We start from the raw sequence: 55,741 nt of genomic DNA on the forward strand, positions 1-55,741 counted from the left end.
CCATGTAGCAGAAAATGCCGATCAGGAAGTGGAAGACCACCAGCTGGTAGGGACCGCCGTTGTACAGCCACTCGTCGAGGCTGGCGGCTTCCCAGATCGGGTAGAAGTGCAGGCCGATGGCGTTGCTGGAGGGAACAACGGCGCCGGAGATGATGTTGTTGCCGTAAAGCAGCGAGCCGGCAACGGGCTCACGGATGCCGTCGATGTCGACGGGAGGTGCAGCGATGAAGGCCACGATGAAGCAGATCGTGGCAGCCAGCAGGGTGGGGATCATCAGCACACCGAACCAGCCCACGTAGAGGCGGTTGTTGGTGGAGGTGACCCACTCGCAGAACTGGCTCCAGGCAGACGCGCCTTGGCGCTGCTGAAGGGTGGTGGTCATGAGAGCGTGAGTGTGTGCCCCGGAAGGAGCGGGTAGGTAGAACGACAAAACGGATCAGGAATTCCTGTCCGGTAGGCCCGAAAGCCTGTCGCCTGCTGCAATGTAACAGACCATTGCGGGATGTGTGAGGCGCTTAAGGTTTGCTTCCGGCTTCGGTGGGCTGGCTGATCTTCCAGGCCGGCCCACTTCCCTGCATGCACGCTTGTTAGCGTCCGGCCTTGCCTGAGGAAGCCGATGTCGCGGCCGGAGCAGCAGTTGGAAAAGAATCTGCCTGTCTCCGGTGCCGATGCTGAGCGGATACTGCTGATTCGCCTGCCCTGCAATCCGATCTTCCCGATAGGTCCGGTCTATCTGGCCGATCACCTGCACAAACGCTTCCCGGAGCTGCCGCAGCGAATCCTCGATCTGGCGGCTCTGCCTTTGCTGGATGTGGAGCGGGTGCTGCTAGCCACGATCGAGGCCTTTCGCCCTACCCTGCTGGTGTACTCCTGGCGCGACATTCAGATCTATGCGCCGGTCGATGGTCGCGGCGGCAATCCACTGCAGAACTCATTTGAGGTGTTCTATGCCTCCAATCCCATCAGGCGCCTGCGGGGTGCCTTCGGTGGCCTGCGCCTGATGGGGGCGTTCTACGGCGAGCTCTGGCGCAACCTGCGTCTGGTGCGCCGTGGCCTGCACTGTGCCCGCCGCTTCCAGCCGGGTGCGCGGGTGGTGATCGGTGGCGGCGCGGTGAGCGTGTTCTATGAGCAACTCGGCAAGAGCCTGCCGGCGGGCACCGTGGTTTCGGTGGGAGAAGGGGAGCCCCTGCTGGAGAAGCTGATCAGCGGCCGCTCCCTGGCCTCCGAGCGCTGCTACGTGGTAGGTGAGCAGCCTCGGGAGGGCCTGATCCATGAGCAGCCCGAGGGGGTGATCAAAACCGCCTGCGACTACCCCTACATCGCCTCGATCTGGCCCCAGCTCGACTGGTATCTCGAGGGAGGTGATTTCTACGTTGGCGTGCAGACCAAGCGCGGCTGCCCCCACAACTGCTGCTACTGCGTCTACACCGTGGTGGAAGGCAAGGCGGTGCGGGTGAATCCGGTGGAGGAGGTGGTGGCTGAGATGCGCCAGCTCTACGACCGTGGCGTACGCGGCTTCTGGTTCACGGACGCCCAGTTCATTCCGGCCCGTCGCTACATCGAAGACGCCAAACAGTTGCTTCGAGCGATTCTGGCGGCGGGCATGGACGACATCCGCTGGGCGGCCTACATCCGCGCCGACAACCTCGACGCCGAGCTGGCCGAGCTGATGGTGGCCACCGGCATGGACTACTTCGAGATCGGCATCACCTCCGGCAGCCAGGAGCTTGTGCGCAAGATGCGGATGGGCTACAACCTGCGCACGGTGCTGGAGAACTGCCGCCTGCTGGCCAGAGCCGGTTTCCGGGAGCACGTGTCGGTGAATTACTCCTTCAACGTGATCGACGAGCGGCCAGAAACCATCCGCCAGACCGTTGCCTATCACCGCGAACTGGAGCGCATTTTCGGTGCCGACAAGGTGGAGCCGGCCATCTTCTTCATCGGCCTGCAGCCCCACACCCACCTGGAGCAGTACGGCTTCGAGCAGGGCCTGATCGAGCCCGGCTACAACCCGATGAGCATGATGCCCTGGACGGCCCGCAAGCTGCTCTGGAATCCCGAGCCGATGGGCAGCGTGTTCGGCCGGATCTGCCTGGAGGCCTTCGAGACCAACCCCGGCGATTTCGGCCGCACCGTGATGGCGCTGCTCGAGCGGACCTACGGCCTGGCCCCCCTGGAGGAGGCACTGCATGCGCCGGTGGAGGGCCGCAAGGCGCTGGCCACGGCGGTGCGCTGATCCCTGCTCACCAGAAGCGCCGCCGCACCCAGAGCAGAGCGGCCAGTCCTGCCCAGCCGAGCAATCCACCGATTGGATTGGGATCAGCCCCACCGGGCCCGGCCAGCCAGAGCGGCACTGTGGGGCTGATCTGCAGCGGCCCGGCCAGCAGGGAAAACCATCCGCCCACCAGGCCACCGTGCAGTCCCACGGCACCCCAGAGGGAGCCGCCGTCGGCTCGCCGCTGCAGCCCCAGCGCCAGTCCCAGCAGCAGCAGACCCACCAGCAACCCGGCCATCGGCACGACGCCGAGGTTGAAGCGGGTGTGGGCGAGGCTGAAGATTGCCGCCTGGGCGATCAGGGCCCGCTGATCGGCCTTTGCTCCCCCGCCCAGCAGCTGTTTCAGCTCACCCCAGAGCCAGCCGCGGAACACCAGTTCTTCGGCGAAGCCGACCCCCAGGATCAGCAGCACGGCATTGACGACCTGGGCCCACGTCAGTCCGCCATCCCAGCTGGCCTGCCCACTGATCAGCAGTACACCCGCCACGAAGACCAGCAGCAGCAGGGCTTTGAGCAGACCACGCAGCAGGGAGCGCAGACCCACGCCCCAGCCCATGGCAACCCCGAGCGCCCGCCACGGCCGCCGTTCACCCCAGGTCCGGCCCAGGCGCAGGGGCAGGGTCAGCAGCAGCAGCAGGAAGGAGAGCCCCGTGCCCAGCAGGGCGATCTGATCAGCCCTCCAACCGCCCAGAATGCCTGCCGCCACCAACGGTTGCACCGTCAACCAGCCGAGTCCATAGAGCAAAGGCAGGTAAAGCAGCGTGCTGATCCAGCCCAGCCAGGCGCGCCTCGGCACTCAGCTCTCCGGCTCGATCGTGCTGGTCAGGCCTTTGGCCTTGAGGGTCTCGCTGTAGAACTCAGCGGGCTCCAGATCGCAGACGATCACCAGGCCGACGCCGGTGTTGTGTGCTTCCAGCATCACGGCGATGGCGTCCTGTTCACTGAGGGAGGGCACCACCTGGCGCAGGGTGCCCACCACGTACTCCATCGAGTTCACGGGATCGTTGTGCAGCAGCACCTTGTAGCGAGGCGAGGGCTTGCGCACCCGCTGCTTCTCCTTCTCGATCACCGCAGCACCGCCGGGCGACCGGCTTGGGGTTTCCACGGCGAGGGGGGGAGCCATCAGCAGAGGGGAGACGATCATCCGGCAGGAACAGTTAGGGGTATCGCTGGCGACAGGACCTTGGCCCGCGGAGCAAGCTCCCAAATTAGGCGGCGGCCCCTGCTGTCGCAGGCATCAGGCAGCCCCGCGCGATCCGGGTCATCGCCTCCTCCACATTTGCCCGGCTGTTGAAGGCCGAGAGCCGGAAGTAGCCCTCACCGGCGGCGCCGAAGCCGCTGCCCGGGGTGCCCACCACATGGGCCTCGTTCAGGAGCTGGTCGAAGAAGCCCCAGGAATCCACTCCCTCAGGGGTTTTCAGCCACACGTAGGGGGCCTGCTCGCCGCCGTACACCTCCAGGCCGGCAGCCGTGAGTTCGCGGCGGATGATTGCCGCGTTCTCCATGTAGAAGGCCACCAGTGCCTTCACCTGGGCCTGCCCCTCAGCCGAGTACACCGCTTCGGCACCTCGCTGCACGACGTAGCTCACGCCATTGAACTTGGTGCTCTGGCGGCGGTTCCATAGGGCCCAGAGCTCGGCGCTCTCCCCATCCGCACTGCTGCCCATCAGGCCCCTGGGCACCACGGTGATCGCACAGCGGGTGCCGGTGAAGCCGGCGTTCTTGGAGAAGGAGCGGAACTCGATCGCGCACTCCCGCGCCCCATCGATCTCATAGATGGAATGGGGCAGCTCGGGGTCCTGGATGAAGGCTTCGTAGGCGGCATCGAACAGGATCAGGGCGCCATTGGCGCAGGCGTAGTCCACCCAGGCTTTGAGCTGCTCCCTTGTGGCAACCGCACCTGTGGGGTTGTTGGGGAAGCAGAGATAGATGAGATCCACCGGCTCGCTCGGGATCTGGGCGCTGAAGCCGTTCTCGGCATTGATCGGCAGGTAGGTGAGGCCGCCGTACTGGCCGTTGCCATCAGCGTCGCCGGTGCGGCCGGCCATCACATTGCTGTCCACATAAACCGGATACACCGGGTCGGTCACGGCGATGCGGTTTTCCGGTCCGAGGATGTCAAGGATGTTGGCGCTGTCGCACTTGCTGCCGTCAGACACGAAGATCTCCTCGGCGCTGATCTGGCAGCCGCGGGCCTGGAAATCGTGCTTGGCGATCGCCTCCCGCAGCCACAGGTAGCCCTGCTCGGGGCCGTAGCCGTGGAAGCCCTCATGGGTTCCCATGGCGTCGATGGCCGTTTTCATCGCCTCGCGGCAGGCCAGGGGGAGCGGTTCGGTGACATCACCGATGCCCAGGCGAATCAGCTGGGCCTCCGGGTGGGCTTCGGCAAACGCCTTCACCCGCCGGGCGATCTCCGGGAAGAGGTATCCCGCCTTGAGCTTGAGATAGTTGCCGTTGATCTGAACCATCTCGCGCGGAGCTGCTTGGACTGCTCGGATTGTCCTATGGAGCGGTGGTGAACTGGCTGGCTTCCAGCGGCGACCGCACCCAGATGCCTGGTTTCACTGCATAGCTCCCATCCACCGGCGAGATCAGTTCCGCCCGCTCCGGTTGGAGCTGTTGCACCAGCTCATGGAAGCCGCGTGAGAGCTTCGGGGCTTTTGAGAGTTTGATTTCGTACACCCGCCGGCGCTGGCCCCGCTCCAGCACCAGATCCAGTTCGGCCCCATTGCTGGTGCGCAGGAAATGGGGGCGCCAGCGTGGATGGGCAGCAATCAGCTGCTCGATCACGAAGCCCTCCCAGCTCTCGCCGGCCTGGGGGTGGGCCAGGAGGTCGTCGTAGGTCTCGATGCCGAGCAGGTTGTGCAGCAGGCCGCTGTCGCGCAAATACAGCTTGGGCGAGCGCACCAGCCGCTTGCTTAGGTTCGCTTCCAGCGGCGGCAGGCGCCGCAGCATGAAGGTTTGCTCCAGCACTGCCAGCAGCTGCTGCAGTCGGGCGCTGCTTAGGTCCAGCAGCCCCGACAGTCGGCTGGCATTGAGAGTCTGGCCCTGGCTGTGGGCAAGAAGGCGCCACAGCCGCTCCATGAGTGGCAGAGGCAGCCCCAGCTCGAGGGAGGCGATATCCCGTCCCAGGAAGGTGTGGATGAAGTCCTCACGCCAGTCGATGCTGTCTTCTCCCGTGGCGGCCAGCAGGCTCTCCGGGAAGCCACCGCGCAGCCACAGCTGCTGCCAGCTGCTGGTGCCGCTCACCTCCTGCAGCAGAAATGGAGTGAGTTCCACCTGGGCGATGCGTCCTGCCAGGCTTTCGTGGCTCTGGCGCAGCAGAGGCCCGGAGGCCGAGCCCAGCAGCAGAAAGCGACCGGGCCGGCGATCCCGGTCGATCTCGGAGCGCAGCAGGCTGAAGAACTCCGGCAGTAGCTGGATTTCATCCAGACACACCAGCTGGCTGCGGTGGGCCTCGAGGAACAGCTCCGGCTCTGCCAGCTTGGCCCGATCGCCGCGGTCCTGGAGATCCAGCAGCACGCCATCGCCGCGCTCCGCCAGAAGCTTTCTGGCCAGGGTGGACTTGCCGCACTGGCGTGGCCCCAGCAGCAGGGCCGCTGGCGCCCGAGCCAGGGCCTTCGCCAGGCCCGCGGCTGCATTCCTAAATAGATAACCATGCATTTCTGCATTTTAAGTGCAGAAATGCATGGTTAATGCTTTGGTGGGGAAGTCCGGCTTTGCCTGCGTGGTCTCTGGCCTCCATACGATCAAGGCTGCACCCAGCCGCCACCCTCTGTGACCGTCGCCCCTGCGAGCGAGCCGATCGAGTGGGCGCCGATCGATTTCGATCGCCTGGTGGATCCGACCATCGCCAAGCCAGGCCGCTACCTCGGCAATGAGCTGGGGGTGGAGCCCCGCGACTGGTCGGCCGCCGCTGTGCGCTGGGCTCTCACCTACCCCGAGATCTACGAGGTGGGTGCCAGCAACCTGGGCCACATCATTCTCTATTCCATCTTAAACGCCGTGCCTGGTCAGCTCTGCGACCGGGCCTACCTGCCGGCGCCGGATCTGGCCGCACGGCTGCGGGAACGGCAGCAGGCCCTGTTCGCGGTGGAAAGCCGCCGGCCCCTGCCCGCCTTCGACCTGCTCGGCTTCAGCCTCAGCTACGAGCTCGGAGCCACCAACATCCTGGAAATGCTGGATCTGGCTCATGTGCCGATCCATGCCTCAGGCCGTGGCGACCTGCCCTTGGCGGATCCCGCCGCTCCGCCGCTGATCTTCGCCGGTGGCCCCACCGCCACCAGCAACCCCGAGCCCTTCGCCGCGTTCTTCGATTTCATCGCCCTCGGCGACGGCGAGGAACTGTTGCCCGAGATCGGTCTGGTGGTGGCGGAAGGCAAGGCTGCCGGCCTCAGCCGCTCCGCCCTGCTGCGGGATCTGGCCCAGGTGCCAGGGGTCTACGTGCCATCGCTCTATGGCCCCGGTCCCGATGGCATCAGCCTGGTGCCACTGGTTGCCGGCGCGCCGCCGCGGCTGCTGCGCCGGGTGGCCACGCCCATGCCCCACTACGGCATGGGGCTGGTGCCCCACATCGAAACCGTCCACGACCGGCTCACGATCGAGATCCGCCGCGGCTGCACCCGTGGCTGCCGCTTCTGTCAGCCCGGCATGCTCACCCGCCCGGCCCGCGACGTGGAGCCCGAGGCGGTGATCGAGGCGGTGGAAACGGGAATGGAGCGAACCGGCTACAGCGATTTCTCCCTGCTCTCGCTCAGCTGCTCCGACTACCTGGCCCTGCCGGCGGTGGGGGTGGAGCTGCGCAACCGCCTGGCCGAGCAGAACGTGAGCCTCACCCTGCCCAGCCAGCGGGTCGATCGCTTCGACGAGAACATCGCCCATATCCTCGGCGGCACTCGCAAGGCCGGGCTCACCTTCGCCCCGGAAGCCGGTACCCAGCGCCTGCGCGACATCGTCAACAAGGGCCTCACCGACGCCGAGCTGCTGCGCGGCATTCGCACCGCCATGGAGAGCGGCTACCGCAAGGTCAAGCTCTATTTCATGATCGGCCTGCCCGGTGAAACCGATGCAGATGTGCTCGGAATCGCCTATACCTGCCGGTCGTTGCAGCAGCAGTGCCGCGACCTGGGGCGCCTGGAGCTGAATCTGACGATCAGCAACTTCACCCCCAAGCCCCACACTCCCTTTCAGTGGCACAGCGTGTCCACATCGGAGTTCCGGCGGCGGCAGGAGCTGCTGCGGCGGGAGCTGCGCACGCTCCGGGGAATCAAGACTAACTTCACCGATGCGCGCCTCTCGGCGATGGAGGACTTCGTGGGGCGCGGTGATCGCCGCCTGGCGCCGGTGATCGAAGCCGCCTGGCGCGCCGGTGCCGGCCTCGATGCCTGGTTCGAGACGGTTGAGGCCACCTATGCCGCCTGGACCGGTGCCATCGAGGCGGCGGGGCTGGGCGGCCGCTATCGGGCCCTGGAGCTGGGCGACTGGGGCGCGACCGGTGCCAGGAGTACCTCCGACCTGGCGGCCTTCTGCGCCCAGCCCCTCCCCTGGGATCACATTGACACCGGTGTCGACAAAGCCTGGCTGGCGGAGGACCTGCAGCGGGCGCTCGACGCGGTGGTGGTGCCCGACTGCTCCTTCGACGGCTGCAGCAGTTGTGGCGTCTGCGGCCCGGAGTTCGGCCACAACGTGGTGGTGGAAGCTCCGCCGATCCCCGTGCAGCAACCCACCCGCGCTCCTGCCAGTGAACGGTTGCAGCGCCTGCGCTTCGGTTTCAGCAAAACCGGTTCCCTGGCCCTGCTGAGCCACCTCGATCTGGTGCGGTTGATGGAGCGGGCCCTGCGCCGCAGCGGCCTGCCCGTGAGCTTCACCGGTGGTTTCCATCCGCTGCCCCGCCTGCAGTTCGCCCTGGCGCTGCCCCTGGGGGTGGAAGCCGGCGGCGAGTGGTTCGATCTGGAGTTCAGCGGCAGCGTCGACCCCCCCGGCGCCTTGGCACAGCTTCAGGCCACCCTGCCCGAAGGGCTTGTGCTGGCCGGTGTGGAGGAGGTGCCGGTCAGCGCGCCGAGTCTGTCCCAGGAGCTGGAGGGGGCCGAGTGGCAGGCTGAGCTCGTGGCCGGTGCCCCTGGCCCGGGTGCCGCAGCCTGGGGGCCTGCCCTGCTGACCCTGCTCACAGCGGCTGAACTCCCCTGGAGCGACACCGACAAGAAGGGGCGGCCGCGCCAGCGGGACTGCCGGCCCTGGCTTGAAGAGCTAACCCTGGTATCCGCAGACGCTGAGTCCTGCCGGTTTCGCCTTGGAGCCCGGATCGATTCCCAGGGGCGGAGCCTGCGCCCGGATCAGGTGCGCGTCTGGCTTCAGGAGCGGCTGGGATGTCCCCTGCAGCTCCGGCATGTGAGCCGTGAACGGCTGCGGCTTCGACCAGCTGAAACAGGGGCCCAGGAAGGCCCGTGCTAACTTCGGCAGAAGACGGCAGTTCTGTCTGTAGATTCCATTCTGCAGACTTTGTCTTACGGCACATGGTTCCGTAAGACCTGTTCCGCGCTTTGGCCGGTCTCGTTCCGGCAGCATCGCCGCGAATGGAGGTTGATCCTCCTGAGGATGCTCCTCAAAAGGTTTTTCTCCTCCGTCTTCTTCCTGCTGGTCCAGCAGTCGAGCAGCTTTGCGTCGCGCTCTGCCCGGCGGGTTTGTGCTTCAGGGATCAACTCCCATCCATGGCATGGCTCCACAGAGCCACCCCCTATCATCCATGCCCCAGCAGATCGTCATCGCTGAGCAACTGCGGATCGCCGCGGTGCTCACCGACGAACGTGTTGATGAACTGGTCGTAGCACAGGGTCGCTATCAGATAGGCGACGTCTATCTCGGCCGAGTTGAGAATGTGCTCCCCGGTATTGACGCCGCTTTTGTCAACATCGGCGAGAGCGAAAAGAATGGCTTTATTCATGTCACCGATCTCGGCCCCCTGCGCCTGAGAAAAGGTGCTGCAGGCATCACCGAACTGCTTGAGCCCCGCCAGAAGGTGCTCGTTCAGGTGATGAAGGAGCCCACTGGCACCAAAGGGCCTCGCCTCACCGGCAATCTCACCCTGCCCGGCCGCTTTCTGGTGCTGCAGCCCCAGGGCCAGGGTGTGAGCATTTCACGGCGGATCAGCGGTGAGAACGAACGCAACCGTCTCAGGGCCCTCGGGGTGCTGATCAAGCCCCCCGGCGCAGGCCTGCTGGTGCGCACCGAAGCCGAGGGCGTGAGCGAAGACCAGCTGATTGACGACCTCGAGAGCCTGCTCAGGCAGTGGGAGGGGATTCAGGAGGCCGCTGAGACGGCCACCCCTCCGGTGCTGCTCAACCGCGACGAAGACTTCATCCACCGGATCCTGCGCGATCTCTACGGCCCCGAGGTCTGGAGGGTGGTGGTGGATACTCCCGCCGCGGTCGCCAGGGTGAACGCCTTTCTCGGCGTCGATCAGGCCAATCTGCTGGTGGAGCACCACAGCGATGGCACCGATGTGCTCGAGCACTACCGGGTGAACGCCGCCATCCGTGATGCCCTCAAGCCAAGGGTTGACCTGCCATCCGGCGGTTACGTGATCATCGAGCCCACCGAAGCGCTCACGGTGATCGATGTGAACTCGGGCTCGTTCACCCGCTCCGCCAGTTCACGTGAAACGGTGCTCTGGACCAACTGCGAAGCCGCCGCTGAGATTGCCCGTCAACTCAAGCTCCGGAACATCGGTGGGGTGGTGATCATCGACTTCATCGACATGGAGTCGCGCCGTGATCAGTTGATGCTGCTGGAGCACTTCACCCAATCGGTGCAGGACGACGCGGCCCGCCCCCAGATCGCTCAGCTCACCGAGCTGGGTCTGGTGGAACTGACCCGCAAACGGCAGGGTCAGAACATCTACGAACTGTTCGGTCGTGCCTGCCCCAGCTGCGGTGGCCTCGGCCATGTGGCAGTCCTGCCGGGCAAGGACACCCTCCAGCCCCTGGCCACCGTCACCGGCCTGGTGCGCTCGGCCGCTTCGGCGCGGGCTGAAGTGCCCAGCCCCAACGGGGCCGAACCCGCCACGGGCCGACGCCGCGGTGGCCGCGGCGGCCGCGGCGGTCGTGGCGCCGGCGAAGCGGTCGAGACCGCCCCTGCAGCCACTTTCTTCCCAGACATACAGGACGCGGCCCCTGCCGCCGCGACGGAGCCAGGCCATGGCGGCCCCGCCGCTGACAACAGCGCCGGAAGCAACCTCAGCCGCCGGCAGGATCCCGATCTGGTGGCGGTCCCCATGGACTCTGACCAGGAACTCGTCTACGGCTGGATGGGCCTCAGCCCTGCCCTGCTGCTGGATCCGCCCCCCACTGGCGAGAATCTGGTGGTGCGGGTCGTGCGGCCCGGCGAAGACGGGGATGCGGTGCTTGAAGCCGCCCGCCAGCAGCTGGCGGCTTCCGGCTCCCGCCGGCGACGCCGCGGTGGTCGTGGTGGCAGTGGTGGCGAATCCCCAGCCCCCAGTGTCCGCACGATCGGGGAGACCCCAGTTGTCCGCCGCGACGACGACGCCCAGGCGACGCTCGTGGAAATCACCCCTTTGCCTGAAGCCTTTGGCGAGCCCGACGAGGCTCCGATGACCACCGTGATCGAGTCCTCGGTGATGCAGATCCCTGTTTCCCAGGTGTCTTCGCCTGAGTCGCGGCGGGTGGGTCGCTCCCAGCCCAGGACACGCCGTCAGGATCTGCGCGAGGACGGCGGCGGCAGCGCCGTCGCCGTGGCCGAAGCCCCCCTGGAAGCTCCCCCCGCGCCGCTGCTGGAAGAGAGTGAGAGTGATCCCAGCGGTGAGCCCCGCCGCCGCCGCCGTCGCTCCTCCGCCAGCGTCTGAGTGGTCCAGAGGGCCCTGGCCGGTGTGGATGAGGTGGGCCGGGGGTCTCTGTTCGGCCCGGTCTTCGCCGCAGCTGTGGTGTTGCCGTCCCAGGCGGCGGCGCCCCTGGCGGCCGCTGGTCTGACCGACAGCAAGGCCCTTCGCCCTCTCCATCGCCAGCGGCTGGTGCCCCTGATCACTGCCTGGGCCTCCGCCTGGGCGCTCGGCCAGGCCTCTGCCTCCGACATTGACCGCGTCGGCATCAGGGCCGCCACGGAGATGGCCATGCTCAGGGCCCTGCAGCGGCTGTCCCAGGCGCCTGCCCTGGTGGTCGTCGACGGTGTCCTGCCCCTGCGGCTGTGGCCGGGCCGGCAGCGCACTCTCGTGCATGGCGATCGCCGTTGCCTGGCGATAGCCGCCGCCAGCGTGCTCGCAAAGCAGGCCCGCGATGCCCTGATCGTGCGCCTGGCGGAGCGCTTCCCCGGCTATGGCCTCGAGCGCCATGCCGGCTATGGCACCGTCCTTCATCGGGAGGCCCTGGCCCGCCTTGGCCCAAGCCCCCTGCACCGCCTCAGCTTCCTGGGACGGGTGCTCAGCGGCCCTCGCGCCAGTGGCTGAAATCCTTGAGGAGCTGCTGGCTCACCCGGGAGCGGATGCCCAGCAGGACGCCGCCCAGCAGTGAGCGGCCGGTGGCTTCGAGCACCCCTGGTGCAATCAGGCGCAGCATCGGCGGCCGGCTCACGCTCACGGCCATCTGGGCCTCCCCCTCCAGCCCCTGGCCGCCCACCTCCAGCCAGGAGGTCAGATTCAGCTGGAAGTCCTCCACCAGGCCAAGCCCCTCCAGGTGGCACTCCACCGCTTCGAGCTCCAGACGTCCTGGCCGTCGCTGGGCGCGCAACTGCACCACCGGCTTGACCTGCAGCTGGAACACCTGGAACCGCGTCACGTCGTAGCGGTAGGTGCCCGGGCCGAGGCGGGTCAGCTGGCTGGGATCGAGCAGGGCCTGAATCACTCGCTCCTCGTCGTCGAGGTAAGTCACCAGCTCCTCGGCCCGCTCGTCGATCGGGAGGCTGAGCTGCTGGCTGGCACTGAAGGCCAGGGTCATCGCCTCGTCTCGGTGGGCGGGGAGAGATGATCTTATCGACCGCCGTTTCACCCCCTTCACCATGCGTCTTGCCTTCCTCGGCCCTGCCGGCACCTACGGCGAGCAGGCGACGCGGCAGCTGGCGGCCCTCGAGGGGATCGACGCGCCGGAACTGCTGCCCCAGAGCGGCATCCGCTCGGTGGTCAAGGCCCTGGCGGAGGGTCGCTGCGATGCCGCCGTGGTGCCCGTGGAGAACTCGGTAGAGGGAGGCGTGACCGCCTGCCTCGATGGCCTCTGGGAGCACCCCGACCTGCGCATCCGCCGCGGTCTGGTGTTGCCGATCCGCCATGCCCTGCTGGGCTCCGGGCCGATCGAGCGGGTAAGTGAGGTGCTCTCCCATCCACAGGCCCTGGCCCAATGCAGCCTCTGGCTGAGCGAACACCTCAGTGAGGCCCTGCAGCTACCCACCAGCTCCACCGCCGAGGCGGCCCGGCTGGTGGCCGGCAGCCTCTTCCGCGCAGCGGTGGCCTCTCCCCGTGCCGCCCAGGAGCATGGGCTCAAGGTGCTGGCCTACCCCATCAACGATGTGCCAGGAAACTGCACCCGTTTCCTGATGCTGCAGCGGCAGGCGGGGAGCCGGACTGCCGATGCGGCCACGCTCTGCAGCCTGGCTTTCTCACTGTGCAGCAACAGCCCCGGGGCCCTGCTGGAGGCCCTGAGCTGCTTCGCGACGCTGAAGCTGAACATGAGCCGGATTGAGTCACGCCCTTCCAAGCGGGAGATGGGCGAGTACATCTTCTTCGTCGATCTGGAGCTGCCGGCGGATCCCGCTCTGCTGGAGGAGGCGATCGAAGCCTTGCGCGGCCATTGCCAGCACCTGGCCCTGTTCGGGAACTACCCGCTCACCAATCTTTCCGAGGAGCAGTAGCGGAATACCCCGAAGCGCATCATCCCGGTGCTGAAGGCCCAGTGCATCAGCAGGATCGTGGGGGCTTCGCGCAGACCCTGCAGCACGGCTGCAGGTCCAAGGCTGAGGATGGCACCTGGACGCCGTATCCCCTCGAGGATGGAGTCGATCCAGGAGGGCAGGGTGGCCTCGCTCCAGTCGGCGGTATCCACCAGCCCGCCCCGCCGATGGGGGCTGGCCTCGAGGTTGCGGCGGAACGAGGGGATGGAGGCGAATTCCGGATGGGCCCATTGATTCAGCAGCTGATCCATCACCCAACGCTCCAGACCGTTGAGTTCGCCGTCGGCAGGATCGCGCCGGTTCCAATCGGCCACCACCAGCTGCCCTCCGGGCGTCAGCATCCGCAGCAGTTCGTCGGCGTAGCGCTGCTTGTCAGGCATGTGAGGTCCGGCTTCCACGCTCCAGACGGCCAGAAAACTGGCGTCCTCCAGCTCCAGCGCCAGGGCGTCCATCACCGCGAAGCGGCACGAGAGCCCGGCGGGGGTGAGCTGGCGGGCCCGCTCAACCTGGGCTGGGCTGATGCTGATGCCGAGCACATCGAAGCCGTAGTCGCGGGCCAGGATGCGGGCGCTGCCGCCGATGCCGCAACCCACGTCGAGCAGGCGGGTGCCGCGGGGCAACCGGTCCAGGCCCGACCAGCGCACCAGCTCATGCACGAACTGCTCCTTGGCGGCCCGGAAATCGCGTGATTCCGGGGGGGTGCCGTAGTGCCCCAGGTGCACGTGCTCACCCCAGAGATTTTCCAGCAGACGATCACCGGTCCAGCGGTCGTAGGCCTCGGCCACGGTGGCCGTGCTCTGGAAGCGGCGGTCACGGCGCTGCCATTCCCGCACCAGACCAAGACCGAGCAGACCGGCTCCAGCGCCGATGGCCAGAGGCGGCAGCCAGGTTGGAAGGGGCATCAGGAGGGTTCTTGCCTGGGTTCGCCCAGGTCCTTGAAGGTGTCCTTCAGAACCGTGCGTGCCGCGAGCTGCCGTCGGGTCTGGTCGAGCAGGGCGAATTCCTGGCGCAGGCGTTCGGAGGTGTCGGTGAGCTCCAGCAGGGCCTGTTGATGGTCCGCCACGGGGCCCCCCAGGTGAGAACCGATCCAGAAGGACAATTCGCGCGGAAGATCGGGCAGATCAGCTGGAAGGGTGGTCGGCTTGCCGATCAGTTTGCCGGTCAGATCCACCACATCCCTCAGGGCCTGGGTGACCTGTAAGCCAAGATCCTGAAGCACGTCGTGGCTGGTGTTGGGATCGTCCTCGATCCAGCTGACCATGGCCACACGGAAAGGGGCCTCCCGCACCACTTCAAGCACGCGAAATCGTTGCTGGCCGAGGGTGACGATATTGCTGCGATCATCGTCCTGGGTCTGGTGTTGAAGAATTTCAGCGCAGCAGCCCACCTGGGCCATCTCCTGCTGATTCGGGTCCCAGCGCACCACACCGAAACGACGGTCAGTCTCAAGCACCGTTCGCAACATCATGCGATAACGGGGTTCAAAAATATGCAGGGGTAAAACTTCCTGCGGGAACAGCACCACATCCGGCAGGGGGAAGAGTGGGAGTTCCCTCACGGCCAGATCACTCACGGAAGGTCGGCGGGGCGGCAATGGGTGGTTGGAGGTTTGGTCAGCGAAGCTGCTCGAGACGCCTGGTGGGCAAAATCAGTCTAGAAAAAAAGGACCCACCAAGAGGGTGGGCCCAGGAATTCGTCGCGTCGGGCCGGCCTGGAGCTCAGAGCTTCACTTCGATGTCGACACCACTGGGCAGATCAAGCTTCATCAGCGCGTCGATCGTCTTGGCCGTTGGGCTGTAGATGTCGATGATGCGACGGTGGGTGCGGGTCTCGAAGTGCTCACGGGAATCCTTGTCCACGTGGGGCGAGCGCAGTACACAATAAATCCTGCGCTTGGTGGGCAGGGGGATCGGACCGATGGCCGTGGCGGCTGTGTGATCGGCCGTTTCGATGATCTTTTCGCAGGAAAGGTCCAGCATGCGGCGATCAAACGCCTTGAGACGGATGCGGATCTTCTGCTGGGCGATGGCGGCTGACATGGCAGGACTCGTGGGAACGCAGGCCTTGGTGGAGACCGCGGCCGAGGGACAGGAAAAAGGGTGAAGGGAGGCTGGAGAGTGGTTGGCCGAGGCCAAGCTCATTTCCACCGAAGACAACCGAGGCCGGTTGGGGGCAACTTGTCGAGGTGCGTGACGAGGGGCCGATCCAACGGTGGATCGGCCCCTGGCTGAGCTCAGCCGTTTCAGCCTCAGGCGACGATCTTGGAGACCACGCCTGCACCGATGGTGCGGCCGCCTTCGCGAATGGCGAAGCGCATGCCTTGCTCAATGGCCACCGGGCAGATCAGCTCAGCGGACATCTTGATGCGATCACCAGGCATCACCATCTCCACGTTGGTCCCGTCATCGGCGGTGAAGGCGGTGATCTGGCCGGTCACATCCGTGGTGCGGATATAGAACTGGGGACGGTATCCAGCGAAGAAGGGGGTGTGGCGGCCACCCTCTTCTTTCTTAAGGACATAAACCTCACCTTCGAACTTGGTGTGGGGCTTGATCGAGTTGGGCTTGACCAGCACCATTCCGCGCTCGATGTCTTCCTTCTGCACGCCACGCAGGAGCAGGCCGACGTTGTCTCCGGCCATGCCCTCATCGAGCAGCTTGCGGAACATTTCGACGCCGGTGACGGTGGTTTCGCGGGTGTCCTTGATGCCCACGATCTGGACGGTTTCGCCCACTTTCACTTTGCCGCGCTCGATACGGCCAGTGGCCACAGTGCCGCGTCCGGTGATCGAGAAGACGTCTTCGACAGCCATCAGGAAGGGCTTGTCGATCTCACGCTCGGGTTCGGGGATGGATTCATCAACCCCATCCATGAGATCAAGGATCTTGTCGACCCACTCGTTTTCACCACGGATGCCTTTGCCGCCGCCCTGGATGTGCTCAAGGGCCTTGAGGGCCGAGCCGGCGATGATGGGGATGTCGTCACCGGGGAAGTCGTAGCTGCTGAGCAGCTCACGCATCTCCAGTTCGACGAGTTCGAGGATCTCCTCGTCGTCGACCATGTCCTTCTTGTTGAGGAACACCACCAGAGCGGGGACGCCCACCTGCTTCGCCAGCAGGATGTGCTCCTTGGTCTGGGCCATCGGGCCGTCAGTGGCAGCCACCACCAGAATCGCGCCGTCCATCTGGGCGGCACCGGTGATCATGTTCTTGACGTAGTCCGCGTGACCCGGGCAGTCGACGTGGGCGTAGTGACGGTTAGCGGTTTCGTACTCGACGTGGGCCGTGTTGATCGTGATGCCCCGCTCCTTCTCTTCAGGAGCACCATCGATGTCGTCGTAGGCTTGGGCCTTGGCCTGACCGATTGATGCCAGCACGTTGGTGATGGCAGCAGTGAGGGTTGTCTTGCCGTGGTCAACGTGGCCGATGGTGCCGATGTTGACGTGAGGTTTGTTCCTCTGAAACTTCTCGCGGGCCATTGAAGGAAAGAATCGGGGGGTTGTGTTTAGGGTTGAGAGATCAGGAGTTGCCCTGATTCTTGGCGATGATGGCCTCAGCTACATTGCGAGGAACTTCCTCGTAATGGCTGAACTCCATCGAGAAAATACCCCGACCCTGGGTCATGGATCGGAGCTGAGTGGCGTAGCCGAACATTTCGGCCAGGGGCACCTTGGTCTGGACTTTAGACTGTCCATTGTCGATGGATTGCCCTTCGACCTGTCCGCGCCGGGAGGAGAGGTCGCCGATGACCGAACCGAGGTAATCCTCGGGGATCTCGACTTCGACCTTCATCATCGGCTCAAGAAGAACGGGATTGCACTTCTTGACGCCGTCTTTGAAGGCCATGGAGCCGGCAATCTTGAACGCCATTTCAGAGGAGTCCACATCGTGGTAGGACCCATCGACCATGGTGACCTTGATATCGATCATCGGGAAGCCTGCAATCACACCGGACTGGCAGGTTTCCTTCATGCCGTTCTCGGCTGGACCGATGTATTCCTTGGGGACGATGCCGCCAACGATCTTGTTGACGAATTCGAAGCCGGTACCAGGCTCGCCCGGCTCCATCTCAATCACCACGTGTCCGTACTGGCCCTTGCCACCGGTTTGCCGGGCAAACTTGCCCTCACCTTTGGCGCTGGCGCGAATGGTTTCGCGGTAGGACACCTGGGGGGCGCCGATGTTCGCTTCCACCTTGAATTCGCGCAGCATCCGATCCACCAGGATTTCCAGGTGCAGCTCGCCCATGCCGGCGATCACGGTCTGGCTGGTTTCGGGATCGGTGGACACCCGGAAGGTGGGGTCCTCTTCTGAAAGAGATTGAAGAGCTTTGGAGAGCTTCTCCATGTCGCCCTTGGTCTTGGGCTCCACCGCCACTGAGATCACCGGTTCAGGAATGAACAGGGATTCCAGAATGATCGGGTCGCTTTCCACGCAGAGCGTGTCGCCGGTGGTGGTATCCTTGAGGCCAAGCACGGCTCCAAGATCACCGGCACGCAGCTCATCCACCTCCTCGCGGTCGTCGGCTTTGAGCAGGATCAGGCGGGAGATGCGCTCTTTCTTGTCTTTGGTGCTGTTGAGCACGTAGCTGCCCTTCTTAAGTACCCCGGAGTACATGCGCACGAAGGTGAGCTTGCCGTAGGGGTCGGCCATGACCTTGAACGCCAGGGCGCTGAAGGGGGCGTTGTCGTCGCAGGGACGATTCGATTCGGTTCCGTCGGACAGCAGACCCGTGATGGGTGGCACGTCCACCGGGGCAGGCAGATAATCCACCACGGCGTCCAGCACCAGCTGGACGCCCTTGTTCTTGAAGGCCGAGCCACAGAGCATCGGCACAAGACCGTGCTTGACCACACCGGTGCGAATGCCTTTGATCAACTGTTCCTGGGTGAGTTCACCATTTTCCAGGAAAGCTTCCAGCAGCTCTTCATCGGTTTCGGCAACCGATTCCATCAATTTGCCGCGCCACTCGGCGGCCTCTTCCTTCATATTGTCGGGAATCTCGCTCTCGACGATGTCGGTGCCGAGATCGTTGGTGTAGAGAATCGCCTTCTCCCGCACTAAATCAACGATTCCCTTGAGTTCCCCTTCAGCGCCGATCGGCAACTGCAGCGGAACGGCATTGGCCTTGAGGCGATCCTTGATCTGGTCGTAGACCTTGAGGAAATTGGCGCCGGTGCGGTCCATCTTGTTGACGAACACGATCCGAGGCACGTTGTAGCGATCGGCCTGGCGCCACACCGTTTCCGACTGGGGTTGCACACCACCCACTGCGCAGAAGACGGCCACGACGCCGTCAAGCACGCGCATCGAGCGCTCCACCTCAATGGTGAAATCGACGTGCCCGGGGGTGTCGATGATATTGATGCGGTGATCCTTCCAGCTGGTGGAGATGGCCGCTGCCGTGATGGTGATGCCGCGTTCGCGCTCCTGCTCCATCCAGTCGGTCACTGCGGCGCCATCGTGCACCTCGCCCATTTTGTGAACGACACCTGAATAAAACAGGATCCGTTCGGTCGTGGTGGTCTTGCCCGCGTCGATATGGGCAGCAATGCCGATATTTCTGACGCGGTCCAAGGGATAGGCGCGGGCCACGGGGAAGGTCTCCGGTGTTTGATCTACGAATTTTGCGGGCGCAAGTTTAAGGGTTGGCCTGATCTGGGTGGAGGCGCCCGCCATCCAGCCCAGGAGGGGTGCTCAGTAGCGGTAGTGGGCGAAGGCCTTGTTGGCCTCAGCCATCTTGTGGGTTTCTTCGCGCTTGCGCACTGCACTGCCGGCTTCGTTGGCGGCGTCCATCAGTTCACCGGCGAGCTTCTGGGCCATGCTGCGGCCATTGCGTGCCCGGGAAAAGTTGACCAGCCAACGCAGGGCCATGGCAGTGCCGCGTTCCTGGCGCACTTCCATTGGCACCTGGTAGGTGGCGCCGCCCACCCGGCGAGCTCGCACCTCCACCAGCGGGGTGGAGTTGCGGACGGCCGTTTCGAACACCTCGAGTGGGTCGCTGCCGGTGCGGTCGTTGATAAGTCCGAATGCGTCGGAGAGAATCCGCTGAGCAGTGGACTTCTTGCCGTGCTTCATCAGGCGCGCCACAACCATTGAGGCCAGGCGGCTGTTGAACTGGGGATCAGGAAGAACTGGGCGCTTCTCAGCGGCGTTACGGCGGGACATAAACCTGTGGGGATCGGCGGTGCGAGGGAGTGGGGATAAAGACGTTCAGGGCCTGGAATCAAGGCCCTGGAATCAGCCTTTGGGGGTCTTGGCGCCGTACTTGGAGCGGCTCTGGCGGCGATCCTTCACACCGGACGTGTCGAGGGTGCCACGAATGATGTGGTACCTGACCCCGGGGAGGTCCTTGACGCGGCCTCCTCGGATCAGCACCACGGAGTGCTCCTGGAGGTTGTGGCCGATCCCGGGGATGTAGGCAGTGACTTCAAAGCCTGATGTGAGACGCACACGGGCCACCTTGCGAAGGGCCGAGTTCGGCTTCTTCGGGGTGGAGGTGTACACACGGGTGCAGACCCCACGGCGCTCTGGGCAGGCGCGCAGAGCCGGGGACTTGGTCTTGCGGGTGAGGTGCTGCCGTTCGGTGCGGATCAGCTGCTGAATCGTGGGCATCGAGGGCCGGAGAATTAGGCCGGACGTCCGACCGTTTCGACAATCCGTCACCTTACTTTGTCGTGGTCCCCCCAGGACCTGTGCGGCTGAAGGCGGCTCCACAGGCGCAGCAGCTCACTCCCTCGCCGGAGCGGATCAGGAAGCCCCCACCGCTGAGATCTCCGCGATAGTCCAGGCTCAGCCCCGCCAGCAGAGGAATCTGGGCGGAAGGCGCATGCAGGGTGATGCCATCGGCCCGGGCCACGGGAACACCGGCGAGATGGCCGGGACGGATCCTGAGCACCCATTGCTCGCATCCCCCCTCCAGCAGGTCGAGGTGCATCAGGCCAGGGGTGCCGGCCACGGCGGCCTGCCGGCCCAGCTCGGCCGCCGCCGCTGAGGACAGGCGCAGGCTCAGACCCTTGGGCATGGGGCGTTCGCGCTCGTTGGCGGCAGAGGCAGGCTCCAGCTTGCCAGGGCTGGAGCCCGCACGGCTCAGCCGCCGGCCCGGTCGCCGGCTCGGTTGCCCTCGGCCCGCCCGCCGCGGGGCACCAGACCGAGGCCGTTATGGATGGAGGCGGCCACTCCCCGGCCCCGCACCGTCTGGGTGTTGCCCACGAACAGTCCGGTGGAGCTGCCGCCATCGAGATTCAGGGCCTCGCGCAGGCCCAGTTGCCGCAGCACAGCGGCCGTCTCGCCCAGGGTCGGCCCGGCGTGATCCACCCCCTGCAGCGTCAGCAACCAGATCTGACGGCCATCGCTGCCGATCACAGTGCGCGGGGCGCCTTGTCCCTGGAAGGCGCTGCTGAAACCTTCGGCCGTGCCGTTGAGGACGACCCGACCGGCTTGAAGCAGCAGGGGACCGCCTCCCATCACATAGGCCTGCTGGCCAACCGGGTCGCTGGATTGGCTGGAGAGCGTCAGTCGGCTGGCCTCGGACCAGGGCGGAATCACACCGGACCTGCCCACCACCAGCGTGTCCTCGTTCCCCAGGGGGATGCCCCCTTGCAGTTGGGCTCCATTGAGCCGCTGCAGCACCACCCCACCCCGGATCAGCACCCCCGATTCATTGCCGCTGAGGGCCTGGTAGCCGCTCCCCCAGTCGGCTGTGTAACGGGCCAGGCCACGCTGCACGTACCCGGTGTTCAGGCTCGTGAGGGGCCAGCGCTGGCCCCTCTCATCGATCAGCTGCTCCTGGAGGACCAGCCGACCGAAGCTGGGCAGGCCGCCCGGCTGCCAGCCGATGGCGCCGCGGTTGAGGATCGGTCCGGAGAGCCAGCGTCCCTCGGCCTTGAGGGCTCCCAGCGGCAGCCGCCGCACCCGGTTGAAGAAGCCGCCATTGATGGCCACCAAGGCCTGCTCCTGCTGGGCCAGGGCCGTCAGAGACGTAAGCCCCTGCATCCCGTCCGGACGGGTGAGCAGCCGCAGATCGAGGGGACTCTGCCGGGGATCGAAGCGGACGCTGCTGATCAGCATCCGCCGTGATCCCACAGGCAGCACCTGGCGATCAAGTTGGACACTGCGATTGAGCAGGGCCTGCAATCGGGGGTCCAGGGGCGGCGCCGCAGGGCTGGCCGCCGTTGTTCCCCCGGCGCTGGACCCCGGCGGGATGGCAAACACCACCCGGTCGGGCCCCCCGAGGGTCAGCACCCGCCCACCGCCGCGCGGGCGCAACAGCAGCCCCTCCCTGCTGGCGCTGACCGCCACGCCAAGGGCCTGCAGTTCAGAGCGCTGGCTGGCGGTGCTCTGCAAGCCCAGCAGGATCTGACCGGACTCCTGGCGGACCACGGCCGCCCCATCGAGATCGAGTACCACCTGGCGATCGGCTCCCGGGGGCGACGCTCTCACCCGAAGCAGCCCGGGCATGGGCATCTCCAGAAGCAGGCGGTCTCCATCGCTCTGGAGTCGGACCCCTGCCGCTTGCAGCAATGGGCTGGCATCCACGGCCACCTCATCGTCGAGGCTGCGCTGCTCGCTGCTGGGCACCAGCTGCTTCCGCCCGAACCACTCCAGATCCAGGCTTCCATCGACCCGGGGACTGCTGGCTACCCCCAGCTGGCCTTGCAGCACCTCAAGCGGCAGCCAGAGCTGGGAGGGGTTGCCCCCCACGGACGGGAGCAACTGCCAGCGTGCGGTCTGCTCCCGTCCGTTGATGACGATCAGGCGGCCCTCCTGGCGGGAAGAGACCGGGCTGCGGGCCGGCAGGCCCTGGACGGTGGCGCCAGCGATGGAAGCGGTCGGTCGGGCCTGGGCCCGGGAAAGGCCGCCGTCGGCCCCCGGCAGCAAGGCCATCACCGTCAGGCTGATCAGCCCAGCAGGAAGGGATCGGCACCGCATCACGATTGGACCCGCATCCGTTGGTGGTGAACGCTAACGCTGAACACACGTCTCTAGGATCCGATTTCTCTTCCGCGCGGAAGTCGCCTTGTTCGAGGCTTCCGCGGTCTACCGACAGGTTGTTGCCGGGCTATGCCTCTTCATCGCCGCTCTGTTTGGCCCCATTGCGACAGTCCGGCACCGACGGAGGTTGCGGGCGAAAAGGATGCATGTGGCGTTGGCTTCCTGGCCCAGCTCAGCGGTGAGCCCAGTCACTGGCTGCTGGAGCAGGCCCTGCGCGGCCTGGGCTGCATGGAGCACCGCGGCGGCTGCGGCGGCGATGGCGATTCCGGCGACGGCGCAGGTGTGCTCTGCGGTATCCCTTGGAGCTATCTGGCAGAGGTCTGGCCCGAATCCGCCCTGGCGGCGGAGGGTCGCCGGGGCCTGGCGATGGTCTTCCTGCCGGTCGATGAGCAGAAACTCCAGGAGGTCAAGCGGTTGTGCGAGCAGGCTGCCGCCCTGGTGGGCCTGCGCAGCCTCGGCTGGCGAGAAGTGCCCGTGGAGCCTTCCGTACTCGGCCCCCTCGCGCTCCAGACGGCCCCGCGCATTCAGCAGTGGCTGGTGGAGGGCCCCGAGTCGGGCGATGCGCTCGAATCCCTGCTGTTCCGCTGCCGCCGCCGGGCCGTCGATCTGGTGAGGGCCACCCCAGGCGTTGATCCCAGCGACCTCTACTTCGCCTCCTTCAGTGGCCGCACCCTCGTTTACAAGGGAATGGTGCGCTCCGAGGTGCTGGCGGCCTTCTACGGCGACCTGCGCGATCGGCGCTTCGCGGTCAGTTTTGCGGTCTACCACCGCCGCTTCAGTACCAACACCCTGCCCCGGTGGCCCCTGGCCCAGCCGATGCGGCTCCTGGGTCACAACGGCGAGATCAACACCCTGCTGGGGAACATCAACTGGGCCCAGGCGGCCGAGTCCCACCTTGATGCGGTCTGGGGTGAGGCCGCCTCCGACCTAAAGCCTGTGGTCAACGCCGCCTTCAGCGATTCGGCCAACCTCGACGCCATGCTCGAGCTGATGGTGCGCAGCGGCCGGCCGATCACCGACAGCCTGCTCACCCTGGTACCGGAAGCGTTTCGACAGCAGCCCGAGCTTGAGGGCCGGCCGGAGATCAAGGCCTTTTATGAGTATTCCGCCTGCCTGCAGGAGCCGTGGGACGGTCCTGCCCTGCTGGTGTTCAGCGACGGCCGCAGTGTGGGCGCCACCCTCGATCGGAACGGACTCCGTCCTGCCCGCTACTGCATCACCAGTGATGGTCTGGTGGTGATGGGTTCGGAAACCGGGGTGGTGGAGATCGAAGAGAGCCGCATCGTCGAAAAGGGCCGCCTCGGCCCCGGCCAGATGCTGGCCGTGGATCTCGAGCAGGGCCGCCTGCTGCACAACTGGGAGGTGAAGGAGGAGGTGGCCTCCCGCTACCCCTACGCCGCCTGGCTGCAGGAACACCATCGCTCGCTGAAGCCCCAGCCCTGGAGCACGGAGCATCAGCTCACCGACCTGGACCTGCTCTCTCACCAGACCGCCTTCGGCTTCACCGCCGAGGATCTGGATCTGGTGATCGACGAGATGGCCGGCCAGGGCAAGGAGCCCACCTATTGCATGGGCGACGACATCCCCCTGGCGGTGCTCTCCGACAAGCCCCACCTTCTCTACGACTACTTCAAGCAGCGCTTCGCCCAGGTCACCAACCCTCCGATCGACCCACTCCGCGAGGAGTTGGTGATGAGCCTGGACATGCACCTGGGGCGGCGTGGATCGGCCCTGCGGCCAGAGCCATCGGCTGCCTCGGTGCTCCACATCGCTACGCCAGTCCTCAACGAGTCCGACCTGGATGCGCTGCCCCACCAGGGCCTGGCCACCACCACCCTCTCCACCCTCTACGGGCTTGAGCAGGGTCCGGCTGGCCTTGAGGCCGCTGTGCAGCGTCTCTGTCAGGCGGCGGAGCAGGCGGTGCGAGACGGAAGTCAGATCCTTGTGCTCTCCGACCGGGTTGCCGGTGGCCTCAGTGCCACCACCACCTTCATCCCGGCGCTGCTGGCGGTGGGTGCGGTCCACCAGCATCTGCTCAGGCTTGGACTGCGCCTGCACTGCTCCCTGGTGATTGACACGGCCCAGTGCTGGAGCACCCACCACCTGGCCTGCCTGATCGGCTTCGGAGCCAGTGCCGTCTGCCCCTGGCTCACCTGGGAAACCACCCGCCACTGGCTGGCCCACCCCAAGACCCGCTCCCTGATGGAGCGAGGCAAGTTGCCGGCGATCGATGCCGCCAAGGCTCAGGCCAACGTGCGCAAGGCCCTGGAAGCTGGCCTGCGCAAGATCCTCTCCAAGATCGGCATCTCTCTGCTCGCCAGCTACCACGGCGCCCAGATCTTCGAGGCGATCGGCATCGGCGCCGATCTGATCGATCTGGCCTTCCGCGGCACCACCAGCCGAGTGGCGGGCCTCAGTCTCCGTGATCTCGCCAACGAAACCCTGGCGTTCCACGCCAAGGCCTTTCCTGAGCTCAACCGCACCAAGCTCGAGTTCATGGGCTTCGTGCAATACCGCTCCGGCGGTGAGTTCCATCTCAACAGCCCTGAGATGGCCAAGGCCCTGCACGCGGCCGTTGCAGCAGGCCCCGGCTACGACCATTTCGCCACTTATCGCACCCTGCTGGAGAACCGTCCTGTCACGGCCCTGCGCGACCTGCTGGAGCTGCGCCCAGCCCCCACCCCACTGCCGATCGAGCAGGTCGAGAGCGTGGAGAGCATCTGCAGCCGGTTCTGCACCGGTGGCATGAGCCTGGGGGCCCTCTCCCGAGAAGCCCACGAGGTGCTGGCGGTGGCGATGAATCGCATCGGCGGCAAGAGCAACAGCGGTGAGGGAGGAGAGGATCCCGCTCGCTACCACCCGCTAACGGATGTCGACGCGGACGGCCGCTCGGCCACCCTGCCGACCCTGCGGGGCCTGGTGCCCGGTGACAGCGCCTGCTCCGCCATCAAGCAGGTGGCCTCGGGGCGTTTCGGAGTCACGCCGGAGTATCTGCGCAGCGGCCAGCAGCTGGAGATCAAGGTGGCCCAGGGGGCCAAGCCAGGTGAAGGCGGCCAGCTGCCCGGTCCCAAGGTGGATGCCTACATCGGCTGGCTGCGCAACAGCAAGCCAGGCGTGGCGCTGATCTCCCCGCCTCCACACCACGACATTTATTCAATTGAAGACCTGGCCCAGCTGATCCACGATCTGCATCAGGTGCATCCCACCGCCAAGGTGTCGGTAAAGCTGGTGGCCGAAATCGGAATCGGCACGATCGCCGCCGGCGTGGCCAAGGCCAATGCCGATGTGATTCAGATCTCCGGCCACGACGGCGGCACCGGTGCGTCGCCACTGAGCTCGATCAAGCACGCCGGCAGCCCCTGGGAACTGGGCCTTTCCGAGGTGCACCGCAGCCTTCTGGCGAACGGTCTGCGCAACCGGGTGCTGCTTCGCGCCGATGGCGGTCTCAAGACCGGCTGGGATGTGCTGATGGCGGCCCTGCTGGGTGCCGAAGAATATGGATTCGGTTCGGTGGCCATGATTGCCGAGGGCTGCATCATGGCCCGGGTCTGCCACACCAATAACTGCCCGGTGGGCGTGGCCACCCAGAAGGAAGCTCTGCGCAAGCGCTTCACCGGTCTGCCTGAGCATGTCGTCAATTTCTTCCACTACGTGGCCGAGGAAGTGCGCCAGCTGCTGAGTGTGCTCGGGGTGGCCCGCCTGGAAGACCTCATCGGTCGCGTCGAGCTGCTCCATCCCCGTGAGGTGGCCCTGGCCAAGACCAGCGCCCTTGATCTCACCTGCCTGCTGGCTCCGCTGCCTGGTCCTGACGACCGCAGCTGGCTGCGCCATGACAGCCAGGCCCACGGCAACGGAGTGATTCTGGAAGATCAGCTCCTGGCAGATCCTGAGGTGCTCTCGGCCATCGATCAGCATGGGTCGGTTGCCCGCCGACTGGCGATCGTGAACACCGATCGAAGTGTGGGGGCCCGCCTGGCCGGCGAGGTGGCTGCCCGCCATGGCAACAAGGGGTTCAAGGGCCTGCTCGATCTCTGCTTCGAGGGTGCCGCAGGCCAGAGTTTCGGTGCCTTCACGCTGCAGGGCATGAACCTGCGCCTGGAGGGGGATGCCAACGACTACGTCGGCAAGGGCATCAACGGTGGCCGCATCACGGTTGTGCCTTCCGCTGCAACCCGTGATCCCGGCAACCAGGTGATCCTGGGCAACACCTGCCTCTACGGCGCCACCGGTGGCGAGCTGTTCGCCCTCGGACGGGCTGGTGAGCGCTTCGCCGTCCGCAACAGCGGCGCGCGCACCGTGGTCGAAGGCTGCGGCGACCACTGCTGTGAATACATGACCGGTGGTGTGGTTGTTGTGCTGGGCAGCACCGGCCGCAACGTGGCTGCGGGCATGACCGGGGGTGTGGCCTTCCTCCTCGACTCGGAGGATGCCCTTAGAGGGCGTCTTAACCCCGAGATCGTCTCGGTTCATTCCCTGGAGACGCCAGAGCAGGAGCAGCTGATCAAACCGCTGCTGGAAGCCCATCTGGAGGTCACCGGCAGCCGCAAAGCTGCCGAGATCCTGGCGAACTGGCCTCAGTGGCGCTCACGCTTCAAGGTGCTGGTGCCCCCCAGTGAAGTGGCCACAGTTGGCCTGCTGGAGCGGGAGAAACTGGCCATGGCCACCTGAGCCTGGCCGTTCGGATTCGGGCGGAGCCGGCGATTCAGCTGCGCTCGAATTCGATCAGCCGCGAGAAGTAGAACGGAGCCTGGTTGAGGCTGCGGCGCTTGGGCTTGAAGCCGGCCTCAGCGGCGGCGGCCACGATGCCGTCCTCCCGCAGGGTGTAGGCCCGGGTGGTCTTGCTCGGCCCCGGGAACAGCTGCCCGATTGATTTGAGCAGGGCCAGCAGCGGGGTGTAGGGAGCAAAACTGACGATCAGCCGCCGCTCGGCCAGTCCGGCCAGGTGACGCACCATCTCCTCGGCCGCGGCCTGGGGGTAGTGAATGAACACGTCCAGACAGACCACCGTGTCGTAGCGGCCCTGGAGGCTCTCCAGATCGGAGGCGCTGAACTGCACCCGATCAAGGCCGATACCGCCGGCCTCCAGACGATGGCGGGCCTCTTCCACCATGGCTTCGGAGAGGTCGCTGGCGGCGATGCTGCCTGCCCCTAGCTGGGCCAGCGGCAGGCTGAGGCTGCCCACGCCGCAGCCGGCATCGCAGAAGCTGCGCTGGGGCAGGTCGCCCTCCTCCTGCAGCCACTCGAGCACCTGATCCACCGTCTTCTGGTGCCCCAGGCGGATGTTGCGCTGCACCTTGTTGACGTCGTCGCTGTCGCTGTAGATCCGCTTCCAGCGCTCGAAGCCCGTGCTGTTGAAGTAGTCGCGCACTTCTGCCTTCTCGGCCAGCTTGGCGCCGGCGTCAGGCGCTGGAGACGTGGCCATGGGTGCGCTTGTACGGGTGGGCGGATCTTAAGGAGCCGCTTCGGACCCACGCCGCCAGCGCAGCTCCCCGTCGGCCCCCGCCCGCCAGCGCAGGGATTCGGCCAGGGGCCTTCCAAGCAGCATCTGGGACGGAGTGCGCCGCTCCCCGAGCACCCGCCGGGGCACAAGGGTGGCGGCGGCGATCGCCCGTCCCGGTTCGCCGCTCCAGCGGGCCAGGCGCGTCACCCCCTCCAGCAGGGGCAGAGTCACGCCCGCCAGGGTGCCGTCCTCCAACCTGCAGCTTCCGTCCTCCACCAGCAGCACCCGTTCATCCCAGCGGTGGCGCCCCTCGGTCAGGCCATAGGGTCCGAGCGCGTCGCTCACCAGCAGCACCTGTTCGGGTGCCAGCCGCTGAAGCAGTACCGCCATCGAGGGGGCCACATGCACCCCGTCTGCGATCAGCCCGAGGGCCACATCGCCGCGCAGCAGCGCAGCCGCCACCGGACCGGGGGCTCGTCGGTGCAGGTCGGCCATGGCATTGAAGACATGGGTGAGCATGCCCACCCCCGCCGCGAAAGCCCGCCCAGCCTCGGCCTCCGTTGCCGCGCTGTGGCCCAGGCTCACCACGATGCCGTGTTGCCGCAGGGCGGCGATCACTGCTTCGGCCCCCTCCAGTTCCGGGGCAAGGGTCACCAGGGCGATCTCCTGCTCATGCCCGCTGATCCGCTCCTGCAGGGCCTCCAGGCTGGGGAGGGCCAGGTGGGCCGCCGGGTGGGCACCGCGACGCGCCTCGGCCAGGAAGGGGCCCTCCAGATGGGCGCCGAGAAGCTGGCAGCGCCCGGGTTGATGCTGGAGGCGGGCCTGGTGCAGCACGGCCAGGGCCTGGCGCAGGGCAGGTACAGCGCAGGTCACCAGGGTGGGGCAGATCGCCTCCACCCCATCGGTCCAGAGCAGCTCCAGCAGCTCCAGCAGCCGCGGCAGGTCGGTCGGCTCCAGTTCGGGGAAGGCCAGTCCCAGTCCTCCGTTGATCTGCAGATCAACCCCCATGGGGCTGATCCAGTCGCCGTCCCAGTCGTCGCCGGCGGCGCAGCTGCCGGGATCGAGTGCCAGCACCCGATCGATCACACCCCGGCTGTCCACCCCGAGACGCCAGCGGCGCTCGGAGCCATGGCTGCAGCGCGACGCCTGGGGCAGGCGGACGTTGCTGATCCAGCGCACGGTCATCAGCTCCGGGGCGAACGGGCGGGAGAATGCCATCCTCGCCGCACGGCCCCCGCCGCTCCCCTTTGACCCTCGAACCCGTCTCCGCTGCCGTTGAGGGAGCCAACCCGCCGACCCCCAGTTCCAGGGATGCTCCCCTCGTGGCCGTGGTGATGGGCAGCGATTCCGACCTGCCGACGATGCAGCCGGCGGTGAAGGTGCTTGAAGACTTCGGGGTGGGCGTGGAGGTGCGGGTGCTCTCGGCTCACCGCACCCCGCGGGAGATGCTGAACTTCGCGGAAGCTGCAGCCAGCCGCGGCCTCAAGGTGATCGTGGCTGGGGCCGGCGGTGCCGCCCACCTGCCGGGGATGGTGGCGGCCCTCACCACCTTGCCGGTGATCGGTGTGCCGGTGGTCAGCAGGACCCTCTCGGGGGTCGATTCGCTTCATTCAATTGTGCAGATGCCGGCCGGGATCCCCGTCGCCACGGTGGCCATCGGCAACGGCACCAACGCCGGGCTGCTCGCGGTCCAGATCCTGGCCACGGCCGATCCGGTCCTGGCCGAGCAGCTCAGGCGGCATCGCCTGGGGCTCCATGACCAGGTCTGCGCCAAGGACGCCCGCCTGGGCGAGCTTGGCAGCAAGGCCTATCTGGCCGCGATGGAGGGCTGAGGAATGGTGGACTCGGGTCCTGCACCAGCTCGTGGACCGGAGCGGCCGGCGGCGGCGGCCGCCTGGACCTGGTGGCTGCTGCTGTTCTTCGCTGGTGCCCTCAGCCGCTGGCTCACTCGCACGGAGCTGGTGCAGGCCTGGGATGCGGGCAACTTCGTGCTCGCTCTCACCGACTTCGAGCTGGATCGCCACCAGCCCCACCTGCCCGGTTGCTTCTGGTGGCTGATCAGCCTTGGACGCCTGAGCCTGCCGCTCACCGGGGGCAATGGGGTGGCGGCCCTGGAGTTGGTGAATGCGCTGGTCTCGGCGGCCGCGCTGCCCTTCGGCTGGATCCTGGCCCGGCGTTGGGGGGGGCAGCGGGCCGCCTGGTGGATGGTGGTGCTGCTGTTCAGCAGTCCCCTGCTCTGGTTTTACGCCAGTCAACCCCTCAGTTATGGCACCGAGCTGGGCTGGGTCACGGCGATCGCCTGCTGCGCCTGGTTCGTGGCCGAGGGGGATCAGCGCTTCCTGCCCCCCCTGGCGCTGCTGATGGCTACCGCCGGTGGCATCCGGCCGAATACCCCCCTGTTCCTGTTGCCCCTGGTGGTGGTGTGCTGCTTCAGGGGTAGCAGCCGAGGCCTGAAGGCCTGGCGGCTGCTGGTGGCTGTGGCACTCGGCCTCGGGGTGCTCGTGTGGTGGGGCCAGGCCTTTCTGGAGGAGGCGGGCGGGCTGGCCATGTTCTGGTCGCAGTTGATGGCCTGGAAGGGGGATCACGCCCAGCAGGCCTCCGACCGCGGGGTGCTGGGCAACGGCTGGTTGATGATCCGCACGGTGGCGCTCACGGCCCCGGCTGGTCTGGCCCTGGCCCTGGCCCTGGCCACCAGCAGGGCAGGGCCGGTCGCGAAGGCCCCTGGACCGCTCCCGCGCCAGGAACGGATCTGGCGGCGCTGGTTCATCGCCCTCTGGGTGGTCCCCTCGGCGTCTTATCTGCTGGCCGTGCACTTCACGCGCATGGGGCACGCCACCACCCTGCTGCCGGCCGTGCTGCTGTTGCTTTCCGCCCGCCTGGCGGAGCGGACAGGTGGGGCCGGGGCGCTGCGCTGGCCGCGGCCCCTGCTGCTGGTGCTCGCCCTGCAATGCGCCCTCTTTTTGCTGATTCCCGGCGATCGCTTTCTGGAGAATCTGCGCTCCTACGATCACGAATGGGGCCTGGCTATCCGCGCGGTGAAGCGCTTCGATCCCGCCACCACCCTGGTGGTGGTGACCGGCCGTTCCAACCGCCGTGCCTATCGCCTGCCCTCGGTGCATCTTCCCGCCTACGACCACGGCGAGGCCGATCTGGTGCTCGACCAACGGGACGAGATCATTGAAGTGCGACCTCCCCTGAAGCGGGTGGTGCTGATCGATCGCGGGCTGTCGGTGCAGCCTGGCGACGTGCCGGGCGGGCGGTTCGAGTCCCTGATTCCTGGAAGGCTGCAGCTGATCGATGTGGCGGTGCCTGCCTCAGGCCTGGAGGTATCCCGCCGGCAGGTGAAGCCTCTGCCCCCAGCCGAGCCGGACCCGGCGGCGGCAGTTCCAGCACCATGATCCGCCCGGCCCCATTCACCACCTGGCAGCGGCTCGGCCTTGTCTTGCCCCTGCTGGTGCTCAATTTCTGGGTGCTGCGTCAGCTGTTGTTGCCGCTCGCTCCCTTCCCAGCGCTGTTTCTCACGGCTGCGCTGATCGCCTTTCTGCTCGATCTCCCCAGCCGCTGGCTGACGGGCCGGGGCCTGCCCAGGCCCCTGGCCCTCGCCCTGGTGCTCGGACTGGCCCTGCTGGTGCTTGTGCTGGTGGCCCTCTGGATCATTCCCCTGCTGGTGGAGCAGCTGGCGGATCTGCTCACGGCCTTGCCGGGTTGGTTCGTGCAGGCGGAAACCCTGCTCAACCAGGCCCAGGACTGGGCCGTGGAGCATGGCCTGCCGGCGGATTTCGGCGATCTCAGCAGTGCCCTGCTCACCCGCTCCACCCGGTACGCCTCGCAGCTCAGCCAGAAGCTGCTGGGACTGCTGGGCGCCACACTCACCCTCACGATCAACAGTGTGATCGTGATCGTGCTGGCCATCTTCCTGCTGCTGGGTGGCGAGTCGACCAGTCGCGGACTGGCCCGTTGGTTGCCGGCCAGCTGGCGGGAGCTGGTGCTGGCCACCGTGAACCGCACCTTCCGCGGTTACTTCGGCGGCCAGGTGATCCTGGCGCTGATTCTGAGCTTGGCCCAGATCATGGTCTTCACCCTGCTGGGGATTCCCTATGGCGTGCTCTTCGCCGTCGCGATCGGGTCCACCACCTTGATCCCCTATGCCAGTGCCTTCACGATCGTGCTGGTAAGCGTGCTGCTGGCCCTGGAGGATCCACGCACTGGTCTGGAGGTGCTGGCTGTGGCGATCGCCGTGGGCCAGGTGGTGGACCAGGTGATCCAGCCCCGGTTGATGGGCAAGATCGTGGGGTTGCAGCCGGCCTGGCTGCTGCTCAGCCTGCCGGTCGGTGCTCGGATCGGCAGCCTGCTGGGTCTCGGCGACCTGCTGGGCCTGCTGCTGGCCGTGCCGGTGGCGAGCTGCCTCAAGGCCTTTCTCGATGAGCTGGCCCGTCGCCTGGGGCTGCCGGAGCCAGAACCTCTCCCCAGTCAGGCGGCCATGGCGCCGGTCTTCAGCCCGCCGCGATCAACCCCTGATGCTCCAGGTAACTGATCACCTGGGCCACGTTCTCCTCCAGCCTGCCGCCGGTGTCTACCCGCAGTTCAGGGGACTCCGGAGCTTCATAGGGGCTGGAGATGCCGGTGAAATCCTTGATCACGCCAGCGCGGGCCTTGGCATAAAGCCCCTTGGGATCCCGCTGCTCGCAGACCGCCAGTTCGGCGGCGCAGTGAATCTCGATGAAATCCCCGGGTTGCACCAGGGAGCGGGCCCGATCGCGGTCGGCCCGGAAGGGCGACACGAAGGCGGTGAGGGTGATCACGCCGGCGTCGAGGAAAAGCTTGGCCACCTCGCCGATGCGCCGGATGTTCTCCTCCCGGTCGGCATCGGAGAACCCCAGGTCGTTGCAGAGGCCATGGCGAACGTTGTCACCATCGAGCAGGTAAGTGGCCAGCCCTCGCTGGAACAGTTCCACGTTCACGGCGTTGGCCAGGGTGCTCTTACCGGCGCCCGAGAGCCCCGTGAACCAGAGGATGGCGCTGCGGTGGCCCCGCTGGCTGGCGCGTGAGTCGCGGTCCACCGCGGCCTCATGCCAGACGATGTTGGTGGCGTTGCTGTCGGTGGGGGAGCTGGTCATCGACGGGGCGGACGTGGCGGGAAGGGTGGGGCGATGCTCTCACCTTCCCGCCACGTCTGGTGGTCGGGGCTGCTCAGCCCCCCGCCTGTCTGGGCCGGAAGCCCTCTGCGGTGAGCGTCTCCAGGCAGATGGCCACCTGATCCCCCTGCAGCTCGATCACGCCGTCTTTGAGGGTGCCGCCGCTGCCGGCTCTGGCCTTCAGACGCTTGAGCAGGGCCCGGGCATCGGCGTCGCTGATCTCCATGCCGGTGATGGCAGTCACGGTCTTGCCGCCCTTCCCCGCCTTGGTGCGCTGCACCCGCACCCGTTGCTGCGGGCGAGGGGTGTCCGCTGCCCCGGCAGCCGCTGGCCGGGCTGTGCTCGCCCCGGCGCTGAATTCCTGCCAGCCTCCCTTGCCCATGGCGTCTGTTGCCGCTTTTCCTTCCATCACAGCGCACCCATGGGCTGATGGATCTGTCGCTGCGGCCCGCTTCCTAGGCTGAAGCATCCCGATCGATCACCGGTGACGAGCACCCTCCCCCCGATCCCGCAGGACTCCGCAGCCCTAACCGGTGCCGCTGCCCTCGAGGAGGGCGCCCGCCCGAATGCGCTCGGGCGCTTCGGGCGTTACGGCGGGCAGTACGTACCGGAGACGCTGATGCCGGCCCTGGCGGAGCTGGAGCAGGCCGCGGCTGAGGCCTGGGCTGATCCCGCCTTCACCAGCAGGCTCGATCACCTGCTCAAAACCTACGTCGGTCGCCCCTCGCCCCTCTACGAGGCCGAGCGGCTCACAGCCCACTACCAGCGCCCCGAGGGTGGCCCCCGCATCTGGCTCAAGCGGGAGGACCTGAACCACACGGGGGCCCACAAGATCAACAACGCTCTGGGTCAGGCGTTGCTGGCCCTGCGCATGGGCAAGAAGCGGATCATCGCTGAAACCGGCGCTGGCCAGCATGGCGTCGCCACCGCCACCGTCTGCGCACGCTTCGGCCTGGAGTGCGTGATCTACATGGGGGCCGAGGACATGCGTCGACAGGCCCTGAACGTGTTCCGCATGCGCCTGCTGGGTGCCACTGTGCAGCCGGTCACCGCCGGTACCGCCACTCTCAAGGACGCCACCAGCGAAGCCATCCGCGACTGGGTCACAAACGTGGAGAGCACTCACTACATCCTGGGGTCAGTGGCCGGGCCCCACCCCTACCCGATGCTGGTGCGGGATTTTCACGCGGTGATCGGCGAGGAAACCAAGGTCCAGTGCCAGGCGGCTTTCGGCCGTCTGCCCGATGTTCTGCTTGCCTGCGTGGGCGGTGGCTCCAACGCCATGGGCCTCTTCCACCCCTTCGTCACCGACACCTCCGTCCGTCTGATCGGCGTGGAGGCTGCCGGCGAAGGGGTGGCGACGGGCCGTCATGCCGCCACGATCACCGAAGGCCGCGTCGGGGTGCTGCACGGTGCCATGAGCCTGCTGCTGCAGGACGAGCAGGGGCAGGTCCAGGAGGCCCACTCGATCAGCGCCGGTCTCGACTACCCGGGGGTGGGCCCCGAGCACAGCTACCTGCAGGAGTTGGGCCGGGCCGAATATGCCGCCGTGACCGACCGGGAGGCCCTAGATGCGCTGCAACGGGTCAGTCTGCTCGAGGGCATCATCCCGGCCCTGGAAACGGCCCATGCCTTCGCCTGGCTGGAGCAACTCTGCCCCACCCTGGCGCCTGGCACCGAGCTGGTGATCAACCTCTCCGGCCGCGGCGACAAGGACGTGAACACCGTGGCCGACCAGCTGGGAGACCGGTTGGCGGGCGGCTGACCCACCGGCTCAGTCCGGAGGTTCCTGGGACTGCTCCCAGGGGAAGCGGGGCAGCTTCTGCATGGCCTGGCGCTGGGTTTCGATCCAGATCCTGTTGATCTCGGCGATCTCGCGGGCGCCCCGCTCCAGCCGCTGGTGGTGCGCCACCACCAGGCTGTCGCGGGGGTAGAGAGCCACCTCGAAGGGAGGCCCCACGGTGAGGTTGGAGCGGCGGGTAATCACCTGCGACACCAGGCAGAGCCGGGCTGCGTCTTCCAGCGACATCCGGCAGTGCCCCACCGCATCGAGGGGGGGTTTGCCGTACTTGCTCTCCCCGATCTGCAGGAAGGGCGTTTCCGGCGTGGCCATGATCGTGTTGCCCTGGGGGTAGATCAGGTACAGGCCATGGGGTTGGCCGGCGATCTGACCGCCGAGGATGAAGCTGGCTTCACCGCTGGCGCCTACCTGGTGCAGCGCCGAGTGATTGTCGTTCTGCACTTTCACGCTCAGCCGGCCGATGTAGGCGGCCACCTCGAACAGGTAGTTGGCACTGAGTAGGTCGTGCTGTCTGGGGGGCACGCCGGAACCCCCCTGACTGGCCAACGGCCGCCCCGCCAGGCCCGGACCATCGCGCCGGGCCTGGTTGAGGTCGCGCTTGATGTGGTTGATCACGGCCTGGGTGGTGGCCAGGTTGCCGGCGGCCAGAAGCATGAACAGCCTGTCGGGAGCCGGCTCGAAGGTGTACAGCTTTCTGTACGACGAGATGTAGTCGACCCCGGCGTTGGTGCGGGAATCGGAGGCCATCACCAGACCGGCCTCCAACCAGAACCCCACGCAATAGGTCATTCAGTTGGGGCCTCAGCTGAGCAGACGTTGCAGGCTAGTGGCCACGGAGCGCACCGCTGAGATCGCCGTGGCATAGGCCATGCGCATCGGTCCAAGCAGGGCCACCTGGCCCTCGCTGCCGTCCCCGCTCCGATAGGTGGCTCGTACCACGGCGCACTGGCGCAGGGCCGGGTGGGGATGCTCCGCTCCGATCCAGATTCCCTCCGGATCCTGCTGCTGGGCCGGTTGGAGCAGTCGCAGAGGCTCCTCCTCCACCAGTTGCAGCAATGGTCTGAGATCAGCGCTGCGGCTGAATTCGGGCTGGGCCAGCAGTCCGCCCATGCCCACGACCACGGCGCCATCGCCATCGCTGCTTCGGGCCTGACGGTGGCTGCGCAGAGCCTGGCGCAGCACGCCGCCGCTGCTGCGAAGCTGGGAGGGGAGGCGCTCCCAGCGGATCAGGCCCCCGGGGGGGCGATCGAGTTCCGTCTGCAGCCACCCTTCCAGGGCAGGCAGCTCAAGGCCGCTTCCTGGGGGGAGCCACAGGTTGAGGCTGCTGGCCACCAGAGCGTTCTGCACCAGCAGCACCAGCAGCCGCTCGCCGTTGGGCACCAGCCGGATCGCCTGCAAGCGTGATTCAGCCCGTTGGGGACGGGTGATCAGGCTCATCAGACCGGTGAGATCCGCCAGGCGACGGGCCAGATGCAGCAGCAGATCATCCAGGGCCGCCCACTGCAGGCTCAGGCCCAGCATTTCCCGTTGCAGCTGCACCGCCCCGGCACCAGGGGCCGGCAGGAGAGCATCCACGTAGAGGCGATAGCCCTGCTGGCTGGGGATGCGGCCGGCTGACGTGTGTGGCTGCAGCAGCAGGCCCCGTTGTTCAAGGGCTCCCATGGTGGATCGCACCGTGGCTGCGCTGGCGGGCAATCCGAAGCGGCGGATCAGGGTGCGGCTGCCCACCGGCTCCATGGTGTCGACGTAGTGATGCACCGTGGCCTGCAGCACCTGCTGTTGGCGGTGGGGCAGGGCGATCACATGCGAGCTGGCGGAACGTCTGGAGCTGATCGTAGGGAATGATTCCTCATGTCATAGACAGTTTGTTGCGGCCACGCCAGGAACCGGCTCTGCAGATCAGCCCTCAGTAGCGCGGCACCTAGTAGCGCGGCACCGAGGGATCCACCTCCACGCTCCAGGCGTCGATCCCCCCCTGCAGGTTGAGCACGTCGTCATAACCCTGGGCCTCCATCAACCAGCAGGCGAACTGCCAGCTGCGGATTCCGGCATGACAGAGCACCACCACCGTCTGGTCCCGCCCGATCAGGCTCTCGATGCGCTCCACCCACTCGGCTGAGCGGCTCAGCGGCAGATGCAGCACCGGCTCTGGCAGCGAGGCCATTTCCAGTTCAGCGGGTTCGCGCACGTCCACCAGCTGCAGCGGTTCCCCGTCGATCAGCCGTTGCTGGAGTGCGCTGGCGCGGATGGCCCTGGGGGTCGGGGTAGTCATGGCATCCATGGTGGCGGGATCGGCTCAGCACTGGGTCCTGGGGACCTGGGGCTGTCAGCGGGCGTGGTCATGGATGAAGATGACAGGACCCCTGCGTGCGGCGCATGAAGGCCCGCCCCTTCCTGGCGGCTGTGCTGACGGCAGCCCTGCTCCTGCTCTCCCTGGGGGGAGGCTTCTGGTGGCTGGCTCTCCGTCAGAGTCCCCTGCACCTGGAGCAGCAGCCGCTGCACCTGCCCCTGGCGGCCCGCTTCGTGCCGCGGAGTGCGCTGCTCAGTCTTCACCTGCTGGTCAAACCCGACGACCTGGTGGCCTACGCCAGGGCCGTGGCCCCGCCGCCCCAGCGACGGGAAGCGGCCGAGCTGATGACGAACCTGCGCGATGGCGCCTTTGCCACGGCCGGCCTGGCGTACACCAGTGAGCTCGCCGGATGGCTGGGCCCTGACACCACCCTGGCGGTGATCGCTCCTGAGGGGAGCGGTGGTCCCAGCGGCTGGTTGCTGGCTCTCGGGTGCCGCGAACCTGAGGGCGCCCGCCTCTTTCTGCAGCGCTTCTGGCAATCCCGCAGCCTTGCAGGCACTGCCCTGCAGATCAGCAGTTACCGGGGCATGGGGCTGATCAGTGGACGCGGCGCCCTGGCTGGTGAGTCCAGCCAGCCCCTGGCCACGGCCCTGATCGACGACCAGCTGGTGTTGATCGCCTCTGGCCGCGGTGTGCTGGAGCAGGCCCTCGACGTCTCCCAGATCGAGGAACTCAACCAGGCAGGACAACACTCGCTCCAGGCCGCCGTAGGTCGGCTGGAGAAGGGAGTGGCCCTGCTCACCGCCCGCCCGCAGGCCTTCAGCGACTGGCTCGATCTACCCACCACCCTGAAGGGGGCTGAGGGGGTGGGTGACTTGGTGGTGACCCTGATACCCGACGGCCGGAGTCTGCAGCTCCAGGCGCTGCTGCCTGTGCGCCAGCAATTGCAGCAGCTGCAGCTGGATCCGCTGCCCGACTTGCCTGCCCAGCTACGCGGGCCAGTGGCCAGCCTGGCCCTGATCCAGGATCCGGCCTCCCTGCTGGCGGAGCCTGGCGAGCAGGCCAGCTCTGACCTCTGGAATGACCTGGTGGGCCCGCTGCTGCGCCAGGCTCTCGCTCAGCTGAATGGGCCGCTGCCATCGCTGGTGGCGGCCGCCAACCATGGACCCTTGCTGGGCCTGCGCCGGGAGGGGGGCTGGATGCTCGCCACCGCCGCTTCCCCCCTGGCCACCGAGCAGCTGAGCCCTCCCCTGCTCCAGCAGGGCTACAGCCCAGCACCCCTGAGCCGTGCTGGCCAGACCCTTCAGGTCTGGAGCCGCCTGGAGGCCCGCTCCGGCAAGGGCGATCCCGACCGCCTGCAGGCCACGCTGGCCGGTGCCCGCTTGGATCAGGGCGAGACGTCCTGGTGGAGCGAGGGCCTGGCGGCCCTCGACGATCAGCTGCAGGGCCGCCAGCCCCCCCCCCGGGAGCGAATCGAGCAACTGCAGGCCCTGGGCAGCCGGGGTGCTCCTCTGCAGGCGGCCCTGGCCGCTGGGCCCGCACAGGCCCTGCTGGCGCCTTGGCACCCATGGCAACTGGTCTCCAGCCTGGTGGGCCGTCCCCTGCTGGTCGGCGTGCAGGGCCTGGCCTTCAGCCTGGCGATCGAGCCGCCCTTGCCGGAGGATTCGCCGCCGCCGCTTGGCCCGTCTTCGCTGCTCGCCCTGCGGGCACGCCTGGAGCTGGGTTGACCATGGCCACCGTTTCCCTGCTGTTGCTGCGCCATGGCATTGCCGAGGAGCGCCAGGAGCCTGGTCCTGGTGTGCGGCCCGATCGTGAGCGCCCGCTGACGGAGCGGGGGCGCCAGCGGACTGCCGCGGTGGTGCGGCGGTTGCTTGAGCTGGATCTGCATTGCGATCAGCTGTTGAGCAGTCCGCTGGTGCGGGCGCTCCAGACAGCCCAGATCGCCCGGGAGGAGGGCCTCTGCGCTGCGTTGGCGATCGCTGCGGAACTCTCTCCCGACGCCGACCCGATCCCTCTGCTGGGGGAGTGGCTGGCGGTGGATGGTCCCCTGGCCGCTGGTGGCCGCCTTGGGCTGGTGGGCCATGAGCCCGACCTCAGTGCCCTGGCCGCCCGCCTCTGCGGCGCTCCTCCCGGGGCCTTTTGCCTGAAGAAGGCCGGAGTGGCGTTGCTCGAGCTGCCTGCCCCCCGCAGCGTTGGCGAACAGCCCCTTATGGGCAGCGCCTGCCTGCGCCTTCTGCTCAGCCCCGCATGCCTCATCTGAGGGGTGGTCAGCAGGGCTACGGCAGGGGGCGGAGCCTCGGCCTAGCTTCGGATCTGAAGCCGGGATGATGCGGATGGTGGTGGATGCAAACCGGGTTGCGGCAGAAGCGGCACCCGTCTTCCGTCCTGGGCTGGAGGGTGTGCCGGCAACCCAGTCGGCCATCTGTGACATTGACGGCCTCCAGGGTCTGCTCACCTACCGCGGCTATCCCCTGGAGGAACTGGCGGCCCACAGCACCTTCCTAGAAACCACCCACCTGCTGATCTGGGGTGAGCTGCCCACCGTCGAGCGCCTGCGGGCCTTCGAACACGACGTGCAGATGCACCGGAGGGTGAGCTTCCGCATCCGGGACATGATGAAGTGCTTCCCGGCCAACGGGCACCCCATGGACGCGCTGCAGTCGAGCGCGGCCTCTCTGGGGCTGTTCTATTCCCGCCGTGCTCTGGATGATCCCGGTTACATCGAGGCGGCCGTGGTGCGCCTGATCGCCAAGATCCCCACGATGGTGGCCGCCTTCCAGCTGATCCGTCTGGGCCAGGATCCGATCCAGCCCCGCGATGATCTCGCCTATGCGGCCAATTTTCTCTACATGCTCACCGAGCGGGAGCCCGACCCGCTGGCGGCCCGCATCTTCGATGCCTGCCTGATCCTGCACGCCGAACACAGCCTCAACGCCAGCACCTTCAGTGCCCGCGTCACTGCCAGCACCCTCACCGATCCCTACGCCGTTGTGGCCTCTGCCGTCGGCACCCTGGCCGGCCCTCTGCACGGCGGTGCCAACGAAGACGTTCTGGCCATGCTCGAGCAGATCGGCAGTGAGGACCGGGCCGAAGCCTGGCTGGATAGGGCCATTGCCGAGAAGCAGAAGATCATGGGTTTCGGGCACCGTGAGTACAAGGTCAAGGACCCCCGGGCCGTGATTCTCCAGGGGTTGGCTGAGCAGCTGTTCGACCGCTTTGGGCACGACGCCATGTACGACGTGGCCAGGCGGCTCGAGGAGGTGGCCTCCGAGCGCCTTGGCCCCAAGGGCATCTACCCCAACGTTGACTTCTACTCAGGGCTGGTGTACCGCAAGCTGGGCATCCCCAGGGATCTGTTCACGCCGATCTTCGCGATCGCCCGGGTGGCTGGCTGGCTGGCTCACTGGAAGGAGCAGCTGGGGGCCAACCGCATTTACAGACCCACGCAGATCTATACCGGTTCCGAGCTCAGGAGTTGGTTGCCTCAGGATGCCCGCAATGCCCTGCCTGCCGTTTAAGTTGCCCCCATCTCAGCTTGAAGCGGAGTTGTCACGGTGTTGATCGACCCGGCACCAGTCCCCTTGATCACCAGCTGGCCCGCACTGGCTGTGGTGGGCGCTGGTATTGACCTTCAGTCCAGTTTCACCAGCACCCTGGAGGGATTCGGCCTGAGCCAGGGCACGGCCCATCTGCTCTGGCTGCCCCTGCCGATGCTGCTGGTGCTGGTGGCGGCCGTCATCGGCGTGTTGGTCAACGTCTGGCTGGAGCGCAAGATCTCAGCCGCCGTGCAGCAGCGGATCGGCCCTGAATACGCCGGCGCCCTCGGGGTGCTGCAGCCGATGGCTGATGGCCTCAAGCTGCTCTTCAAGGAAGACGTCATCCCCCACCGTGCCGACGGGCTGCTGTTCACCCTCGGTCCGGTGCTGGTGCTGGTGCCGGTGATCCTGTCCTGGCTGGTGGTGCCCTTCGGTCAGAACCTGCTTATCAGTGATGTGGGCATCGGCGTGTTCCTCTGGATCGCCCTCAGCAGCATCCAGCCGATCGGTCTGTTGATGAGCGGCTACGCCAGCAACAACAAGTACTCCCTGCTGGGGGGTCTACGGGCCGCGGCCCAGTCGATCAGTTACGAGATCCCCCTGGCCCTGGCGGTGCTGGCGGTCGTGATGATGAGCAACTCGCTCAGCACCGTCGACATCGTCAACCAGCAGAGCGGAGCCGGCATTCTCAGCTGGAACATCTGGCGCCAGCCGGTCGGCTTCCTGATCTTCTGGATCTGCGCCCTGGCCGAGTGCGAACGCCTCCCATTCGACCTTCCAGAGGCGGAAGAGGAGCTCGTTGCCGGCTATCAGACCGAGTACGCCGGCATGAAGTTCGCCCTCTTCTACCTGGGCAGCTACATCAACCTGGTGCTCTCGGCCCTGCTGGTGGCCGTCCTCTATCTCGGCGGCTGGGGTTTCCCCTTTCCGGTGGAGTGGTTGGCTGGCGCCCTGGGCCAGTCGGTCGATGCTCCTCTGGTGCAGGTGATCACCGGTTCCCTGGGCATCGTCATGACGGTGCTCAAGGCCTACCTGCTTGTGTTCATCGCCATCCTGCTGCGCTGGACACTGCCGCGGGTGCGCATCGACCAGCTTCTCGATCTGGGCTGGAAGTTCCTGCTGCCGATCGCCCTGGTCAATCTTCTGGTCACCGCTGGTCTCAAGCTCGCCTTCCCCGCCTTTTTCGGCGGTTGACAGGCCAGCCGGTCATCATGGGACCAGCTCCCAGTTACGGCCCAGCCACTGCTCCAACCCTTCAGCTCCTGTCTACGTTCCTCTCCGACTCCTTCTCCATGTTCGGATTCCTGCAAAAGGTCGGTGACTACACCAAGGACGCCCTTGGCGCGGCCAATTACATCACCCAGGGCCTATCGATCACGTTTGATCATCTGCGCCGCCGGCCGATCACCGTCCAATACCCTTACGAGAAGTTGATTCCCTCGGAGCGTTACCGCGGCAGAATCCACTACGAATTCGATAAGTGTATTTCCTGCGAAGTCTGTGTGCGGGTGTGCCCAATCAACCTGCCAGTGGTTGATTGGGTTATGAACAAAGAGACCAAAAAGAAAGAGCTAAAAAACTACTCCATCGACTTCGGAGTCTGTATTTTCTGCGGTAATTGCGTGGAGTACTGCCCCACCAACTGCCTCTCCATGACTGAGGAATACGAGCTGGCCGCCTTTGACCGCCACAGTCTCAACTACGACAACGTTGCTCTGGGCCGCCTGCCCACCAGCGTCACCAGTGATCCGGCCGTGGTGCCCCTGCGCGAGCTGGCCTACCTGCCCAAGGGTGAGATGGACCCCCATGGGGTCGACCCCTCCAGGCCGAGAGCCGGTCGGCTGCCGGAGCAGGTGCAGGCTGAGATGGCTGCCGCAGCGGCCAAGCCCGCGGAGAACGCCTGATGACGATCGCGTCCGTCACCCAGCTCGTCTGCTTCATTGCCCTCTCCCTAACTCTGGTGCTGGGGTCTCTGGGGGTGGTGCTGCTGCCCAACATCGTGTATTCCGCCTTCCTGCTGGCTGGCGTGTTTCTCTCGGTGGCGGGCCTCTATCTGCTGCTGAATGCCAGTTTCATTGCCGCAGCCCAGGTGCTCGTTTATGTGGGCGCCGTGAATGTGCTGATCCTGTTCGCGATCATGCTCGTGAACAAGAAGGAGGCCATGGCTGAGATACCCGGCCTGCTTCTCCGACGCGTCCTCTCAGGGGTCGTCTGCCTCGGGCTTTTTCTGTTGATCCTGCGGGTCGATCTCACCACTCCATGGGCAGTCCCAGGCCCCACCCCCCTCGGCGACGACTCCACGGTGCTGATCGGGATCCACCTGTTCAGCGACTATCTGCTGCCCTTTGAGCTGGCCTCGGTGCTGCTGCTGATGGCGATGATCGGAGCGATCGTGCTCGCCCGCCGTGATGTGTTCAGCAGCGATGTGATCACGGGCGAAGCTGCGGATCAGGGACTGATCGAAAAAGAGCGCACACCCCTGCTGCTGGAGAGCACAGCCGGCGAGACCAACCTGCTGGAGAAAGTCTGATCATGCCCGCCACTTCCATCGACATTCCGCTGCAGGCCTACCTGGTGCTCGCAGCCATCCTCTTCTGCACCGGGGTCTGGGGTTTGATCAATAGTCGCAACGCCGTGCGCGTGCTGATGAGTATCGAGCTGATGCTCAATGCTGTGAACATCAACCTCATGGCCTTTTCCAGCTACATCGATGGCCAGCAGATTCGTGGGCAAGTCTTTGCCATTTTTGTGATCACGGTTGCGGCCGCCGAAGCTGCAGTGGGCCTGGCGATTCTGCTCTCTCTCTATCGCAACCGCGAAACTGTCGATATGGAGCGCTTCAACCTGTTGCGTTGGTGAACGGTCCCGCCGCTTACTCACTGCTGAGTCCATTCAGGATTCGCGCTTGATTCCATGCAGCTCCAGAGGGTCTGGCTGATCGTTCGCTCAGGAAGCCAGGCCGCCCAGCGTCAGGCTAGCCGCTGCTGTGAAGATCTGCGCTCCCAGGGTGTTCAGGTATCAGTGGCCAGCAGTGGAGCCAGCTTCAATCCCTTTCCAGGCCTGCTGGCCACCGAGCCTTGCCTGCCAGACCTCACTGTGGTGCTGGGTGGGGATGGCACCGTCCTGGGGGCGGCCCGTCACCTCGGCCCGCTGGAGGTGCCGATCCTGAGTTTCAACGTGGGCGGGCACCTCGGCTTCCTCACCCATGAACGCAAGCTGCTGGTGCTCAGCAACACCTCCTCAGACGACAACCTCTGGCAAAGGCTGCGAGATGACCGCTTCGCCCTCGAGCGCCGCATGATGCTGGAGGCCTTCGTTGATCGTGGGGACGGAGTTCCCGAAGGGGATGAGCCGGAAGACCCTGCCAGCGATGGGCCCGCCCGGCTGCACCGTGCGCTCAACGATTTTTATTTCCGCCCTTTCCTCGATGAGCTCTCGCCCACCTGCGTGCTTGAGCTGGAGATCGACGGGGAGGTCGTGGACCAGTTCCGCGGCGATGGTTTGATCATCGCCACCTCCACCGGCTCCACTGGATATGCCATGGCGGCTGGAGGGCCGATTCTCCATCCCGGCATCGATGCCATCGTGGTCAATCCGATCTGCCCGATGAGCCTCTCCAGCCGGCCGGTGGTGGTGCCACCGCGCTCCCAGCTGGCGATCTGGCCCCTGGGTGAGCCGAGCCGTCGGGTGAAGCTCTGGAAGGATGGCGCCCACGCAACGGTGCTCGAGCCGGGCGATCGCTGCGTCGTGCAGCGCTCCGGCCACTGCGCCCTGATGGTGGTGCTGCAGCAGAGCCCCTCCTATTACCGCACCCTCAGCCACAAGCTGCACTGGGCTGGCGACCTCACCTCCTCCGAACCCTCCGCCAACTGAACGGAGCAGCGCCAAGGCCTCGGCCCTGGCAGCAGGATGACCTGGTCGTCTTGGCGGAGTGGATCGGTGGCTCTTGAGATCGAGCGCCGCTTCCTTGTGGGGGGAACCGGGTGGAGAGAGCACATCCTCTGGCGGCAGCACCTTTGCCAGGGCTATCTGCAGACTTCAGCCGATGGGGTCACCGTGCGGGTGCGCCTGGAGGATCGGCGAACCGAGGCGACGGCGACGGCAGGGCAGTTGGTGGTTCAGCCCGATCCGGAGCGTTCAGCGGGCCGCTCGGAGAGTGGTGCCAGGGCGTGGCTGACCCTCAAGGCCACCGTCACCGCCATCACCCGGAAGGAGTTCGAGTATGCGATTCCAGCCGCCGACGCCCGCCAGCTGCTGGGTCTGGCCGCGGCCAGCCTGAGCAAGGAGCGCTATGGGCTTGATCTGCCTGGCGGCGACTGGGTGCTTGATGTATTCGAAGGAGAGAACGCCCCACTGGTGGTGGCGGAGGTGGAGCTGGAGCGGGAGGACCAACCCCTGACGCTGCCGCCCTGGTGCGCTCGGGAGATCACCGGTCGTGGGGAGCTCAGCAATGCGGCCCTGGCCAGACGCCCCTGGAGCCGCTGGTCCGAGGCGGATCGGCAGGATCTGCTGGTGGATAGTCTTTGTAACGACAGCGACATCCGCTAGGATTTCGTTAAGGATTTCTCCTTAATTCCCCCTTCCCCAGCTCCGTCCGTGATCGGCCTCTACGACCACCAAGGCCTGCTCCGCTTCGTCGGCCGCGACAGCGACGATTGCCTCGACTACGCCGATCTGTTCGGGCTCGGACCCGACCTGTACATCCTCCAGTCCCTCACCCCCTCAGTTGAGGTGAACGCCCTGCCGAGGGCCCTATCGGTCTCGACCGCCCAGAGTGTCTGATTGACCAGGGGCGCTGCTCGGATCCTGACCGCTTTGATTTTGGAGCACTGCTGGATTTTGGAGAAATCCTGAGTGCCCGCACCTCCGGCACCTGGTTGAGTAGCGGCTGAAGCCGGAACTCAGCTTTCAGGGCTGGGTAAATTGCAGCAATTGAAACCATCTCGGCAGATCTTGCCGTTGTCCATCGCCCAGTTCAGCAGGGCGACACGATTCTTGGCGCCGGTCTTGGTGAAGATATTGCTGACGTGGTTGTCGACCGTTCGCTTGCTGATCATCAGCTCAAGGGCTATCTCTTGATTGGTCAGGCCCGTCGCTACCCGCTCGATGATTTCCAATTCGCGTTCCGAAAGGCTGGAGCGCAGTTGGATGAGATTGTCTCGATCGGACATCCAGACTCCACACCTCCACGGGCCCACTGTAAGCAGCAGCCGTTGACGCATGATGGGCCCTGAGCGATCCCCTATCCCTTGCTTCTGCGCCAGGCCCTGGAGACCGGTCAGTTCGCCATCACGGCTGAGGTGACCCCGCCGAGGGGAGGCGACCCCAGCCGAACCCTCGCCGTGGCCGCCAAGCTGCGCGGACTGGTCCATGCAGTCAATGTCACTGATGGCAGCAGGGCAGTGATGCGGATGAGCAGCCTCGCCCTCTGCCGCCTGCTCCTTGATGCCGGACTCGAGCCTGTGCTGCAGCTGGCCTGTCGCGACCGTAACCGGATTGCGCTTCAGGCCGATCTGCTCGGAGCCCATGCCCTCGGCATCCGCAATGTGCTCTGCCTCACCGGGGACCCGGTGGGCGCCGGTGATCAGCCAGGCGCCAGGGCCGTCAATGAGCTGGAAGCCGTGCGCCTGCTGCAGTTGGTGGGCCATCTCAACGCTGGTCTCGATCCAGTGGAGGGCCTGCTGCTGGATGGTCCCACGGCCCTGTTCCCAGGGGCTGCGGCAGACCCCCAGTCGACCAGCTGGAGCGGCCTGCGGGCCAGGGTGGCGCGTAAGCAGGCCGCAGGCGCGTGCTTTCTGCAGACCCAGATGGTGATGAATACAGAAGCCCTGCGCCGCTTCTGCGGCGAGATCAGTGAACCACTGGGTCTGCCGGTGCTGGCTGGGGTGTTTCTGCTCAAGTCGGCGCGGAACGCGGCCTTCATCAACCGGGTCGTGCCTGGTGCCTCGATTCCCCAGCCGATCATCGACCGGCTGGCGGCTTCAGCGGATCCGGCGGCCGAGGGTGTGGCGATCGCCGCCGAGCAGGTGCGCTCCTACAGCGCCATTGCCCAGGGTGTTCACCTGATGGCCGTGAAGGCGGAGGAGCGCATCCCCCTGATCCTGGCTGAGGCCGGTGTTTCGGCCCCTGGGGGATCGCTGCCGATGGACGTCAGTTCTCTCCCACACTGAGGGCAAGGTCTGTGCCGAGCAGATCAGCCATCGCCTTCTGCTGGGGCGAAGGCTGCACCACATCCTGGCGGCGCACGTCGGTGATCAGCCAGTCGAGGGAAGCTTCCTGCAGGTCGAAGTGGTCACCGTTGCGATCCACGCAGTAGCGGCCGAACACCAGCTTCTCCACCAGACGTACGCCGGCACCGATGCGGGAGTAATCGAAAATGATCGAGTTGTCGATCGTGGCACCTTCACAGATGTGGCAGCTCGGTCCGATCATCGCCGGCCCCACGATCGTCACCCCAGGATCGATGCGGGTCATGCCCCCCACATAGATGGGCCCGGTCACATTGATCTTGTCCCAGTCGGCGGCCACGTTCAGACCCGTGAAGATCCCAGGCCGCACTTCCCGGCCAGGCACCTGCACCTGACGCACTTCGCCCTTGAGCACGCTGCGGATCGCCTGCCAGTAGTCGGGCACCTTGCCGATGTCCACCCACTCGAAATCCATCGGCAGGGCGTAGAAGGGGGCTCCTGCAGCCACCAGCCGGGGGAAGAGATCGGCACCGATGTCAAAGGGAACGCCGGCAGGGATGTGTTCGAGAACCTCCGGTTCGAAGATGTAGATGCCGGTGTTGATCATGTCGCTGGCGGCCTCCTGGATGGAGGGCTTCTCCTGGAAGCTCAGCACCCGGCTGTCCTGGTCGGTGACCACCACGCCGTAACTGCTCACCTGGTCCTTGGGCACCTGCTTGGTGACCAGGGAGGCCATGGCGCCTTTCTCCTTGTGGCGGCGCACAGCCTCGGTGAGATCGAGATCGATCAGGGCATCGCCGCAGAGAACCACGAAGGTGTCGTCGAAAAATGGTTGAAAGGTCTGGATTTTCTTGAGGCCGCCGGCGGAACCAAGGGCCGCGCCGATCAGTTCGCCGTCTTCAATGCGCCCTTCGAAGCTGTAGGCGATCTCCACACCGAAGCGTTGGCCATCTCTGAAGTAGTTCTCAATCTCCTCGGCCAGGTGTGAAACATTGACCATCACTTCGGTGAACCCGTGCTCACGCAGCAGCTCCAGCAGAAACTCCATAACGGGTTTCTGCAGGATCGGGATCATCGGTTTGGGGATCGTGTGGGTGATGGGCTGCACCCGAGTTCCCTTTCCGGCCGCGAGAATCATGGCCTTCATGGGCACCTGTCCGCTTCTGATCTGACTCTTTTCAGCCTAAACAAGACCCTCAGGCGGCCTGGGCCTGCCGAGCCGGAGACGGAGCTGGCCCCAGTCCCTGAGTCAGGGCGGAGGGCAGCCTGCCCACTCCTTCCAGGCAACCCCTGAGGAAGAGGGGCCCGAACAGATCACCTTCCTGCTGCAGGTCGATCCTGCCCTGGGAGCACAGGAAGAGCAGGGCCCAGAACACCCCCACTCTGTCCTGGTCCAGATCCGCCGGTGCGGCCTCGGCCCAGGCTTCCACCAGCACCTCGAAGTTCACCCAGTCTCTGGCGGCCTGCCACTCCAGGAGGAAGTGGCTGAGGGCGGCGGTGGTTTCGGGCAGTTTCTCGCGGTGGGCCAGGGCCGCCACCTGCTCGATCGCCGCCCGCTCGCTGTAGCGACGTCCGCGTTGTCTGGTTCGCCCGCTCGCTTCCCCCTGCTCCAGCCGCTCGGCGATGTCCTCCAGCTGGCGGATCAGTTCCCCCAGGGTGACGGGGCGCTGCAGCGGCGGTGGAGCCACGGCCCGCCGCAGCAGGTGACGTTCCGGCCGGCGCGGCAGCTGGAAGGAGAGCAGCTCAAAGGAGTCGGCGCCGTCGTCATCGATGCTGAAGGTCTCCAGCTCCGGCTCCGGCGGCAGGGTCTGTTGCTCGAGGATCTCGGCCTTCAGGCTCACCAGCACAGACGCGGCTAGGAACGCCTCGCTGGTGGCGGCCAGATCGCTCTCAAAGCTGCCCCCCTCACCGGGCCGGCTCACCAGCCGGGGGGCGCCGATCCTCTGGCGCAGCTGGTCCAGAAAGCCGTCGACCACGGCAATGACATCGACGTCCCAGGGGTCAATCTCGCCACGCTCGGCGGCGTCCTGCAGCAGGCGAATCGCCAGCCTGGCGCCTGCATCAGCCAAGATCATGCCACGTCTGCCGGAAACGTACCCCGCCTGGGGTCTGAGGGCCAGCCGGGCCCTGGTTCAGACCTAGTCAGGCTGGAGCTCTGGGCTCGGAGCAGAACTCTGACCGGCGGCCGGCAGCAGGCTCAGCTGCGCATCGACAGTGGCCCGGTAGCGCTGGATGTCTGCTTCCAGCTCCTGGATCCGCACCTGCTGGGCCTCCAGCTCGCCCTGCTCCTGTAGCTCCTCCACCTTCTTGACGACGCCGGTCCAGACGGCGAACACCCAGGCGGAGGTGGCACCGATGCCTCCCACCACCAGCATCATCGCCGCCAGGGGCAAGGTGGCGCTCACCCCGGGCAGAAAGTGCACCGTGGTGGCGGTGGTGTTCTCCAGGGTGAACATCACCGTGGCCAGGCCAAAGCTGAAGATCAGCAGGAAGTTCAGCTGACGCATGGTTCGAGACGCTTGATGCGAGGCGAAAGGGTGAAGGCTGGAGCAGGGGGGGGAGGGGCGGTTGGCATCCGCAGAGTTTCGTAACCCCTCGCTCAGGGCAGCAGCGGCGCCACCAACAGGGGCTGATGGGCCTCCACGCCAGGGCTGATCAGGGCCAGGGGAGGGTTCTGACGGATCAGGCCCTGGCGGCCGGCTGGAATCATGCGGGCCATGGAGGCCTCTTCCCGTTGCACTAGGGCCTCGATCGAGGCGCGGTAGCTGTCTGTCATCAGGCGTGGATAGAGACCGATGCCGATGATCGGCACCAGCAGGCAGGAGATGACGTAGATCTCACGCGGTTCGGCGTCGACCAGCTTGGTGTGGGAGGCCAGCTCGGTGTTCTCCTTGCCGAAGAAGATCTCCCGCAGCATCGAGAGCAGGTAGATCGGGGTGAGGATCACCCCTACGGCCGCCAGAACCGCCATCACGATGCGGAAGCTGAGCGAGTAGGCCTCGCTGGTGGCGAAGCCCACGAACACCATCAGCTCCGAGACGAAGCCGCTCATGCCAGGCAGGGCAAGGGAGGCAAGGGAGCAGACCGTCCAGAGGGCGAACATCTTGCGCATCTTCTGGCCCACGCCGCCCATCTCATCGAGCTGGAGGGTGTGGGTGCGGTCGTAGGTGGCCCCCACCAGGAAGAACAGGCTGGCGCCGATCAGTCCATGGCTGACCATCTGCAACATCGCGCCGCTGGTGCCGAGGGCGGAGAAGCTGCCGATACCTATCAGCACGAAGCCCATGTGGCTGATCGAGCTGTAGGCAATCTTGCGCTTGAGGTTGCGCTGGGCGAAGGAGGTGAGCGCCGCGTAAATGATGTTCACCACCCCCAGCACCACCAGCAGGGGGGCGAACTGGGCGTGGGCGTCGGGGAGCAGCTGCACGTTGAAGCGCAGCAGGGCATAGCCCCCCATCTTCAGCAGGATGCCCGCAAGGAGCATGTGTACCGGTGCAGTTGCTTCGCCGTGGGCATCGGGGAGCCAGGTGTGCAGCGGCACAATCGGCAGCTTCACGCCGAAGGCGATCAGCAGACCGGCGTAGGCCAGCAGCTGGAAGCGGGTGCCGAATTCCTTGGCCGCCAGGGTGGTGTATTCGAAGCTGGGAGTGCCACCGCCGTGGAATCCCATCGCCAGGGCCGCCAGCAGGATGAACACCGAGCCACCGGCGGTGTAGAGGATGAATTTGGTGGCGGCGTACTGGCGCTTCTTTGCGCCCCAGATCGCCAGCAGCAGATAGACCGGCAGCAGTTCCAGTTCCCAGGACAGGAAGAACAGGAGCATGTCCTGCACTGCGAAGACGGCGATCTGGCCGCCATCCATGGCCAGAATGAGAAAATAGAACAGGCGTGGCTTGAAGGTGACTGGCCAGGCCGCGAGCACAGCCAGGGCTGTGATGAAACTGGTGAGCAGGATCAGGGGCATCGAGAGCCCGTCGGCCCCCACCGACCAGGCCAGGCCCAGATCAGGCACCCACTCCACCCGCTCGATCAACTGCAGACCGGCCACCGAGGGGTCGTAGCCGTTGAGATAGGCCCCGGCGGTGACCAGGAAGGTGACCAGGGCGACTCCGAGGGCGTACCAGCGGATCGTCTTGCCGTCGCCTGGATCGGGAATGAAGGGGATCAGCAGAGCCGCGGCGATCGGCATCAGGATCGAAACGCTCAGCCAGGGAAAGACGGTGGCGGGTGCGTCGCTCAAGGCACCAAGGGCGCCCGTGGCAACGGCAGGATCGAGCGGCACGGAGGCAGGGATCAGGTCTGGGCGGAGTGTAGAAATACCTGCTGCTCAGGCCGCTCCCAGATAAGGGTTGACACACACAGAGCCTGGTGGTCAGCCGGCCTGGCTCAGAAGCTGCTGAACAGAACCACCAAAGCGATCACGCCGCCGAACACGATCAGGGCATAGAACTGGGCCCGGCCGGTTTCGAAATACTTGAGACCTTCGCCGCTGCCCAGGGTCAACAGGCCGGTGAGGTTCACCACCCCATCCACCACCTTGGCGTCCACTTCCAGCACCTGACGAGCCAGCTTGCGGCTGCCCTGCACGAACAGCTTGTCGTTGAGGTCGTCGAGGTACCACTTGTTGGCCAGGAACGCGTTGATGCTGGGGAAGCGGGCTGCCACCAAGGTGGCCAGATCCAGCTTGTGGAGGGAGTAGGCCAGCACCGCAATGGTGATTCCGGTGATCGAGATCGCCACCGAAGCACCTGCAAGGGGCAGGAATTCAGACCAGGAGAAGTGCTCAGCCATCTCGGCGGCTTCCTTGGGATCAAGCAGGCCGGCGAAGCGGCTGTGCCAAGGGGTTCCCAGCAGGCCGACCAGGGCCGACGGAACCGCCAGCACCGCGAGGGGCAAGGCCATCTGCCAGCCGGACTCGTGGGGGTGGCTGGCGTGGTGACCATGGCTGGCGACATCGCCCTCCCCATCCGACCCCGGGGCGACCTTGCCGGCTTCCTTGAGCAGCTGGGCCTGGACGGCCGCGTCGTTGCCGCGGAACTCGCCCTCGAAGGTAAGGAAGTAAAGCCTGAACATGTAGAAGGCCGTCATGCCGGCGGTGAGAAAGCCCACAACCCACAGGATCGGATAGGTGTTGAAGGCCTGCCCGAGAATCTCGTCCTTGCTCCAGAAGCCTGCCAGTGGCGGAATGCCGCTGATGGCCACACAGCCGATCAGGAAGGTGATCGCCGTCACGGGCATGAACTGACGCAGGCCGCCCATCAGGCGCATGTCCTGGGCCAGCACCGGCTCATGGCCCACCACCTCTTCCATGGCATGGATCACCGAGCCGGAGCCCAGGAAAAGCATCGCCTTGAAGAAGGCGTGGGTCACCAGGTGGAACATGCCGGCGACCGGGGCGCCGCAGCCCATTGCAAGCATCATGTAACCCAGCTGGCTGACGGTGCTGTAAGCCAGTCCCTTCTTCAGGTCCATCTGGGTGAGGGCAATCGAAGCCCCCAGGAAGCAGGTGATCGTGCCGACCACCGCGATCACCAGCTGGACCTGGGGGAAAGGGGCATAGACAGGTTGCAGCCGGGCCACCAGGAACACTCCCGCCGCCACCATCGTGGCGGCATGGATCAGGGCGGAGATGGGGGTTGGACCCTCCATGGCATCGGGCAGCCAAACGTGCAGGGGGAACTGGGCCGACTTGGCCATCGGTCCCATGAACACCAGCAGGCAGAGCAGCACTGCAGCTCCATTGGAAAGGCTGCCGCCTGCCACGGCGTCCGCCAGGCGTGAGCCGATCTCCTCAAAGCCGAAGGCGCCCGTGGCCCAGAACAGCCCGAGAATGCCAAGCAGCAGGCCGAAGTCTCCGACCCGGTTCACCACAAAGGCCTTCTGGGCGGCATTGGCGGCACCGTCACGGTCGTACCAGAAGCCCACCAGCAGGTAGGAGCACATGCCCACCAGCTCCCAGAACACATAGATCTCAAGCAGGTTCGGGCTGATCACCAGGCCCAGCATCGAGCTGCTGAACAGGGCCAGATAGGTGAAAAAGCGCACATAACCCTTGTCGTGGGCCATGTAGCCATCGGAGTACACCATCACCAGCAGGGCGATGGTGGTGACCAGCGAGAGCATCACAGCCCCGAGCGCATCCACCCGGAAGCCCATCTGCAGATTGAAACTGCCCGCGCTGGCCCAGTCGAAGAGCACTTCGGTGGCGGGAGCCCCAGCCAACTGCTCTGCCAGCACGGCGAAGCTGAGCACAGCGGCCGCTCCGACGCAGCTGATCAGGAGCAGGGCCACCGGCTTGCGCAGCCGGTTGACGGTTCGATTGAAGCTGATCAGGCCGAGGCCGGTGATGGCCGCCCCAGCCAGGGGCAGCACGGGGATCAACCAGGCAAGTTCGGCAGCCGACGTCATCCAGCTCAGGGTGCGGGCCATTGGAGTGTAAGCAGCCTGCCCCAGCGGGTTCGGGCTGTGTGTTGGACCGCGATCAGGGGTTTTGACCAGGCACCATCGACGTCCTCAGCCCAGCAACCGACCCAGGGGTCCCGCCAGAAACGCCTCTGCCGCCAGCCCCAGGAAGCGGTGGCTCCACCAGATCAGACCGATGGCGATGGCGATCCCCAGCTGGGCTGGCCGCAGGAATTCCGCCCAGACCAGCTGCTGGCGGCCGTCGAGCACGGCGCGGAAGGGGATCACGGAGGTGCTGGCGCGCAGCTCCTCGAATGCCTCCCCGAAGCGGGCCCGCAGCCGCCGGTCGCCATGCCAGACCGCGAACAGGTGGTGGCCGATCAGGCCCGCGCAGGTGACCAGCATGAAGCTGCTGCCGATCCAGAGCAGGTGGGTGGCGCACCAGAGCACCTGCCCCACCGCCTGGGGATGGCGGCTGATGCGGATGATCCCGCTGGCGTAGAGGCGCACCTGGGGCTTCAGCAATGCCGGGATCTCCAGCAGGTTGTAGGTGGCCGGATAGAGAAAAAGGAAGCTGATGGCCGTGCCCACCCAGACCAGGGGGATCAGCCCGGGGGTGCCCTGGAAGTTCCAGAGCCGTACTCCCTCGTAGCGGTGGGCGATGAAATAGCCCACCACCACCACGGCCGCCGGGATGCTCACGGCCGCGAACAGCAGGCGCCACAGCCGTGCCCCGACGAGCTGTTCAGCTCGGACCCGGAGGGCCGCACCGCCGCTGTGGAGCAAAGCGAACCCCACCAGCAGGGCGAACATCACCAGGCTGGAGCGGTGCTCCGGCGCCATGGCGCCGATTCCGGTGGTGAACAGGGCGAAGCTGGGCGGCGACTGGGCCAAGAAGCCGAAGCGGAAGCGGTGATTCTGGCGGAGGTGTCATTCCATCCCGCCCAGGGATCTCAGGCCCCGGGGTTCACGAGTTTCCCCATTAGAGTTTCCACTCCCAGCCGGAGCAAGGCCCAGGGCCCATCCCATGGCTGATCTGCCTTTCACCCTCGATCAGCTGCGCATCTTGCGCGCCATCTCCAGCGAGGGCAGCTTCAAGAAGGCTGCCGACAGCCTGTACGTCACCCAGCCAGCGGTCAGTCTCCAGATCCAGAACCTGGAGAAGCAGCTTGATGTCTCCCTGTTCGACCGGGGTGGCCGCAAGGCGCAGCTCACCGAAGCCGGCCATCTCCTGCTCAGCTATTGCGACCGGATCCTGAGCCAGTGCCAGGAGGCCTGCCGCGCCCTCGACGACCTACACAATCTGCGCGGTGGCTCGTTGATCGTGGGGGCGAGCCAGACCACGGGCACCTATCTGATGCCCCGCATGATCGGGCTGTTCCGCCAGAAATATCCCGATGTTTCGGTGCAGCTCCAGGTGCATAGCACCCGCCGCACCAGCTGGAGCGTGGCCAACGGTCAGATCGATCTGGCGATCATCGGCGGTGAGTTGCCCAGCGAACTGGTGGATCTGCTGCAGGTGGTGCCTTACACCAACGATGAACTGGTGCTGGTGCTGCCGGTGAAACACCCCTTGGCACGTCTGCCCGAGCTCAACAAGGACGATCTATACCGCCTCGGCTTCGTCTGCCTCGATGCCCAGTCGACCACCCGCAAGATGGTGGATCAGCTGTTGGCGCGCTCTGGTTTGGAGGTGCAGCGCCTCAAGATCGAAATGGAGCTCAACTCCTTCGAGGCGATCAAGAACGCCGTCCAGTCTGGCCTCGGTGCAGCTTTCCTGCCGGTGGTCTCGATCGAGCGCGAACTGGCCACGGGCAGCTTGCACCGCCTGAGCGTCTCCGATCTGCACGTGCGTCGTCAGCTCAAGTTGATCACCCATCCCGCCCGCTATTGCTCCAGGGCCTCAGAGGCCTTCCGCCGCGAAGTTCTGCCGTTGTTCGCCAGTCCCGACAGTCCTCTGCGCCAGCCCGCGGCACGGCCTGCGGCCACTCCGCTTCAGGAGGCTGTGGTCCAGGCGGCCACAGCCTCCTGAAGCGGAGGCCCCGATCAGAACTGGCCGGCTTCGGGTGTGAGCCCGGTGGCGTCGTCGGCGGCGCCGGCAATGCCCCTGGTCTGGAACTTGTTGCCGCTGATATCAGTCTGGTAGACGCATCGCACGACGGGTTTGTCGCGGATCGAGCCGATGTAGGCGAAGGTGTTCATGCGCTGCTTGCACTGGCGCATCTGCTCAGATGTGACGGCGCCCTCTTTCTGGAGCACGCTCCAGTTCTCCCGCCGGATCACGCAGCCCGGCTGCAGGGTGGGCTGGGTCACGAAGCTGCTGCTGGGGTTCATCGTGGTGTACAGCTCCACGTCCATCACGAAGGCGCTGGCCCCCCACTGCTTGCAGAACTCGGGATCTGGAACTGCCAGATCCAGCTGTTGGCTGCTGGCGATGTTGCCCTGGTTGCCGGGAGTGTTGCTCGAGAGGGCCGTGCCGATGCCGATGCCCAGTACCAACACGCCAGCAAGAACGGCGATGGTGCCCACATTCAGCTGAATGGGACTGCCAGCACCTCCGCCCCCGCCGGATCCACCACCGCCTCCCGGGCCACCGTTGCCCCCGCCCCCGCCTTGCTCGGCTGTCCGCCGTCCCCGGGGCGAGCGGTCGTAGGTCTCGTAGGGATCACGTCCCTCTGCTGCCGGGAGGGAGCGGGTTTCGCTGCCTCGCCCATAGCCGCCGCGGGCGGCATCCCCACGGCTGTTGTCGTTCCAGCCGGCGCGTCCACCTCGGTCGTAACGGGAGCGGGTCAAG

General features: G+C 66.1%; 52 protein-coding genes and 1 pseudogene (1 of these 53 cut by a window edge). 22 read left to right on the forward strand and 31 right to left on the reverse strand.

Annotated features, from left to right (window positions below; translation table 11 throughout):
* Positions 1 to 382 (reverse strand): annotated as a pseudogene (locus tag KBY93_RS07840) (photosystem II q(b) protein); the annotation flags it as partial.
* Positions 383 to 616: 234 nt separating this feature from the next.
* Here KBY93_RS07840 and KBY93_RS07845 point away from each other — a divergent pair.
* Positions 617 to 2,236: a photosystem II high light acclimation radical SAM protein gene (locus tag KBY93_RS07845; RefSeq protein WP_255093746.1), complete on the forward strand. Its 1,620-nt coding sequence runs from the start codon at positions 617 to 619 to the stop codon at positions 2,234 to 2,236.
* Between the two features lie 7 nt (positions 2,237 to 2,243).
* Here the strand turns inward: KBY93_RS07845 and KBY93_RS07850 are convergent, their stop codons facing one another.
* The 4 genes from KBY93_RS07850 to KBY93_RS07865 all read right to left on the reverse strand — a co-directional run bounded on the left by KBY93_RS07850 (position 2,244) and on the right by KBY93_RS07865 (position 5,938).
* Positions 2,244 to 3,071, reverse strand: coding sequence for a CPBP family intramembrane glutamic endopeptidase (locus KBY93_RS07850; RefSeq protein ID WP_255093747.1), 828 nt, complete (start codon positions 3,069 to 3,071; stop codon positions 2,244 to 2,246).
* Positions 3,072 to 3,419 (reverse strand): ATP-dependent Clp protease adapter ClpS, encoded by a 348-nt coding sequence (gene clpS / locus KBY93_RS07855; protein ID WP_399222806.1) that lies wholly within the window; start codon positions 3,417 to 3,419, stop codon positions 3,072 to 3,074.
* 64 nt (positions 3,420 to 3,483) lie between these two features.
* On the reverse strand, positions 3,484 to 4,743 hold the full coding sequence (locus tag KBY93_RS07860; RefSeq protein ID WP_255093749.1) for an LL-diaminopimelate aminotransferase: 1,260 nt from the start codon (positions 4,741 to 4,743) through the stop codon (positions 3,484 to 3,486).
* A 34-nt stretch (positions 4,744 to 4,777) separates the two neighbouring features.
* The gene (locus tag KBY93_RS07865; protein WP_255093750.1) at positions 4,778 to 5,938 is read right to left on the reverse strand and encodes an ATP-binding protein; all 1,161 of its coding nucleotides are present in this window, start codon (positions 5,936 to 5,938) and stop codon (positions 4,778 to 4,780) included.
* A 114-nt stretch (positions 5,939 to 6,052) separates the two neighbouring features.
* Here KBY93_RS07865 and KBY93_RS07870 point away from each other — a divergent pair, with 114 nt between their 5' ends.
* The 3 genes from KBY93_RS07870 (at position 6,053) to KBY93_RS07880 (ending at position 11,729) form a co-directional block, all read left to right on the forward strand.
* Complete coding sequence (locus KBY93_RS07870) at positions 6,053 to 8,725, forward strand: TIGR03960 family B12-binding radical SAM protein (protein ID WP_255093751.1); 2,673 nt, start codon at positions 6,053 to 6,055, stop codon at positions 8,723 to 8,725.
* 292 nt (positions 8,726 to 9,017) lie between these two features.
* A complete protein-coding gene (locus tag KBY93_RS07875; protein WP_255093753.1) occupies positions 9,018 to 11,132 on the forward strand; it encodes an Rne/Rng family ribonuclease in 2,115 nt (704 codons plus the stop codon).
* On the forward strand, positions 11,133 to 11,729 hold the full coding sequence (locus KBY93_RS07880) for a ribonuclease HII (RefSeq protein ID WP_255093755.1): 597 nt from the start codon (positions 11,133 to 11,135) through the stop codon (positions 11,727 to 11,729).
* Here KBY93_RS07880 and KBY93_RS07885 read toward each other — a convergent pair.
* Positions 11,704 to 12,216 carry a DUF1997 domain-containing protein gene (locus tag KBY93_RS07885; protein ID WP_255093757.1) on the reverse strand — a complete coding sequence of 171 codons (513 nt, stop codon included), beginning with the start codon at positions 12,214 to 12,216 and terminating at the stop codon, positions 11,704 to 11,706. The two genes, KBY93_RS07880 and KBY93_RS07885, sit on opposite strands and share 26 nt — an antisense overlap.
* A gap of 61 nt (positions 12,217 to 12,277) precedes the next feature.
* Between KBY93_RS07885 and pheA the strand changes: the two genes are divergently transcribed.
* Entirely contained in the window at positions 12,278 to 13,123 is an 846-nt protein-coding gene (gene pheA, locus KBY93_RS07890; protein ID WP_255093758.1) for a prephenate dehydratase, read from the forward strand.
* Here pheA and KBY93_RS07895 read toward each other — a convergent pair.
* The 9 genes from KBY93_RS07895 to KBY93_RS07935 all read right to left on the reverse strand — a co-directional run bounded on the left by KBY93_RS07895 (position 13,090) and on the right by KBY93_RS07935 (position 22,047).
* Positions 13,090 to 14,064, reverse strand: a complete 975-nt coding sequence (locus tag KBY93_RS07895) for a methyltransferase domain-containing protein (protein ID WP_255093759.1) — start codon at positions 14,062 to 14,064, stop codon at positions 13,090 to 13,092. The genes pheA and KBY93_RS07895 overlap by 34 nt on opposite strands.
* Positions 14,064 to 14,735, reverse strand: coding sequence for an LON peptidase substrate-binding domain-containing protein (locus KBY93_RS07900; protein WP_094555910.1), 672 nt, complete (start codon positions 14,733 to 14,735; stop codon positions 14,064 to 14,066). The genes KBY93_RS07895 and KBY93_RS07900 overlap by 1 nt, the downstream gene beginning before the upstream one ends.
* A 145-nt stretch (positions 14,736 to 14,880) precedes the next feature.
* Positions 14,881 to 15,201 carry a 30S ribosomal protein S10 gene (gene rpsJ, locus KBY93_RS07905; RefSeq protein ID WP_094555934.1) on the reverse strand — a complete coding sequence of 107 codons (321 nt, stop codon included), beginning with the start codon at positions 15,199 to 15,201 and terminating at the stop codon, positions 14,881 to 14,883.
* A gap of 209 nt (positions 15,202 to 15,410) precedes the next feature.
* The gene (gene tuf, locus KBY93_RS07910) at positions 15,411 to 16,640 is read right to left on the reverse strand and encodes an elongation factor Tu (protein WP_094555909.1); all 1,230 of its coding nucleotides are present in this window, start codon (positions 16,638 to 16,640) and stop codon (positions 15,411 to 15,413) included.
* A 40-nt stretch (positions 16,641 to 16,680) separates the two neighbouring features.
* Positions 16,681 to 18,756 carry an elongation factor G gene (gene fusA / locus KBY93_RS07915; RefSeq protein ID WP_255093800.1) on the reverse strand — a complete coding sequence of 692 codons (2,076 nt, stop codon included), beginning with the start codon at positions 18,754 to 18,756 and terminating at the stop codon, positions 16,681 to 16,683.
* A gap of 102 nt (positions 18,757 to 18,858) precedes the next feature.
* The gene (gene rpsG / locus KBY93_RS07920; RefSeq protein WP_094555908.1) at positions 18,859 to 19,329 is read right to left on the reverse strand and encodes a 30S ribosomal protein S7; all 471 of its coding nucleotides are present in this window, start codon (positions 19,327 to 19,329) and stop codon (positions 18,859 to 18,861) included.
* Positions 19,330 to 19,401: 72 nt separating this feature from the next.
* Positions 19,402 to 19,776 carry a 30S ribosomal protein S12 gene (gene rpsL, locus KBY93_RS07925; protein WP_094555907.1) on the reverse strand — a complete coding sequence of 125 codons (375 nt, stop codon included), beginning with the start codon at positions 19,774 to 19,776 and terminating at the stop codon, positions 19,402 to 19,404.
* 52 nt (positions 19,777 to 19,828) lie between these two features.
* Positions 19,829 to 20,185, reverse strand: a complete 357-nt coding sequence (locus KBY93_RS07930; protein ID WP_255093760.1) for an AIR synthase — start codon at positions 20,183 to 20,185, stop codon at positions 19,829 to 19,831.
* A 65-nt stretch (positions 20,186 to 20,250) separates the two neighbouring features.
* Positions 20,251 to 22,047, reverse strand: coding sequence for a phosphodiester glycosidase family protein (locus tag KBY93_RS07935; RefSeq protein ID WP_255093761.1), 1,797 nt, complete (start codon positions 22,045 to 22,047; stop codon positions 20,251 to 20,253).
* A 177-nt stretch (positions 22,048 to 22,224) separates the two neighbouring features.
* Here KBY93_RS07935 and gltB point away from each other — a divergent pair, with 177 nt between their 5' ends.
* Complete coding sequence (gltB, locus tag KBY93_RS07940) at positions 22,225 to 26,823, forward strand: glutamate synthase large subunit (RefSeq protein ID WP_255093762.1); 4,599 nt, start codon at positions 22,225 to 22,227, stop codon at positions 26,821 to 26,823.
* Between the two features lie 34 nt (positions 26,824 to 26,857).
* Here the strand turns inward: gltB and bchM are convergent, their stop codons facing one another.
* Together bchM and KBY93_RS07950 are read right to left on the reverse strand one after the other, a co-directional pair.
* Positions 26,858 to 27,577 carry a magnesium protoporphyrin IX methyltransferase gene (gene bchM / locus KBY93_RS07945; RefSeq protein ID WP_255093763.1) on the reverse strand — a complete coding sequence of 240 codons (720 nt, stop codon included), beginning with the start codon at positions 27,575 to 27,577 and terminating at the stop codon, positions 26,858 to 26,860.
* Positions 27,578 to 27,604: 27 nt separating this feature from the next.
* Positions 27,605 to 28,813: an N-acetylglucosamine-6-phosphate deacetylase gene (locus KBY93_RS07950; RefSeq protein ID WP_255093764.1), complete on the reverse strand. Its 1,209-nt coding sequence runs from the start codon at positions 28,811 to 28,813 to the stop codon at positions 27,605 to 27,607.
* 116 nt (positions 28,814 to 28,929) lie between these two features.
* On the opposite strand from KBY93_RS07950, the gene purE reads away from it, so the two are divergent.
* From purE to KBY93_RS07965, 3 genes are read left to right on the forward strand one after another with little or no spacing between them, the layout of a single operon-like run.
* Positions 28,930 to 29,427, forward strand: a complete 498-nt coding sequence (gene purE / locus KBY93_RS07955) for a 5-(carboxyamino)imidazole ribonucleotide mutase (protein ID WP_255093801.1) — start codon at positions 28,930 to 28,932, stop codon at positions 29,425 to 29,427.
* 3 nt (positions 29,428 to 29,430) lie between these two features.
* On the forward strand, positions 29,431 to 30,993 hold the full coding sequence (locus KBY93_RS07960) for a glycosyltransferase family 39 protein (RefSeq protein ID WP_255093765.1): 1,563 nt from the start codon (positions 29,431 to 29,433) through the stop codon (positions 30,991 to 30,993).
* A complete protein-coding gene (locus tag KBY93_RS07965) occupies positions 30,990 to 32,129 on the forward strand; it encodes an AI-2E family transporter (protein WP_255093766.1) in 1,140 nt (379 codons plus the stop codon). Before KBY93_RS07960 ends, KBY93_RS07965 begins: the two co-directional genes overlap by 4 nt.
* On the opposite strand, the gene cysC is transcribed toward KBY93_RS07965, so the two are convergent.
* Both cysC and KBY93_RS07975 read right to left on the reverse strand, forming a co-directional pair.
* The gene (gene cysC / locus KBY93_RS07970; protein ID WP_255093767.1) at positions 32,089 to 32,712 is read right to left on the reverse strand and encodes an adenylyl-sulfate kinase; all 624 of its coding nucleotides are present in this window, start codon (positions 32,710 to 32,712) and stop codon (positions 32,089 to 32,091) included. The genes KBY93_RS07965 and cysC overlap by 41 nt on opposite strands.
* A 73-nt stretch (positions 32,713 to 32,785) precedes the next feature.
* The gene (locus KBY93_RS07975) at positions 32,786 to 33,112 is read right to left on the reverse strand and encodes a translation initiation factor (protein WP_255093802.1); all 327 of its coding nucleotides are present in this window, start codon (positions 33,110 to 33,112) and stop codon (positions 32,786 to 32,788) included.
* A 102-nt stretch (positions 33,113 to 33,214) separates the two neighbouring features.
* Between KBY93_RS07975 and trpB the strand changes: the two genes are divergently transcribed.
* Positions 33,215 to 34,495: a tryptophan synthase subunit beta gene (gene trpB / locus KBY93_RS07980; protein WP_094555897.1), complete on the forward strand. Its 1,281-nt coding sequence runs from the start codon at positions 33,215 to 33,217 to the stop codon at positions 34,493 to 34,495.
* Between the two features lie 9 nt (positions 34,496 to 34,504).
* Here the strand turns inward: trpB and KBY93_RS07985 are convergent, their stop codons facing one another.
* The 3 genes from KBY93_RS07985 to KBY93_RS07995 form a co-directional block, all read right to left on the reverse strand.
* Entirely contained in the window at positions 34,505 to 35,320 is an 816-nt protein-coding gene (locus KBY93_RS07985) for a 20S proteasome subunit A/B (protein ID WP_094555896.1), read from the reverse strand.
* Between the two features lie 12 nt (positions 35,321 to 35,332).
* Positions 35,333 to 36,334, reverse strand: coding sequence for a heat-inducible transcriptional repressor HrcA (locus KBY93_RS07990; protein WP_255093768.1), 1,002 nt, complete (start codon positions 36,332 to 36,334; stop codon positions 35,333 to 35,335).
* A gap of 118 nt (positions 36,335 to 36,452) precedes the next feature.
* Positions 36,453 to 36,803, reverse strand: a complete 351-nt coding sequence (locus tag KBY93_RS07995; protein WP_255093769.1) for a rhodanese-like domain-containing protein — start codon at positions 36,801 to 36,803, stop codon at positions 36,453 to 36,455.
* A 104-nt stretch (positions 36,804 to 36,907) separates the two neighbouring features.
* Between KBY93_RS07995 and KBY93_RS08000 the strand changes: the two genes are divergently transcribed.
* The 10 genes from KBY93_RS08000 to KBY93_RS08045 all read left to right on the forward strand — a co-directional run bounded on the left by KBY93_RS08000 (position 36,908) and on the right by KBY93_RS08045 (position 45,139).
* The gene (locus tag KBY93_RS08000) at positions 36,908 to 38,548 is read left to right on the forward strand and encodes a DUF3352 domain-containing protein (protein ID WP_255093770.1); all 1,641 of its coding nucleotides are present in this window, start codon (positions 36,908 to 36,910) and stop codon (positions 38,546 to 38,548) included.
* A 2-nt stretch (positions 38,549 to 38,550) separates the two neighbouring features.
* The gene (locus KBY93_RS08005; protein WP_255093771.1) at positions 38,551 to 39,081 is read left to right on the forward strand and encodes a histidine phosphatase family protein; all 531 of its coding nucleotides are present in this window, start codon (positions 38,551 to 38,553) and stop codon (positions 39,079 to 39,081) included.
* 67 nt (positions 39,082 to 39,148) lie between these two features.
* Positions 39,149 to 40,339 (forward strand): citrate synthase, encoded by a 1,191-nt coding sequence (locus tag KBY93_RS08010; protein WP_255093803.1) that lies wholly within the window; start codon positions 39,149 to 39,151, stop codon positions 40,337 to 40,339.
* Between the two features lie 93 nt (positions 40,340 to 40,432).
* On the forward strand, positions 40,433 to 41,551 hold the full coding sequence (gene nuoH, locus KBY93_RS08015) for an NADH-quinone oxidoreductase subunit NuoH (protein ID WP_255093804.1): 1,119 nt from the start codon (positions 40,433 to 40,435) through the stop codon (positions 41,549 to 41,551).
* A gap of 98 nt (positions 41,552 to 41,649) precedes the next feature.
* A complete protein-coding gene (ndhI, locus tag KBY93_RS08020) occupies positions 41,650 to 42,261 on the forward strand; it encodes an NAD(P)H-quinone oxidoreductase subunit I (protein WP_255093805.1) in 612 nt (203 codons plus the stop codon).
* Positions 42,261 to 42,887 (forward strand): NADH-quinone oxidoreductase subunit J, encoded by a 627-nt coding sequence (locus tag KBY93_RS08025; protein WP_255093772.1) that lies wholly within the window; start codon positions 42,261 to 42,263, stop codon positions 42,885 to 42,887. Before ndhI ends, KBY93_RS08025 begins: the two co-directional genes overlap by 1 nt.
* Positions 42,888 to 42,889: 2 nt before the next feature.
* Complete coding sequence (nuoK, locus tag KBY93_RS08030; protein WP_094555889.1) at positions 42,890 to 43,216, forward strand: NADH-quinone oxidoreductase subunit NuoK; 327 nt, start codon at positions 42,890 to 42,892, stop codon at positions 43,214 to 43,216.
* 54 nt (positions 43,217 to 43,270) lie between these two features.
* The gene (locus tag KBY93_RS08035) at positions 43,271 to 44,230 is read left to right on the forward strand and encodes an NAD(+) kinase (RefSeq protein ID WP_255093773.1); all 960 of its coding nucleotides are present in this window, start codon (positions 43,271 to 43,273) and stop codon (positions 44,228 to 44,230) included.
* A 66-nt stretch (positions 44,231 to 44,296) separates the two neighbouring features.
* Positions 44,297 to 44,905, forward strand: a complete 609-nt coding sequence (locus KBY93_RS08040; protein WP_255093806.1) for a CYTH domain-containing protein — start codon at positions 44,297 to 44,299, stop codon at positions 44,903 to 44,905.
* Between the two features lie 48 nt (positions 44,906 to 44,953).
* Positions 44,954 to 45,139 (forward strand): hypothetical protein, encoded by a 186-nt coding sequence (locus KBY93_RS08045; protein ID WP_255093774.1) that lies wholly within the window; start codon positions 44,954 to 44,956, stop codon positions 45,137 to 45,139.
* 119 nt (positions 45,140 to 45,258) lie between these two features.
* Here KBY93_RS08045 and KBY93_RS08050 read toward each other — a convergent pair whose 3' ends face one another.
* On the reverse strand, positions 45,259 to 45,528 hold the full coding sequence (locus KBY93_RS08050; protein ID WP_255093775.1) for a LuxR C-terminal-related transcriptional regulator: 270 nt from the start codon (positions 45,526 to 45,528) through the stop codon (positions 45,259 to 45,261).
* Positions 45,529 to 45,606: 78 nt separating this feature from the next.
* Between KBY93_RS08050 and KBY93_RS08055 the strand changes: the two genes are divergently transcribed.
* Positions 45,607 to 46,527 carry a methylenetetrahydrofolate reductase gene (locus KBY93_RS08055; protein WP_255093776.1) on the forward strand — a complete coding sequence of 307 codons (921 nt, stop codon included), beginning with the start codon at positions 45,607 to 45,609 and terminating at the stop codon, positions 46,525 to 46,527.
* Here KBY93_RS08055 and KBY93_RS08060 read toward each other — a convergent pair.
* The 6 genes from KBY93_RS08060 to KBY93_RS08085 form a co-directional block, all read right to left on the reverse strand.
* Complete coding sequence (locus KBY93_RS08060) at positions 46,508 to 47,692, reverse strand: NDP-sugar synthase (RefSeq protein ID WP_255093777.1); 1,185 nt, start codon at positions 47,690 to 47,692, stop codon at positions 46,508 to 46,510. The two genes, KBY93_RS08055 and KBY93_RS08060, sit on opposite strands and share 20 nt — an antisense overlap.
* A gap of 49 nt (positions 47,693 to 47,741) precedes the next feature.
* Positions 47,742 to 48,614 carry a segregation/condensation protein A gene (locus KBY93_RS08065; RefSeq protein ID WP_255093807.1) on the reverse strand — a complete coding sequence of 291 codons (873 nt, stop codon included), beginning with the start codon at positions 48,612 to 48,614 and terminating at the stop codon, positions 47,742 to 47,744.
* 69 nt (positions 48,615 to 48,683) lie between these two features.
* A complete protein-coding gene (locus KBY93_RS08070; protein WP_255093779.1) occupies positions 48,684 to 49,052 on the reverse strand; it encodes a LapA family protein in 369 nt (122 codons plus the stop codon).
* 92 nt (positions 49,053 to 49,144) lie between these two features.
* Positions 49,145 to 50,734 carry an NAD(P)H-quinone oxidoreductase subunit 4 gene (locus KBY93_RS08075; RefSeq protein WP_399222825.1) on the reverse strand — a complete coding sequence of 530 codons (1,590 nt, stop codon included), beginning with the start codon at positions 50,732 to 50,734 and terminating at the stop codon, positions 49,145 to 49,147.
* A 197-nt stretch (positions 50,735 to 50,931) separates the two neighbouring features.
* Positions 50,932 to 52,953 carry an NAD(P)H-quinone oxidoreductase subunit 5 gene (locus KBY93_RS08080; RefSeq protein WP_255093808.1) on the reverse strand — a complete coding sequence of 674 codons (2,022 nt, stop codon included), beginning with the start codon at positions 52,951 to 52,953 and terminating at the stop codon, positions 50,932 to 50,934.
* A 105-nt stretch (positions 52,954 to 53,058) separates the two neighbouring features.
* Positions 53,059 to 53,790, reverse strand: coding sequence for an NnrU family protein (locus tag KBY93_RS08085; protein ID WP_255093809.1), 732 nt, complete (start codon positions 53,788 to 53,790; stop codon positions 53,059 to 53,061).
* Between the two features lie 184 nt (positions 53,791 to 53,974).
* Here KBY93_RS08085 and KBY93_RS08090 point away from each other — a divergent pair, with 184 nt between their 5' ends.
* Entirely contained in the window at positions 53,975 to 54,979 is a 1,005-nt protein-coding gene (locus tag KBY93_RS08090; RefSeq protein ID WP_255093782.1) for a LysR family transcriptional regulator, read from the forward strand.
* A gap of 14 nt (positions 54,980 to 54,993) precedes the next feature.
* Here KBY93_RS08090 and KBY93_RS08095 read toward each other — a convergent pair whose 3' ends face one another.
* Both KBY93_RS08095 and KBY93_RS08100 read right to left on the reverse strand, forming a co-directional pair.
* Entirely contained in the window at positions 54,994 to 55,740 is a 747-nt protein-coding gene (locus tag KBY93_RS08095; protein ID WP_255093783.1) for a DUF3172 domain-containing protein, read from the reverse strand.
* Positions 55,737 to 55,741, reverse strand: the final stretch of a protein-coding gene (locus tag KBY93_RS08100) for an NAD(P)H-quinone oxidoreductase subunit M (RefSeq protein WP_094555878.1). It continues 346 nt past the right edge of the window; the window shows 5 of its 351 coding nt (coding positions 347-351); its start codon lies off the right edge, out of view — the gene reads right to left on this strand; it ends in the stop codon at positions 55,737 to 55,739. The genes KBY93_RS08095 and KBY93_RS08100 overlap by 4 nt, the downstream gene beginning before the upstream one ends.

Source organism: Synechococcus sp. J7-Johnson, assembly GCF_024345795.1.
In the GTDB taxonomy this organism is placed as follows: Bacteria; Cyanobacteriota; Cyanobacteriia; order PCC-6307; family Cyanobiaceae; genus Regnicoccus_A.

What these genes read in the sequence shown, in the direction of transcription:
- KBY93_RS07845 (WP_255093746.1), top strand. Translation starts at nt 617, where the DNA reads ATGTCGCGGCCGGAGCAGCAGTTGGAAAAGAATCTGCCTGTCTCCGGT.
- clpS (WP_399222806.1), bottom strand. Translation starts at nt 3,419, where the DNA reads ATGATCGTCTCCCCTCTGCTGATGGCTCCCCCCCTCGCCGTGGAAACC.
- KBY93_RS07860 (WP_255093749.1), bottom strand. Translation starts at nt 4,743, where the DNA reads ATGGTTCAGATCAACGGCAACTATCTCAAGCTCAAGGCGGGATACCTC.
- KBY93_RS07865 (WP_255093750.1), bottom strand. Translation starts at nt 5,938, where the DNA reads ATGCATGGTTATCTATTTAGGAATGCAGCCGCGGGCCTGGCGAAGGCC.
- KBY93_RS07875 (WP_255093753.1), top strand. Translation starts at nt 9,018, where the DNA reads ATGCCCCAGCAGATCGTCATCGCTGAGCAACTGCGGATCGCCGCGGTG.
- KBY93_RS07885 (WP_255093757.1), bottom strand. Translation starts at nt 12,216, where the DNA reads ATGACCCTGGCCTTCAGTGCCAGCCAGCAGCTCAGCCTCCCGATCGAC.
- pheA (WP_255093758.1), top strand. Translation starts at nt 12,278, where the DNA reads ATGCGTCTTGCCTTCCTCGGCCCTGCCGGCACCTACGGCGAGCAGGCG.
- KBY93_RS07895 (WP_255093759.1), bottom strand. Translation starts at nt 14,064, where the DNA reads ATGCCCCTTCCAACCTGGCTGCCGCCTCTGGCCATCGGCGCTGGAGCC.
- rpsJ (WP_094555934.1), bottom strand. Translation starts at nt 15,201, where the DNA reads ATGTCAGCCGCCATCGCCCAGCAGAAGATCCGCATCCGTCTCAAGGCG.
- tuf (WP_094555909.1), bottom strand. Translation starts at nt 16,640, where the DNA reads ATGGCCCGCGAGAAGTTTCAGAGGAACAAACCTCACGTCAACATCGGC.
- rpsG (WP_094555908.1), bottom strand. Translation starts at nt 19,329, where the DNA reads ATGTCCCGCCGTAACGCCGCTGAGAAGCGCCCAGTTCTTCCTGATCCC.
- rpsL (WP_094555907.1), bottom strand. Translation starts at nt 19,776, where the DNA reads ATGCCCACGATTCAGCAGCTGATCCGCACCGAACGGCAGCACCTCACC.
- KBY93_RS07930 (WP_255093760.1), bottom strand. Translation starts at nt 20,185, where the DNA reads ATGCCCAAGGGTCTGAGCCTGCGCCTGTCCTCAGCGGCGGCGGCCGAG.
- KBY93_RS07935 (WP_255093761.1), bottom strand. Translation starts at nt 22,047, where the DNA reads ATGGCCTTGCTGCCGGGGGCCGACGGCGGCCTTTCCCGGGCCCAGGCC.
- gltB (WP_255093762.1), top strand. Translation starts at nt 22,225, where the DNA reads ATGCCTCTTCATCGCCGCTCTGTTTGGCCCCATTGCGACAGTCCGGCA.
- bchM (WP_255093763.1), bottom strand. Translation starts at nt 27,577, where the DNA reads ATGGCCACGTCTCCAGCGCCTGACGCCGGCGCCAAGCTGGCCGAGAAG.
- KBY93_RS07950 (WP_255093764.1), bottom strand. Translation starts at nt 28,813, where the DNA reads ATGGCATTCTCCCGCCCGTTCGCCCCGGAGCTGATGACCGTGCGCTGG.
- purE (WP_255093801.1), top strand. Translation starts at nt 28,930, where the DNA reads ATGGGCAGCGATTCCGACCTGCCGACGATGCAGCCGGCGGTGAAGGTG.
- KBY93_RS07960 (WP_255093765.1), top strand. Translation starts at nt 29,431, where the DNA reads ATGGTGGACTCGGGTCCTGCACCAGCTCGTGGACCGGAGCGGCCGGCG.
- KBY93_RS07965 (WP_255093766.1), top strand. Translation starts at nt 30,990, where the DNA reads ATGATCCGCCCGGCCCCATTCACCACCTGGCAGCGGCTCGGCCTTGTC.
- cysC (WP_255093767.1), bottom strand. Translation starts at nt 32,712, where the DNA reads ATGACCAGCTCCCCCACCGACAGCAACGCCACCAACATCGTCTGGCAT.
- KBY93_RS07975 (WP_255093802.1), bottom strand. Translation starts at nt 33,112, where the DNA reads ATGGGCAAGGGAGGCTGGCAGGAATTCAGCGCCGGGGCGAGCACAGCC.
- KBY93_RS07985 (WP_094555896.1), bottom strand. Translation starts at nt 35,320, where the DNA reads ATGACCTATTGCGTGGGGTTCTGGTTGGAGGCCGGTCTGGTGATGGCC.
- KBY93_RS07995 (WP_255093769.1), bottom strand. Translation starts at nt 36,803, where the DNA reads ATGACTACCCCGACCCCCAGGGCCATCCGCGCCAGCGCACTCCAGCAA.
- KBY93_RS08000 (WP_255093770.1), top strand. Translation starts at nt 36,908, where the DNA reads ATGAAGGCCCGCCCCTTCCTGGCGGCTGTGCTGACGGCAGCCCTGCTC.
- KBY93_RS08005 (WP_255093771.1), top strand. Translation starts at nt 38,551, where the DNA reads ATGGCCACCGTTTCCCTGCTGTTGCTGCGCCATGGCATTGCCGAGGAG.
- KBY93_RS08010 (WP_255093803.1), top strand. Translation starts at nt 39,149, where the DNA reads ATGCGGATGGTGGTGGATGCAAACCGGGTTGCGGCAGAAGCGGCACCC.
- ndhI (WP_255093805.1), top strand. Translation starts at nt 41,650, where the DNA reads ATGTTCGGATTCCTGCAAAAGGTCGGTGACTACACCAAGGACGCCCTT.
- KBY93_RS08025 (WP_255093772.1), top strand. Translation starts at nt 42,261, where the DNA reads ATGACGATCGCGTCCGTCACCCAGCTCGTCTGCTTCATTGCCCTCTCC.
- nuoK (WP_094555889.1), top strand. Translation starts at nt 42,890, where the DNA reads ATGCCCGCCACTTCCATCGACATTCCGCTGCAGGCCTACCTGGTGCTC.
- KBY93_RS08035 (WP_255093773.1), top strand. Translation starts at nt 43,271, where the DNA reads ATGCAGCTCCAGAGGGTCTGGCTGATCGTTCGCTCAGGAAGCCAGGCC.
- KBY93_RS08050 (WP_255093775.1), bottom strand. Translation starts at nt 45,528, where the DNA reads ATGTCCGATCGAGACAATCTCATCCAACTGCGCTCCAGCCTTTCGGAA.
- KBY93_RS08060 (WP_255093777.1), bottom strand. Translation starts at nt 47,692, where the DNA reads ATGAAGGCCATGATTCTCGCGGCCGGAAAGGGAACTCGGGTGCAGCCC.
- KBY93_RS08070 (WP_255093779.1), bottom strand. Translation starts at nt 49,052, where the DNA reads ATGCGTCAGCTGAACTTCCTGCTGATCTTCAGCTTTGGCCTGGCCACG.
- KBY93_RS08075 (WP_399222825.1), bottom strand. Translation starts at nt 50,734, where the DNA reads ATGCCGATCGCCGCGGCTCTGCTGATCCCCTTCATTCCCGATCCAGGC.
- KBY93_RS08080 (WP_255093808.1), bottom strand. Translation starts at nt 52,953, where the DNA reads ATGACGTCGGCTGCCGAACTTGCCTGGTTGATCCCCGTGCTGCCCCTG.
- KBY93_RS08085 (WP_255093809.1), bottom strand. Translation starts at nt 53,790, where the DNA reads ATGGCGCCGGAGCACCGCTCCAGCCTGGTGATGTTCGCCCTGCTGGTG.
- KBY93_RS08090 (WP_255093782.1), top strand. Translation starts at nt 53,975, where the DNA reads ATGGCTGATCTGCCTTTCACCCTCGATCAGCTGCGCATCTTGCGCGCC.